General features: G+C 40.1%; 52 protein-coding genes, 1 tRNA gene, 2 pseudogenes and 1 riboswitch (1 of these 56 running past the window's edge). Of the genes and pseudogenes, 33 read left to right on the forward strand and 22 right to left on the reverse strand.

Features of this window, described 5'->3' with window-relative positions:
- Positions 1-49: 49 nt before the first annotated feature.
- On the reverse strand, positions 50-466 hold the full coding sequence (locus tag FD16_RS06285; protein ID WP_010621126.1) for a MerR family transcriptional regulator: 417 nt from the start codon (positions 464-466) through the stop codon (positions 50-52).
- Between the two features lie 77 nt (positions 467-543).
- On the opposite strand from FD16_RS06285, the gene FD16_RS06290 reads away from it, so the two are divergent.
- Entirely contained in the window at positions 544-2,037 is a 1,494-nt protein-coding gene (locus tag FD16_RS06290) for an MFS transporter (protein ID WP_010621127.1), read from the forward strand.
- 52 nt (positions 2,038-2,089) lie between these two features.
- On the opposite strand, the gene FD16_RS06295 is transcribed toward FD16_RS06290, so the two are convergent.
- Entirely contained in the window at positions 2,090-2,854 is a 765-nt protein-coding gene (locus FD16_RS06295; RefSeq protein ID WP_010621128.1) for a sulfite exporter TauE/SafE family protein, read from the reverse strand.
- Between the two features lie 192 nt (positions 2,855-3,046).
- Between FD16_RS06295 and FD16_RS06300 the strand changes: the two genes are divergently transcribed.
- Positions 3,047-3,658 carry a sugar O-acetyltransferase gene (locus FD16_RS06300; protein WP_010621129.1) on the forward strand — a complete coding sequence of 204 codons (612 nt, stop codon included), beginning with the start codon at positions 3,047-3,049 and terminating at the stop codon, positions 3,656-3,658.
- Between the two features lie 108 nt (positions 3,659-3,766).
- Here FD16_RS06300 and FD16_RS06305 read toward each other — a convergent pair.
- The 3 genes and pseudogenes from FD16_RS06305 to FD16_RS06315 all read right to left on the reverse strand — a co-directional run bounded on the left by FD16_RS06305 (position 3,767) and on the right by FD16_RS06315 (position 6,830).
- Positions 3,767-6,059 (reverse strand): annotated as a pseudogene (locus FD16_RS06305) (HAD-IC family P-type ATPase).
- Between the two features lie 22 nt (positions 6,060-6,081).
- On the reverse strand, positions 6,082-6,438 hold the full coding sequence (locus tag FD16_RS06310) for a fluoride efflux transporter FluC (RefSeq protein ID WP_010621130.1): 357 nt from the start codon (positions 6,436-6,438) through the stop codon (positions 6,082-6,084).
- A complete protein-coding gene (locus FD16_RS06315) occupies positions 6,438-6,830 on the reverse strand; it encodes a fluoride efflux transporter FluC (protein WP_010621131.1) in 393 nt (130 codons plus the stop codon). Before FD16_RS06315 ends, FD16_RS06310 begins: the two co-directional genes overlap by 1 nt.
- 257 nt (positions 6,831-7,087) lie before the next feature.
- Positions 7,088-7,152, forward strand: a riboswitch (Fluoride riboswitch).
- Between the two features lie 48 nt (positions 7,153-7,200).
- Here FD16_RS06315 and eno point away from each other — a divergent pair.
- The 13 genes from eno to FD16_RS06380 all read left to right on the forward strand — a co-directional run bounded on the left by eno (position 7,201) and on the right by FD16_RS06380 (position 19,667).
- On the forward strand, positions 7,201-8,487 hold the full coding sequence (eno, locus tag FD16_RS06320) for a phosphopyruvate hydratase (protein WP_010621132.1): 1,287 nt from the start codon (positions 7,201-7,203) through the stop codon (positions 8,485-8,487).
- 23 nt (positions 8,488-8,510) lie between these two features.
- Positions 8,511-8,738: a hypothetical protein gene (locus FD16_RS06325; protein WP_155804311.1), complete on the forward strand. Its 228-nt coding sequence runs from the start codon at positions 8,511-8,513 to the stop codon at positions 8,736-8,738.
- 275 nt (positions 8,739-9,013) lie between these two features.
- Entirely contained in the window at positions 9,014-9,592 is a 579-nt protein-coding gene (locus FD16_RS06330; RefSeq protein WP_162255727.1) for a TetR/AcrR family transcriptional regulator, read from the forward strand.
- A 191-nt stretch (positions 9,593-9,783) separates the two neighbouring features.
- Positions 9,784-10,809: an NAD-dependent epimerase/dehydratase family protein gene (locus FD16_RS06335; RefSeq protein WP_010621135.1), complete on the forward strand. Its 1,026-nt coding sequence runs from the start codon at positions 9,784-9,786 to the stop codon at positions 10,807-10,809.
- A 79-nt stretch (positions 10,810-10,888) separates the two neighbouring features.
- Positions 10,889-13,423, forward strand: coding sequence for a M1 family metallopeptidase (locus FD16_RS06340; RefSeq protein WP_010621136.1), 2,535 nt, complete (start codon positions 10,889-10,891; stop codon positions 13,421-13,423).
- Positions 13,424-13,487: 64 nt separating this feature from the next.
- Complete coding sequence (locus tag FD16_RS06345; RefSeq protein ID WP_155804312.1) at positions 13,488-13,847, forward strand: hypothetical protein; 360 nt, start codon at positions 13,488-13,490, stop codon at positions 13,845-13,847.
- Between the two features lie 132 nt (positions 13,848-13,979).
- Positions 13,980-14,630, forward strand: a complete 651-nt coding sequence (locus FD16_RS06350; protein WP_010621138.1) for an MIP/aquaporin family protein — start codon at positions 13,980-13,982, stop codon at positions 14,628-14,630.
- A gap of 181 nt (positions 14,631-14,811) precedes the next feature.
- A complete protein-coding gene (locus FD16_RS06355; RefSeq protein ID WP_010621139.1) occupies positions 14,812-15,366 on the forward strand; it encodes a TMEM175 family protein in 555 nt (184 codons plus the stop codon).
- Positions 15,367-15,432: 66 nt separating this feature from the next.
- Complete coding sequence (locus tag FD16_RS06360; protein ID WP_010621140.1) at positions 15,433-15,855, forward strand: MarR family winged helix-turn-helix transcriptional regulator; 423 nt, start codon at positions 15,433-15,435, stop codon at positions 15,853-15,855.
- Between the two features lie 20 nt (positions 15,856-15,875).
- Positions 15,876-16,370 carry a GNAT family N-acetyltransferase gene (locus FD16_RS06365; protein ID WP_010621141.1) on the forward strand — a complete coding sequence of 165 codons (495 nt, stop codon included), beginning with the start codon at positions 15,876-15,878 and terminating at the stop codon, positions 16,368-16,370.
- 98 nt (positions 16,371-16,468) lie between these two features.
- Positions 16,469-17,581: a CapA family protein gene (locus tag FD16_RS06370; protein WP_010621142.1), complete on the forward strand. Its 1,113-nt coding sequence runs from the start codon at positions 16,469-16,471 to the stop codon at positions 17,579-17,581.
- Between the two features lie 328 nt (positions 17,582-17,909).
- Positions 17,910-18,650 carry a hypothetical protein gene (locus tag FD16_RS06375; protein WP_010621143.1) on the forward strand — a complete coding sequence of 247 codons (741 nt, stop codon included), beginning with the start codon at positions 17,910-17,912 and terminating at the stop codon, positions 18,648-18,650.
- 42 nt (positions 18,651-18,692) lie between these two features.
- Positions 18,693-19,667, forward strand: coding sequence for a zinc-dependent alcohol dehydrogenase family protein (locus tag FD16_RS06380; protein WP_010621144.1), 975 nt, complete (start codon positions 18,693-18,695; stop codon positions 19,665-19,667).
- Between the two features lie 58 nt (positions 19,668-19,725).
- Here FD16_RS06380 and FD16_RS06385 read toward each other — a convergent pair whose 3' ends face one another.
- Positions 19,726-20,304, reverse strand: coding sequence for a sugar O-acetyltransferase (locus FD16_RS06385; RefSeq protein WP_010621145.1), 579 nt, complete (start codon positions 20,302-20,304; stop codon positions 19,726-19,728).
- A 157-nt stretch (positions 20,305-20,461) separates the two neighbouring features.
- On the opposite strand from FD16_RS06385, the gene FD16_RS06390 reads away from it, so the two are divergent.
- Entirely contained in the window at positions 20,462-21,463 is a 1,002-nt protein-coding gene (locus FD16_RS06390; RefSeq protein WP_010621146.1) for a LacI family DNA-binding transcriptional regulator, read from the forward strand.
- A gap of 136 nt (positions 21,464-21,599) precedes the next feature.
- Positions 21,600-22,022 (forward strand): annotated as a pseudogene (locus FD16_RS13135) (GNAT family N-acetyltransferase); the annotation flags it as partial.
- A gap of 1 nt (position 22,023) precedes the next feature.
- Here FD16_RS13135 and FD16_RS06395 read toward each other — a convergent pair.
- The 4 genes from FD16_RS06395 to FD16_RS06405 all read right to left on the reverse strand — a co-directional run bounded on the left by FD16_RS06395 (position 22,024) and on the right by FD16_RS06405 (position 27,387).
- A complete protein-coding gene (locus FD16_RS06395; protein ID WP_010621148.1) occupies positions 22,024-23,646 on the reverse strand; it encodes an ABC-F family ATP-binding cassette domain-containing protein in 1,623 nt (540 codons plus the stop codon).
- Positions 23,647-23,866: 220 nt separating this feature from the next.
- Complete coding sequence (locus FD16_RS06400) at positions 23,867-24,823, reverse strand: Dyp-type peroxidase (RefSeq protein WP_010621149.1); 957 nt, start codon at positions 24,821-24,823, stop codon at positions 23,867-23,869.
- 112 nt (positions 24,824-24,935) lie between these two features.
- Entirely contained in the window at positions 24,936-25,613 is a 678-nt protein-coding gene (locus FD16_RS13300) for a DsrE/DsrF/DrsH-like family protein (protein ID WP_338048826.1), read from the reverse strand.
- Entirely contained in the window at positions 25,591-27,387 is a 1,797-nt protein-coding gene (locus tag FD16_RS06405; RefSeq protein WP_338048827.1) for an FAD-dependent oxidoreductase, read from the reverse strand. Before FD16_RS06405 ends, FD16_RS13300 begins: the two co-directional genes overlap by 23 nt.
- Before the next feature lie 164 nt (positions 27,388-27,551).
- On the opposite strand from FD16_RS06405, the gene FD16_RS06410 reads away from it, so the two are divergent.
- Positions 27,552-27,791, forward strand: coding sequence for a metal-sensing transcriptional repressor (locus tag FD16_RS06410; RefSeq protein ID WP_010621150.1), 240 nt, complete (start codon positions 27,552-27,554; stop codon positions 27,789-27,791).
- Positions 27,792-28,148: 357 nt separating this feature from the next.
- Here the strand turns inward: FD16_RS06410 and gap are convergent, their stop codons facing one another.
- From gap to FD16_RS06430, 4 genes are all read right to left on the reverse strand, one after another.
- Complete coding sequence (gene gap, locus FD16_RS06415; RefSeq protein ID WP_010621151.1) at positions 28,149-29,159, reverse strand: type I glyceraldehyde-3-phosphate dehydrogenase; 1,011 nt, start codon at positions 29,157-29,159, stop codon at positions 28,149-28,151.
- A 127-nt stretch (positions 29,160-29,286) separates the two neighbouring features.
- The gene (locus FD16_RS06420) at positions 29,287-30,312 is read right to left on the reverse strand and encodes an NAD-dependent epimerase/dehydratase family protein (protein WP_010621152.1); all 1,026 of its coding nucleotides are present in this window, start codon (positions 30,310-30,312) and stop codon (positions 29,287-29,289) included.
- A gap of 125 nt (positions 30,313-30,437) precedes the next feature.
- Positions 30,438-31,763, reverse strand: coding sequence for an MATE family efflux transporter (locus tag FD16_RS06425; RefSeq protein ID WP_010621153.1), 1,326 nt, complete (start codon positions 31,761-31,763; stop codon positions 30,438-30,440).
- A 123-nt stretch (positions 31,764-31,886) separates the two neighbouring features.
- Positions 31,887-32,969 (reverse strand): Ldh family oxidoreductase, encoded by a 1,083-nt coding sequence (locus FD16_RS06430; RefSeq protein WP_010621154.1) that lies wholly within the window; start codon positions 32,967-32,969, stop codon positions 31,887-31,889.
- Positions 32,970-33,405: 436 nt separating this feature from the next.
- Between FD16_RS06430 and FD16_RS06435 the strand changes: the two genes are divergently transcribed.
- Both FD16_RS06435 and FD16_RS06440 read left to right on the forward strand, forming a co-directional pair.
- The gene (locus tag FD16_RS06435; protein ID WP_010621155.1) at positions 33,406-34,098 is read left to right on the forward strand and encodes a DUF554 domain-containing protein; all 693 of its coding nucleotides are present in this window, start codon (positions 33,406-33,408) and stop codon (positions 34,096-34,098) included.
- 245 nt (positions 34,099-34,343) lie between these two features.
- A complete protein-coding gene (locus FD16_RS06440) occupies positions 34,344-35,015 on the forward strand; it encodes an EAL domain-containing protein (RefSeq protein WP_010621156.1) in 672 nt (223 codons plus the stop codon).
- Positions 35,016-35,294: 279 nt separating this feature from the next.
- Here FD16_RS06440 and FD16_RS06445 read toward each other — a convergent pair whose 3' ends face one another.
- On the reverse strand, positions 35,295-37,139 hold the full coding sequence (locus FD16_RS06445) for a bifunctional diguanylate cyclase/phosphodiesterase (protein ID WP_010621157.1): 1,845 nt from the start codon (positions 37,137-37,139) through the stop codon (positions 35,295-35,297).
- Positions 37,140-37,581: 442 nt separating this feature from the next.
- Between FD16_RS06445 and FD16_RS06450 the strand changes: the two genes are divergently transcribed.
- The 4 genes from FD16_RS06450 to cydC are packed head-to-tail and all read left to right on the forward strand — an operon-like array spanning position 37,582 to position 43,475.
- Entirely contained in the window at positions 37,582-39,003 is a 1,422-nt protein-coding gene (locus FD16_RS06450) for a cytochrome ubiquinol oxidase subunit I (protein WP_010621158.1), read from the forward strand.
- Positions 39,000-40,013, forward strand: coding sequence for a cytochrome d ubiquinol oxidase subunit II (cydB, locus tag FD16_RS06455; protein ID WP_010621159.1), 1,014 nt, complete (start codon positions 39,000-39,002; stop codon positions 40,011-40,013). Before FD16_RS06450 ends, cydB begins: the two co-directional genes overlap by 4 nt.
- The gene (gene cydD, locus FD16_RS06460) at positions 40,010-41,737 is read left to right on the forward strand and encodes a thiol reductant ABC exporter subunit CydD (protein WP_010621160.1); all 1,728 of its coding nucleotides are present in this window, start codon (positions 40,010-40,012) and stop codon (positions 41,735-41,737) included. Before cydB ends, cydD begins: the two co-directional genes overlap by 4 nt.
- A complete protein-coding gene (cydC, locus tag FD16_RS06465) occupies positions 41,730-43,475 on the forward strand; it encodes a thiol reductant ABC exporter subunit CydC (RefSeq protein ID WP_010621161.1) in 1,746 nt (581 codons plus the stop codon). Before cydD ends, cydC begins: the two co-directional genes overlap by 8 nt.
- On the opposite strand, the gene FD16_RS06470 is transcribed toward cydC, so the two are convergent.
- Positions 43,472-44,452: a polyprenyl synthetase family protein gene (locus tag FD16_RS06470; RefSeq protein WP_010621162.1), complete on the reverse strand. Its 981-nt coding sequence runs from the start codon at positions 44,450-44,452 to the stop codon at positions 43,472-43,474. The genes cydC and FD16_RS06470 overlap by 4 nt on opposite strands.
- A 93-nt stretch (positions 44,453-44,545) precedes the next feature.
- On the opposite strand from FD16_RS06470, the gene FD16_RS06475 reads away from it, so the two are divergent.
- The 3 genes from FD16_RS06475 to FD16_RS06485 are packed head-to-tail and all read left to right on the forward strand — an operon-like array spanning position 44,546 to position 47,336.
- Positions 44,546-45,454, forward strand: coding sequence for a prenyltransferase (locus FD16_RS06475; RefSeq protein WP_010621163.1), 909 nt, complete (start codon positions 44,546-44,548; stop codon positions 45,452-45,454).
- A gap of 16 nt (positions 45,455-45,470) precedes the next feature.
- Entirely contained in the window at positions 45,471-46,676 is a 1,206-nt protein-coding gene (locus FD16_RS06480) for an NAD(P)/FAD-dependent oxidoreductase (protein WP_010621164.1), read from the forward strand.
- A 33-nt stretch (positions 46,677-46,709) separates the two neighbouring features.
- Positions 46,710-47,336 (forward strand): endonuclease III domain-containing protein, encoded by a 627-nt coding sequence (locus tag FD16_RS06485; RefSeq protein WP_010621165.1) that lies wholly within the window; start codon positions 46,710-46,712, stop codon positions 47,334-47,336.
- Between the two features lie 96 nt (positions 47,337-47,432).
- Here FD16_RS06485 and FD16_RS06490 read toward each other — a convergent pair whose 3' ends face one another.
- On the reverse strand, positions 47,433-47,924 hold the full coding sequence (locus tag FD16_RS06490; protein ID WP_010621166.1) for a MarR family winged helix-turn-helix transcriptional regulator: 492 nt from the start codon (positions 47,922-47,924) through the stop codon (positions 47,433-47,435).
- A gap of 145 nt (positions 47,925-48,069) precedes the next feature.
- Between FD16_RS06490 and FD16_RS06495 the strand changes: the two genes are divergently transcribed.
- Both FD16_RS06495 and FD16_RS06500 read left to right on the forward strand, forming a co-directional pair.
- Positions 48,070-49,242: an alpha/beta hydrolase family protein gene (locus FD16_RS06495; protein WP_010621167.1), complete on the forward strand. Its 1,173-nt coding sequence runs from the start codon at positions 48,070-48,072 to the stop codon at positions 49,240-49,242.
- 84 nt (positions 49,243-49,326) lie between these two features.
- Positions 49,327-49,917 carry a TMEM175 family protein gene (locus FD16_RS06500; protein WP_010621168.1) on the forward strand — a complete coding sequence of 197 codons (591 nt, stop codon included), beginning with the start codon at positions 49,327-49,329 and terminating at the stop codon, positions 49,915-49,917.
- Positions 49,918-50,080: 163 nt separating this feature from the next.
- On the opposite strand, the gene FD16_RS06505 is transcribed toward FD16_RS06500, so the two are convergent.
- Positions 50,081-50,548, reverse strand: a complete 468-nt coding sequence (locus tag FD16_RS06505; RefSeq protein WP_010621169.1) for a hypothetical protein — start codon at positions 50,546-50,548, stop codon at positions 50,081-50,083.
- Positions 50,541-50,747: a helix-turn-helix transcriptional regulator gene (locus FD16_RS06510; RefSeq protein WP_010621170.1), complete on the reverse strand. Its 207-nt coding sequence runs from the start codon at positions 50,745-50,747 to the stop codon at positions 50,541-50,543. Before FD16_RS06510 ends, FD16_RS06505 begins: the two co-directional genes overlap by 8 nt.
- A gap of 255 nt (positions 50,748-51,002) precedes the next feature.
- On the opposite strand from FD16_RS06510, the gene FD16_RS06515 reads away from it, so the two are divergent.
- The gene (locus FD16_RS06515) at positions 51,003-52,139 is read left to right on the forward strand and encodes a Gfo/Idh/MocA family protein (RefSeq protein ID WP_010621171.1); all 1,137 of its coding nucleotides are present in this window, start codon (positions 51,003-51,005) and stop codon (positions 52,137-52,139) included.
- Positions 52,140-52,234: 95 nt separating this feature from the next.
- Positions 52,235-52,307: transfer RNA gene (locus FD16_RS06520), tRNA-Arg, on the forward strand.
- A 57-nt stretch (positions 52,308-52,364) separates the two neighbouring features.
- On the opposite strand, the gene FD16_RS06525 is transcribed toward FD16_RS06520, so the two are convergent.
- Positions 52,365-52,910 (reverse strand): TetR/AcrR family transcriptional regulator, encoded by a 546-nt coding sequence (locus FD16_RS06525; RefSeq protein ID WP_081479584.1) that lies wholly within the window; start codon positions 52,908-52,910, stop codon positions 52,365-52,367.
- A gap of 135 nt (positions 52,911-53,045) precedes the next feature.
- Here FD16_RS06525 and FD16_RS06530 point away from each other — a divergent pair, with 135 nt between their 5' ends.
- Entirely contained in the window at positions 53,046-53,747 is a 702-nt protein-coding gene (locus FD16_RS06530) for an ABC transporter ATP-binding protein (RefSeq protein ID WP_010621173.1), read from the forward strand.
- A gap of 10 nt (positions 53,748-53,757) precedes the next feature.
- Entirely contained in the window at positions 53,758-56,331 is a 2,574-nt protein-coding gene (locus FD16_RS06535; protein ID WP_010621174.1) for an ABC transporter permease, read from the forward strand.
- Positions 56,332-56,611: 280 nt separating this feature from the next.
- On the opposite strand, the gene FD16_RS06540 is transcribed toward FD16_RS06535, so the two are convergent.
- Both FD16_RS06540 and FD16_RS06545 read right to left on the reverse strand, forming a co-directional pair.
- Complete coding sequence (locus FD16_RS06540; protein WP_010621175.1) at positions 56,612-57,406, reverse strand: Fic family protein; 795 nt, start codon at positions 57,404-57,406, stop codon at positions 56,612-56,614.
- Positions 57,407-57,568: 162 nt separating this feature from the next.
- A protein-coding gene (locus FD16_RS06545) for a carboxymuconolactone decarboxylase family protein (RefSeq protein ID WP_010621176.1) crosses the window boundary here: on the reverse strand, positions 57,569-57,671 show its 3' end. It continues 242 nt past the right edge of the window; 103 of the gene's 345 nt are visible here — the last part of the coding sequence; its start codon lies beyond the right edge, outside the window; the stop codon is at positions 57,569-57,571.

A 57,671-nucleotide genomic window follows, 5' to 3' on the forward strand; every position in this document is an offset into this window, starting at 1 on the left:
TATCAGTACCAAATATTGTAGAACCAAAAAAGGTAACCGAGAGAAAATCTCAGTTACCTTTTTTGGTATCTAAATCTGCCAATCCATCATCATCAATATCTTCACTAGGGGTTGGAATATGGTGTCCACCGCCGGCAAGCCTGCTATTCTCATGCTCGATCTTTTCCGATAGAAAATCGATAGTGTTTTGTAATTCACTTTTCTGTGCAATGACGTTATCACGAGTAGCCGTCAATAATTTGATCATATCTTCAGTTTTCATGCCGGTGAAAATGCTCTTAATTTGTTCGACAGACAGGCCAGCACGACGATAAAGCGTGATTCGATGAATAGCTGCCTGGTCAATCGAAGTATATTCACGCTCACCGTGAGAATTGCGACTGGGAGTGATTAATCCTTTTCTTTCGTAAAATCGCAAGGAATAGGTGGTAAGACCGCTACTGGTAGCCATTTCTTGAATACGCATATTTTTCTCCTTTTTTGCTTGACTTACACCAAGTGTAACCTTGTAACATGTTTAGAGCAACATAGAGGAGGAAGATCATGGCAGATAAATTACAACGGCAGCAAAATACTGCAATGAGAGCATTTGCTCTTTCGAACGTAATGGTGGGACTAGAGTCGACCATTGTCGCAACAGTGATTCCCGAAATCATTGATGACCTACACGGAATAAGACTGATGAGTTGGGTCTTGACGGCATATCTATTAATGATGGCGGTAACTGCCCCAATTTGGACAAAGTTATCAGAGCGGTATGGTACGAAGGCATTGATGGTCATTGGAACAACGATCTTTGTGTTAGCCTCAATTACCGAGGGCTTGTCCATTAATATGTATATGTTAATTGTGGCACGATTAGCAATGGGCATTGGCGCGGGTGCCATGGCCCAGTTGCCATATGTAATTTACGGCACTCAGTTATCAAATACAAAGAGAGTTAAAGCAATTGGCAATGCAATTGGTGCTTATTCAATCGCGTCTGCGATCGGTCCGCTGGTTGGTGGTTGGATTACAGATAATTTTGGCTGGCGTTGGGTATTCTTTATTAATGTGCCGATTGGGTTAATAATGATTTGGCTGATTGTGCATAACTATCATGAAGAATTCGTGCCGAATCATCAAGCCATTGATTATCGTGGTGCACTGAGCCTATCGGTAGCAATTATTTCGTTAATGTTAATGATTCAGGAACTGGGTGAACAGAATCCACGGGCAATCTTGGTGGCAATTACTGCCGTGATTGCAGTTGTGATTGGAGCCTACTTTATTTGGACAGAAAACCACGCAGTAGATCCAATTATTCCAATGAATTTGTTTAAAAATCGGTCCTACATGGCCAAAAATATTATGATGTTTTTCCAATACGGCATCATTAGTTTTATTAATAGCTATATTCCAATGTGGGGGCAAGGTGTTTACGGCTTGTCGGCACTATTAGGCGGTGTAATCCTTGTGCCATCATCAATTCTGTTGGTGGCCGGGACAAGGATGGTTAGTCCGTTGATGGAACATAATTCTGAAAAGAGATTGATCAGGGCAGGTAGCTTTGTGATGCTGTTTGCTGTTGTGGTATTAGTGGTGACTAAGCAAACCTCAAGCGTTTGGTTACTAGCAATTGCCGGTGGGATCTTCGGCTTGAGTACTGGAGTTGTCAATGGAACATCGCAAGTGGCGGTTCAAGATTCAGTCGCATTTAAGCAGATCGGACCGGCAACAGCGTTGAATTCTTTGATACGGACAATCGGTTCAACAATGGTTCTATCAATTTTGTCACTAAGCCTGAATACGACATTCAAACATGCGATTACTGACAATCACGGTAAAATAACGATTAGCCAGTTGAATTCCATCAGTAGTTCAACATCTGCGGCTGACTTACCAGCAAAACTGGTTCCGTTACTGAGAACAATCCTGTATCAAGGCTTTCATTATTTAGCCATATGGGCATGCCTATTTATGGCTTTGAGTATATTGTTTACTTATCTTGATCCTTGGAAGAAGAGAAAAGAATTAGAAAAAACAGGCGACAAATAGTATCTATGAGGGCAATGATTTCTGGTGTGGAAGTCGTTGCTCTTTGTGTCCGTTAGAAAAATGCATCATAAAAGAAATAACCTGCTAGCACAAATGTTGCGAAGGCAATCACGATTCTGAGCGGTTTTAGTGGAATATGACGCATAAGGTGTGGGCCAACATAGCCACCGATAAACATACCAATGCCCATTGGTAGAACCATCCACCAGTAAACTTTCGTGGTAAACGCATAAATTAGCAGTGACAAAGTATTAGCCGAGAATGAGATGAAATTTTTAATCGCATTATTTGTTAAAAATGGCAGATTAACGGTGGCTGTTAAAATTGACAGTACAATAATTCCAGCAGAAGCACCAAAATAACCGATATAGATGCCAACTAAAAAGATGCTGATATACCTAATTAGCGCACGTGCTATTATGGAACGATTTGGTTTATGTGGATCTCGTTTGTGAAACTGAGACCATAACATTAACGCTCCGGCGCCAAAGATTAAAAATGGGACAATGTGTTCGAATGTGCTTGATGGCGCGATAACAAGAAGAAAACAACCAAGTATGGTTCCAAGTAGTGCAGTAATTGTTACACGTGAAACAATTTTCCAATTGCCATTTAATTCTTTAATTGATGCCATACTGGACCCAATACCTGTGAAGATCATGGCTGCGGTGTTGGTGACATTTGCACTGACTGCTGGAAGTCCCAAACTGATTAGCACCGGATATGATATTAACGATGCAAGACCGGCCATTGAACTGATCAGACCAGCAACTATGCCAGCAATAAATAGATATATCAAGGTGAGAACGAATGACAATGTTAAGGACTTCTTTCAAACTGTGTTTTATATGTCATAAATTTTACCAGTTTTAACTTGAATAATGGCTGCTACTAGCTACAAATAGGAATAAATTCGAATTTCAAAAAAATTGTCCGTACAAATTATCGTTGAAGCGTTTTCTTTTATGCTAAAATTGAAAGCAACATATTACGTAAAGGGGTAATTTTAATGAAAAAAAGAACCGATGAGCCTGATATTGAAGCTTTGGCAAAAATGGACATTTTTGAAAAGGTTAGTAACGGAGAATGGTACCAATATTTGCATGAGCCTAAAGTGCAAGCAATCGTGAAAAAAAGTGCTCAAACGATTGAAGCAATTAATGATATGGCGAAGACCGATATTGATAGAGCTAATCAAATGATGGATGATTTTTTGCCCCATACTGAGGATAATGTAGAAATTTATTATCCGGTTAAGGCAATTGAACACCCTAACTGTCTATTTATTGGCCATGACACATTCATCAATGCCAATTTTCAAATTTTGGCATCTGGGAAGGTTACGATTGGAAGTCACTGCCTGATTGGCCCAAATTGTTCACTGTTTACGCCTAACCATCCTGTTAATAATAAGATGTTGAGACGTGAAGGATGGGAATATGATGCACCGATTACGATTGGGGATGATTGCTGGTTGGGTGGATCCGTTATTGTTTTGCCGGGTGTAACCATTGGTGACAATGTGATTGTTGGCGCAGGCAGTATTGTGACTAAAGATCTGCCAAGCAATACAGTTGTGGCTGGAAACCCGGCACGTGTAATTCGCAAGCTGGAAGATTAGTTTAAAATTTATTTCCATTGTCAAAATACTGGCATCATCAAATCAAATAAAAGCGTGTATTATCCATAATTTAAGGAAAATACACGCTTTTTTTAAGACTGAATAAACTTAAACAGCCTTTGGGGCTATTTTCATTTTTTGAACAATAAATAAAACTGCTGTCACCAGTAGAACGATGGCTACATCGATAACGCACAATATTGCAGGTGCTCTGGTAATTCCAATGCCGCCGAGCGATAGAATAATGGTTAGAAGGCAATTACCTGTAATGGCAACCTTCACCATCTTGCTTGGCCGGATTTTGGTTGACTGAACGTTGCGACTTAACAGAATGGTAGCCATGGCACTAAACATCAGATAAATAAACAGGTTGGTGCTAATTACATCGCTAGTAATGTTGGTGTTTTTCAAGGTAATTAGGTAAACAATACCAACAATTATCCAAGCAAAAATGTACCCGGCGGCAATTTTGCCAAGCTTTAAAATATTCCATTTTTCTGGATGATAGGTGATCTGCGCATTATCTGTTCCAATTACCATGGTGACCAGATCGTTTAAGATAGCAACCAATACCATCGCATTCAGGGATAGCGGAATAAATCCGAAGAGCAAGTAACCAATTGTAATTAAAATTGTTAGTTCTGCCGTTCGAGATAACTTGGTAATTGCCCACGTCATCATTCGTTGGTAGACTCGGTGACCGCTGTCAAGAATGTCAGTAATTTGTGTTAATCCAGGCTCCATGAGGATTATTTTTTGCTGATTGCTTAGCGGCATCAACTGCGTTAGCGACGGCAATTCCGACATCGGCCTGCTTAAGGGCTGGAGTGTCGTTAATGCCATCACCAGTCATACCAACGGTGAAACCATTATGTTGGAACTTGTTTACGATTGCCAGTTTATCTTCTGGTTTGACATCGGCAATACATGATAAGTTGTTAATGTCAGTTTCTGAGGTAATGTTTGAAAACGAAATAGTATCATTGTTCAATCCAACTTGTTGTGCAACTTCTTTGGCAGTGTTCGCATTATCGCCGGTCAGCATAATGATATTGACCCCACGACCAATTAGCTGTTGAATTGCCGTTTGACTATCAGGACGGATCTGATCTTGTAGAATAAATAAGCCAATAATTTTGTCGTTTAGCATGACTACGACTGAACGCCCTGACTGTAATAATGATTGGTTTACTACCTCAGCATTTTTTGCCAATGATGATAGGATTTTAAAAGACCCGAGTTTGACTGTATTGATCTCATTTTGTTGTTTGATCTGAGCCGATGAATATCCAGTACTAGGGTCAAAGGCGACAAATGAATTAACTGGTAGGTGCTCGGCTTGACCGCCTCCATTGACGTAATCAATGATGGCAGCGTCTACTTCACTGGGTGATTTGATGTTAGTAACACTTAACGTCATATTTAGAACGGTTTGATTTGTCAAACTCGATAAGTTGACGAATTTAATTACTTCTGGCCGATTCTTGGTGATCGTACCGGTTTTATCAATGAGCAGCACGTCCAAATTGGCTGCGTCTTGAATACCGCTTAAATCACTAACTAAAATATCTGCATGGCTGAGAACACTAGCTTCTACGGAATTAGCCACGGCAAAACTGGAGGGCATTGCAATTGGAATTGTGGCAATAAACAACATGGCCAAAAATGGTGCCATTGCAATAATATTTTCATGTCTAATTAGCGCAGTGATGATCAAAATAACGGCTAGGATGCTGTCTAAAATCGCCAGGTAACCAATAATCTTACTGAGCAGTAATTGAAGGTGCCCAGGAGACGAAGCATGGTTCACTAAATTAATTGTCTTACCTGACCTACTTTGCGAACCGGTCGCCGTTACCTTAGCGATTGCGTCTCCGGCAACTACCTCTGTACCAGCAAAGGCTGCTGTTGTTTGCGCGTGGGTGACATTATTAGACTCACCGGTAATGCTACTTTCATTAACGGAAACGGATCCAGCGATGATAGTGACATCTGCTGGAATAATGGTGCCACGAACCAAATTAATTGTATCGCCAACGACTAAATTAACCGCATCTATCCTTTCCCATTTTCCTGAGCGCTTAACATGCGAACTTAAAGTGAGCCGATTGGATAGTCCAGATAATACCCGATGTGCCCGTCGTGATTGAACCGCACCGTTGATTGCTGCAAACAGCAGCATCAGAATGATGAAAATCGACTGAATGTATTTACCTAGAATTATTTCTAGAATTAACGCTGCCTCAAGAATCCAAGCTGATGGTTCCCAAAGCCGCTTAACAATTTCACGTCCAAAATTAAAACCAGGCTGGGCAACTGCGTTTGGTCCATTAGCTTTTAGTCTTGTTGCTGCTTCTTCTTGTGACAGCCCGGTGATTTTTTGCTCGATTGTCTGATCCATGACTACTCACTCCATTTCAGTGTTAGAGATAAAAGTAACCGCAATAGATAGCAATGCTGCTAGCGAGATATGTACATACCGTGTACATGATACAGGTTGGGTATCGGTGACTGCGCCATAGTTGAATCATTTCGTTAGTCAGGGTTGAGAAAGTTGTAAATCCTCCAAGAAAGCCAACTGCTAAAATTTGTTCAAGGTTGGACTGGCCAAGGTGGTGGATAGCAATGGCGATTAGCAGGGTACCTGTGATATTAATAAAAAATGTCGATACTGGAAAAGTAATGTGCTGAATCAACTTACTGAGGTGTGACAGATCCATAATTGCCAAACGAGTAATGGCGCCAATTCCAGCAGCAATTGAAATGAAAAAAACTGTCATTAGAACGCCTCCCGCTGTTTGACCAACCGTCGACTAATTCTTAAGCCGATTAGAGACATGATAAGACCGCCGATAATGTTAAGTGTCAAATAACTGCCAAGCAATATGTATTGATGATTCATGAAAAGCTTTAACCCATCAAGGTTAAGACTTGAAAAAGTAGTTAAACTAGCAACAAATCCAGCACTGAGACCGGTGATAACAGCACTTGGCAATGGCACAGTAAAGGCGATTAGATAAACAACCAGCGGGAAAAGCAGACAACCGAGTAGGTTAACAAGAATGGTGCCAATTGGAAACTGACCATTTGAAAATGGTAGGTGTGTAATTCCTAGTCTAGTTAAGCCGCCCAAACAACCAAAAAGAAATACAGCAATATATTTTCTAACCATGTGAGGACCTCTTTCCTAAGTATTCATATTCGAATAAAAAAACGTCTACCAACACAAAAAAGTGTCGGTAGACGTCATCAATTATCTAGTGGATAATAATTTACCAGCGAACGTCATCACTGGACTCGAATATGTTTGTACGCTAAGAATAAATGATCATTTAATGCACGTCAAGTGTATAACTGTCAAGTAAGCGCTTAACAATAAAATTATTTTTTAATTGTAAAATGATTTTAGAAGTGTTAAATTATTGTTGTAATTAAATAGGCGATGACGTTCGCCGTAATTAAACTGATTGTAATCTGATGACGTCTACTATTCCACACGGGGTAGTAGACGTCTTTTTTGGTTACAGAGAGGGGAATTGAACATGACAGTTACGATTGAAAATATTAAAGCACGTGAGGTATTTGATTCACGAGGCAACCCAACGGTGGAAGCTGATGTCATCTTATCTGATGGCACTCTAGGACGTGCTGAAGTTCCTTCAGGAGCCTCAACTGGTGAACTCGAGGCTGTTGAGTTGCGTGATGGCGGCTCACGACTACAAGGCAAGGGTGTATCAAAAGCTGTTAATAATGTTAATACTGCAATCAATGATGCGCTCCACGGTGCTGATCCATTTAATCAGGCAAAAATTGATGATGCAATGATTAAATTAGATGGGACGAAAAATAAGGCCAAGTTAGGTGCAAATGCAATTTTAGCCGTATCAATGGCCACGTGCCGTGCTGCTGCAAATTATCAAAAGGTGCCATTGTACCGTTATTTAGGTGGGACTGATCTTGAATTACCACAAACTTTCCATAACGTTATTAATGGTGGCGAACATGCTGACAACGGTATTGATATGCAAGAATTTATGATCACCCCCGTTGAACGGACTAGTTTCCGTGATGGCTTTGAAAAAATTGCCAACACTTACCATACTTTGAAAAAAGTCATCGAAGACGCTGGTTATCAAAGCGGTCTGGGGGATGAGGGTGGCTTTGCTCCAGATTTAAATTCATCAGAAGAAGCCTTACAAATGCTTCATGATGCCATTAAGAAGGCTGGATATGAACCAGGCAAAGAAATTGCGATTGCTTTTGATGCCGCCGCTTCATACTTCTACAACCATGATACTGGTAATTACGATTTTGAAGGCACCACTAAGACACCAGATCAGATGGCAGATTACTACAAGGGCTTGCTCGAAAAGTTCCCAGAAATCATTTCCATTGAAGATCCATTTGGTGAAGATGATTGGGATAACTTTGCTAAGTTCACCGCAAACTATGGTGATAAAGTTCAGATCGTTGCCGATGATCCTGTCTGTACTAACCCCGAATTGATTACTAAGGCGATTAAGAAGGGAATGGCCAACTCGATTTTAATTAAATTAAATCAAATTGGGACCGTTACAGAAACACTAGAAGCAATTCGCCTAGCCCGTAAGAATGGCTATACAACAATGATGTCACATCGTTCTGGTGAAACTGGTGACACATTTATTGCTGACTTCACGGTCGCTACTAATTCAGCCGAATTAAAGAGTGGTGCTCCGGCTCGTTCAGAACGAGTTGAAAAGTACAATCAACTGTTACGAATTGAAGAAGAGTTGGGAACTGAAGGTACTCGCTTGGCTCACTTCCCAGACAACGTTGATTTTGACTAGTACCAACTGAAACTCGAGGTGCAATGATGGTTATTCGACATGTAAAAGGACAAGTAAAATCATTATTTGGCTTAAAAGATGGCACGTACACGATTTTGACGGTTCATCAAGTTCATGGGCATCGCTGGACTTTGCGTGTTGAAAATACCAAGGGTCGTTGGCGCGAGATTGATTTGGAGACAGAACAGCTTGCCGATCAATGTGCTGATGAAGTGTGCCGAGAAATTGATGCTGGTGATTATTGTTTTTGATTTATAATTTTGGAAAGCAGGGAGATAGTGCGGAGCTTGGCTCTGCGCTATTTTTTATTCTTTCTAGAATAAATTTTAGTCTTAATATTTAATAGTTTCATTTTTACCTCTGAAACGTGCCAAAACGATCTGACCCAGTTCATATAAGGGAGCGCAGACGCAAATCCTAAACCCTTGGATTTACGCCTGCGCTCCCTTATATGATTGAGTCAATGTGATCGTTTTGGCACTCTGATTTATTGACAATAAATAAACAATCATTTATTATTCCCCACATGAGAACAAAAGACGAATCTAAAATTGAGGCCCTTCATCAGGCAGTAATTGATGTAATTAATCATGATGGCTATCAGAATCTCAGCGTGGCTAAAATTGCCAAAAAAGCTGGTGTGTCCGTTGCCACTCTTTACATTTACTATAGCGATAAGAAGGATATGCTTGGCAAAGTATATTTGAAAATTAAAGATCTCATTGATGCAAAACTATTTAATGAATTTGATCCACAGGGGCCGTTTGAACAACAGTTCAAACGCCTGTTGCGTAATTATGCCGATGCTATCTGCACTTATCCAGAGAAAGCAGCGGTGATGCGAGTCTTCAACAGCAACCCCAATTTGGTTGCCGAGGATGTGTACTCACAAAGTATGGATTTAGGGAAGCCAGTGGCCGATCTTTATCGGCATGGCCTAGAGGAGAAACTCATTCGGCAGTACGAGCCAGAAATATTTATTTCATTCACGTTCAACGCAATTGATAGTCTGGCACAAATTAGATTTATGCAAGGTAAGACGCTGACTAAAGATGAAGTTGATCAACTGATTGAGATGGCATGGGCTGCTTGCAAGCAAAATTAAAAATTAATTTATCGCTTCATTTGCCTGCCATATCTACGATCCAGCGATCTAGGAAATTAACTTTTGAAAAAACTATTGAAAATAAAAGAATGATCATTTATTATACAAACTATTCATATGGCGTGACCATCACGTCTTTTATTTTAACATTTAAAAGAATAATCATTCATTTAAAAAGGAGATCAATAATTATGACAGATATGATGAAAAAGAACGATTTGGTATTAGTAACGGGGATTACCGGTTATATGGCAACGTGGATTGCTAAGGATTTACTTGATAAAGGTTATCGCGTCCGTGGTACGTACCGTTCAGAAGGTAAATTGCCATTTATTAAAACGCTGCTACCAGGAATCGAATTAGTGAAGGCCGATTTAAACGGAGATGATGGTTGGCAAGAAGCACTGGATGGTGTCCAATGGATGTTTCATGTTGCGTCACCACAAGCAGTAGCAACTGAAAGCAATCGAACAGAAACAGCGATGGCCGGAATCGACAACATCTTTAAATTTGCACTTAAGAGCTCAACGCTAAAGAAAATTGTATTGACCAGTTCAGAAGCCGCAATTGCATATGGTAACCAGAAGAAAACTATTTACGATGAAAATGACTGGACCAATGCTGATGCAAAGGGTTTAGAAGATTATATGAAGAGCAAAACACTGGAAGAACGGCGAGCATGGAAGCTAATTAATGATCCAGCTCAAAATGTAAGTCGAGTCGAGATGGCTGCCATTAATCCATCATTTGTTATTGGACCGTCACTAGTACCGTGGGCACGCTATTCCGCTAAGCAAGTTGAACAATTGCTGAATGTGCCAGTTAGTTTACCCATGAAGGGCTATGCAGTTGACGTTCGTGATGTTGCACAAATGCAGATTGCGCTGATGAATAATGAGCAGGCCAATGGCACGCGCAACTTAGCCATGGGGATTAGAATGACAATGGCAGATGTAAAGCGAATTGCAATTGAAGACTTTAAGGATCAAGGGATTCACGGCCTTCAACTACCAATTCCAACTTTCTTAATGAAACCATTTCAATCAAATACAACGATTGGTGATTTTTACCCGCGAATGAAGGGTCTAGTTGATTATCGTCCGCTGCACCCGGAATTTTACAGTTATAGTTACACGAATTTGCAAAAATCGATTGATGACATGATGAGTCAGTTGCTGAAGGATAAGTTGATTGGACCTGAGGCCAAACAAAAGTAAGTGAGACAGCCTCTGATTGAGACAGGTCTACCTCCAATGTCGTATAATGGTTTTATTCTAGTAAAACAGGGGGACAATCATGGCTGAATTAACACATTTTTTTGAAAGTTTTGTACCAGCACATTATGATATTTACCTGAATATTAATCGTGAAGACAAAACGATTAGCGGACAAACAACAATCACTGGTGAAGCAAAAACTGATTCGATTTCAATTCACCAAAAGGATTTGCAGGTTCAATTTGTTAAGGCAAATGGGCAAAATCTACCATTTGATGTTGATAATGACAACGATGCATTACGTTTGAATCTTGGTCACACGGGTGATGTTAGTTTTACGATCGACTATACTGCTCAACTAACTGATACAATGATGGGAATTTATCCATCGTATTATGAAGTTAATGGTGAAAAAAAACAGATTATTGGGACTCAGTTTGAAACGACTTTTGCTCGTCAAGCTTTTCCATGTGTTGATGAACCTGAAGCCAAGACAACGTTTGATTTAGCCATTCGTTTTGATGAACAACCCGGCGAAACGATTATTAGCAATATGCCTGAAATTCGTGAAGAACACGGCGTTCACTATTTTGATACCACCGTCCGCATGTCAACTTACCTAATCGCGTTTGCCTTTGGGGACTTACAAAGCAAAATGACGACCACCAAGAGTGGTGTTAAGATTGGTGTCTTTGGCACGAAAGCTCATCGGGCTAATGAATTAGATTTTGCGCTGGATATTGCCAAGCGTTCAATCGAATTTTATGAGGACTTTTACCAAACCCCTTATCCGTTACCACATTCATGGCAACTTGCCCTACCCGATTTTTCGGCTGGTGCGATGGAAAACTGGGGATTGGTAACATATCGTGAGGCATACCTGTTACTTGATCCGGATAACACTGCCCTCGATATGAAACAATTAGTTGCGACCGTGATTGCCCATGAGCTGGCTCACCAATGGTTCGGTGATTTGGTCACGATGAAGTGGTGGGATGACCTATGGTTAAACGAAAGCTTTGCTAATATGATGGAGTACGTGGCAACAGACGCGTTAGAACCAGACTGGCATATCTGGGAAAGCTTCCAGACATCGGAAGCCGCAATGGCTCTGCAACGTGATGCTACTGATGGTGTTCAGTCTGTCCACGTGGCGGTTGAAAATCCGGCCGAAATTGATGCACTGTTTGATGGTGCCATCGTGTATGCCAAGGGGGCGCGGATGCTGGTAATGGTCCGTGCTTTGCTTGGCGATGATGCATTACGTCAAGGCTTGAAAAACTACTTTGCGGCCCACAAGTACGGTAATGCAACTGGGGCTGATTTATGGTCTGCACTGGGGGATGCATCTGGTAATGATGTTGGTGCAATTATGCAATCATGGCTTGAACAGCCGGGGTATCCAGTGGTGACCGCTTCGATTGTGAATGGCGATTTGAAACTCACTCAACAACAGTTCTTTATTGGTGAAGGGAAGGAAGTTGGACGTACATGGCAAATCCCTCTCAGTAGTAATTATGATGCAGCTCCAACAATTATGAAGGACCGCGAGCTCAATTTAGGTAACTATCAAGATTTAAGAGCTAAAAATGGCAAACCATTCCGGTTGAATGTTGGTAACAACTCACACTTTATTGTGAAGTATGATCAAACTTTGCTCGATGATATTTTAACCGACGTTGAATCGCTTGATTCAATTTCACAATTACAACTATTACAAGACTTACGACTACTGTCTGAAGGACGTCAGATCTCTTATGCTGACGTTGTACCTTTGTTATCACGCTTTAGCAATAGTAAGAGTTCAATTGTCAATGCTGCCCTTTACAGCGTTGCTAATAACCTGAAGAAGTTTGTTGAACCAGCGTCTGCCGAAGAAGGTCAGTTGAAGGTTTTGTTTGATCGTTTGAGCGAGAAACAAGTTGCTCGACTGGGTTGGGCAGGTAAAAATGGCGAATCAAATGATGATCAATTGACTCGCCCACATGTGTTACGTGCCTCATTATTTGCTGAGAATCAAAACGCGATCTCAGCGGCACATAATTTGTTCACGAAAAATCAAGATCGATTAGCATCATTACCGGCTGATACCCGCGTTTTCATTTTGACTAACGAAGTGAAACATTACGGTAGTGAACAGTTATTTGATCAACTTTTGAACGATTATCGTCAAACTTCGGATTCCAGTTACAAATCTGATATTTGTGCCGCATTGACTAATACACCAGATACTAGACTGGTAGATAAATTAGTAAGTAAATTTGAGGATGCAGAGACAATTAAGCCTCAAGATTTACGTGCTTGGTATCGCGGCGTTTTATCTAATGAAAAAGGGCAACAAGCAGCATGGAACTGGATTCGTGATGAATGGCAGTGGCTTGATGATACAGTTGGCGGTGACATGGAATTTGCTACTTACATTACCGTCACATCAGGTATTTTCCGCACACCAGCTCGGTTAGCTGAGTTTAAGGAATTCTTTGAGCCTAAGCTAAACACACCGGGATTGACTCGTGAAATTAAGATGGATATCAAAGTCATTGAAAGTAGAGTTAACCTGGTAAATGATGAAAAAGATGCTGTTAATACGGCAGTTAAAGATGCCATTAAGTAAATAGAAGTTACTAAGACGGGCTTGAAATAGCCCGCCTTTATACATGATAAAACTGGAGTTGTTAATGATGAACGACCGTGAAACAACACTGATTAACATTTTTAGAAACAGTAATGACTATGTTGGTGATCAATTACGTGCCTTAATTTATGGTGCAAAGAACCCAACTCGAGTATATGGAATCGTTTATGACTACTTTGTCGGAGTTACAGATACATTAAGAAGTTTTGGCCTTACTGATGATTTATTACTGATTGAAGGTTATGCACATGAATTGGGCCGATATTTTCAAACAACTCTGCGTCATTACTATGAACAAGAAATTGTGATTGTTGGACAGCAAAAGTGTTGGCAAAAGCATATGAAATATTTAAAGAAGACTTCAGATAGGTATTTGAAGTTATTAGTTGAACAGCCAAGGTAGCATCATCATTTGTTTCACGTGAAACAAACTATGTCAGAAAACGTTATAAAAAGGCGTCGCAAGCTATTGTTGCCAAATAATTCACGGGGTAAAATATATTTTAGCGTAAAAAGAATGGAGGAACTTTTGCTTATGCGCAAATATATTTCGGAATTTTTGGGGACATTTTTACTGGTTTTCTTAGGTACTTCAGCTGTAGTTATTGCCAAGGGAGACGCACTAACGATTGGGTTAGCATTCGGTTTAGCCATCACGATTTCAGCTTACTCTTTCGGTGGTATTTCAGGTGGTCACTTCAACCCAGCTGTCACAACAGCCATGTTAATTAACCGACGAATTGGTGTTGTTGATGCAATTTTTTATATCATTTCACAAATTATTGGTGCAATTTGTGCCAGCTTTTTCATCCAAGTATTTGTGAAGGCCCTTGGCTACAAGACAACTGCATTAGGTCAAACTGATTTTCCATCAATTAACACTGGTACTGCAATCCTGGTTGAAGGTTTAATCACGTTTTTGTTTCTAATGGTTATTTTAAATGTGACTAGTGACGATCATGGAAACAGTGATTTTGCCGGCCTGGTAATTGGCATTACCTTAGCATTTCTAATTATTTTAGCCTTGAATTTAACCGGTGGATCATTAAATCCAGCCCGTTCGATTGGACCAGCCATTTTTGCCGGAGGTTCGGCGCTATCGCATTTATGGGTTTATATCGTGGCACCGGAAGTGGGCGCAATTTTAGCGGCTTTTTGTTCGAGATTGCTCGGCAGTGAATATTAGAACGCGATTTGTAATTTTAAATTCAAAAAGAGACAATCAACGGGGACTGTTAGGTTTCAACAATCCGGATTGATTGTCTCTTTATTTATGACAAATTATTCGATTTAGTCAATTGAGTGTTGAAACCAAATTTTATGTAGTTCGTACTATAATTAGGATAAATATTGAGGGGATGATGGCAATGAATAAAGGGCGATTAGAAGCGTTTACGGACGCAATTTTAGCAATTATTATGACAATTATGGTATTGGAGTTACATGTACCAGATGGATTCACCCTAAAAGCGGTTAGTCATGAATTAATTCCAATTCTGGCGTACGTAATTTCATTTGTGGGTCTGACTAATTTATGGGCGACTCACCACTTTTTATTTGAAGCCCTTCATAAAGTTTCTTACGGTGTTTTTATTGTGAATATGATCCTGCTGTTGTGGGTTTCAATGGTGCCTGTAATTACCGCGTGGGTGGCTACCTATCCGGATAAATTTTTGCCACAGGTCTGCTATATTGCCGTGATTTTTGGCTGGGCTGTTTTGTTATTACTTTTGGAAGCAATGGCTAAGAAAGCGGATCCCGCATATCCAAATAAGGCGCTGGCAACTAAAGAAATGGCCATTATGTTAGTTATTATGGTGATTGGTGCCGGACTATCGTTATTTCTGCCTTACGTTGCTTTAACAACCGGTGTGATTGTTATTGGAATTTACCTTATTTTCCCTTACAAAGAATTTTCATAGTTTAAATATAATGTTGACAAAAGCCACAAAAATACTAAAATGGACTATAAATTTAAGGAGGTTCTTATGAATCAGGAAGAATTGGCAAAGATTCGTCGGTTTAATCGAGATTACGTCTTAATTCTGGGTATTTTGAATAATAGTATGAAAGATCTCGATTATTCTTTAACCGAAGGACGTGTGATTTTTGAAGTTGGCAATGGGTCACACGTAATTGCCAATCAATTAGCCACAAAATTACATATTGATCGCAGTTATCTCAACCGACTGATTAATAAGTTGGCAAAGGATGGACTGTTGAGTAAAACTGCCTCAGAATCCGATAACCGTGTTAAAATCTTAAATTTAACCACGCAGGGACGAAAAGCGCTGAGAGAGATTAATCACCAAAACGATTTGTTTACTTCCGAGTTGTTTTCGCAATTTTCTGCTGATGAACGGCACAAAATTATTAACAGTATGGAACTTATTACAAATCGACTTTTGTAGAATCAGAGGAGAATATTAGCATGACACCAACATTTACTTTTGCAACGATTGATGATTTACCAGATATTGTCAGAATCTATAATCAAACCGTACCAACCCGACAATCAACGGCTGACCTAGAGCCAGTCAGTGTTGATGATCGACGAGAATGGTTTGCTGGTCATAACCACGAACACAGGCCGTTGTGGTTGATTAAGTTGGATGATGTGACGGCTGGTTGGATTAGTCTAACCGATTTTTACGGCCGTGAGGCATACAAACATACTGTTGAGGTTAGTATTTATATTGATGAAAACTATCGAGGCCATCATTTGGGCAACGCAGCGTTAACTTTTGTAGAACAACATGTTAACGAGCTGGATATCCAAACGATTTTAGCTTACATTTTTGGCCACAACACACCTAGCTTAGGACTATTTAAGAAGTTTGGTTATCAAGAATGGGCTCACTTACCTGAAGTTGCAGAAATGGATGGTGTTAAGCGCGATCTTGATATTTTAGGAAAAAAATTCTAATAAACTTGATTCACTGGTGAGCTTGCGGTCACTCAATCCGACCAGTACAATTAATCTATAAACATTTATTAATTGTTACATTGGGGAGGATTAATAGAATGATAGGTTTGAGGTCAAAAAGATTTAAAGCATTACTTGGTGTGACTGCTGTTGCGTTAATTGGTGTAACGCTGGCCGGATGTTCTAGTTCTGGCAGTAAAAAAAGCACCGATAAATCAAGTAATACCACCAGTTCAAAAACAACATCTAGTAGGGCACGAACGGTGCATCTGACGTTTATGGGGGATGATACACTGGGAACAGATCCTAATTTGAATTCGGCAACTAGTTTGCCAACTGTCTGGGCCCAGCACGGTGATAATCCACACTACTTCTTTCAAAATGTGCAGAAATACTTTAAGAGCGATGACCTGACAATTGCTAACCTAGAGACCACTTTCGCAACAACCGCTCAAATGGCTCCTAAGGCGGGCAATGTTGTGTTTCATTTTAAGGGTAATCCTAAACTAGCTAACGTTCTGAAAGTGAGCGGGATTGATGCTGTAACCGTCAGTAATAATCATATTTATGACTATGGTAAACAAGGGTTCAAGCAAACGATTAAGGCGGTAGAAGCGGCAGGTGTTGGCTACTTTGGTGAAGGCTATAAGTATGTTAAAACCGTTAAGGGAGTTAAATTCGGCTTTCTCGGTTATACTGGTTGGACGGCCACGGCGAGTGACAAAGCTAAGATTGCACGAGACATCAAATCATTACGCAAGCAAGGCTGTCAGGTGGTTATTCCATACTTCCACTGGGGTATCGAGCGTCAGGCTAAACCTAATGCTACCCAGGTGACGTTAGCTCATTATGCAATCAACCATGGTGCGGATATGGTAATTGGGTCTCATCCACATGTGATTGAAACGATGGAGCTATACAAGGGCAAGTTAATTGCTTACTCGATGGGAAACTTCTGCTTCGGCGGTAATCCAAACCCGGTAGATAAGAGATCATTCCTATTACAAACAAATTTAACGGTAAAGAACAAAAAGATTACGAATTCAACGTTCAGAGTAATTCCAACAAGAATCTCGACAACGGATGCCCAAAACGATTATGTACCAACTCCGTACACTGGCAGCGAAAAACAGGCAGTATTAAAGTACATGAACCAATTGTCTCCAACTTTTAAGGGGAGAATTGCGGATAGGTTCAACAAAATAGAGTGATAAAAAGAGCGCCAAGACACGTTTAAAATAAGCACAACACTCATTGACCGCGCATTATGCGGTCGGTGAGTGTTGTGCTTATTTTATGTGTGTCTGCTCTTTTTATCACGTTTCAGCAAAATAGCAGAGAAGGAATGCGCATTATGCGGTCGGTGAGTAGCGCCCTTATTTTATGTGTGTCTGCTCTTTTTATCACGTTTCGACAATGCAGCTGGAAACGGATGTGCATTAAACAACCAATGATTTAGAAACACCGCACACCTTTTATCAAATCAACAAAAAATGCTACAATAACGAAAATAATTACTTCCACAAGGAGATCAATGATATGACGATTGAACTCAAGGTATCTATGAGTGAAACTAAAACAAAAGTAGAACTTCCAGATGAACAGGGCACATTAATTTTCTCAAGTAAGCCAATTGAAATACCAGATCATGGCATCCAATTGTTTATAAATGAATCCTACTTGGTAAGTGTTGATGATGAGCCAAAAAAGTATGACGAAGTGCTAACTATTCAACTTCCATGGTCGATTGAACCCAAACTAGTAGGTAGAGTAATGCAGAATAGAATTGGTGAGACTGAAATTAAGGTGCCGCAGAGTCAAATTAAGGCGATGCAGTCGTATCTTGATATGTTAACCAAAACAACTGCCCGATTGGGCGTTGTTTTATCGAAAAAAGCAGTTGCTAAGAAGGATCCTGCCAAGCCGCGGCATAAGTTTTACAAAGATATGGTGAATATGCCATTTAAAGTAAACAGAAATGGCAGTGAAGCTACCGTTTTTTGGACTGCTAGTAAGGAAATGACGGTTAAGGCTGGTGCTAAGTTGACTGGTGAAAAAATTATGAATAAAGATGGTTCGATGAGGTATGGCACAAAGTATGGTGAGAAGTTGCGTGCGGATCATGCGGACGCCATTGATGGATTAGTAACAACTAAAGACGTTAAACTACGCAGTGTAAATGAGGTTGGCCTATTTTTGTATTATGGTGACACTAACGGTCGGCTAGAATTGATAAATGAATATGGACAGACATTGAATGAACTAACAATTGTTAAATAAATTTATTTCCCAGGAAATAATTGAAAGAAATTTGGTGTTCAAGTGAAACAATCTTTTTACTATAAAAATTATGGAGACCCTGTAGAAGAAATTCATTTTGGTAACTTTGCAATTTCGGACCTAGAAGACGATGAAATTTTAGTTAAAATGGAAATGTGCCCGGTTAATCCATCTGACTTAATTCCGATCACGGGAGCCTATGCTGCACGAATTCATTTGCCACAGTTTGCCGGTTATGAGGGTGTTGGCAAGGTAGTAAGTGTCGGGAAACTTGTTCCACAAGAATGGCTTGGTCGACGTGTTTTGCCATTGAGAGGCGAGGGAACCTGGCAAACTTATGTCAAAACCAAAGTTGATTTTGCCATTAGGGTTCCTGATAGTATCCCATCTGAGGATGCTTGCCGTTTGTATATCAATCCACTGACAGCTAGTTTGATTGTTAAAAATAGTTTGCATGTATCACCAGATTCAATTGTGATTTTAGATGGCGGTTATTCTAATTTGAACTGTGTGTTGATTCAATTATTAAAGCGTCTGAACTGTAAAGTGTTCGTTGTTGCTAGAACTCATCGATATACTCAACAACTACTTAAATTAGGGTGTTCGCAGGTATTTTTAGCTAATAAAAAAGACTTGGTACAGCAGATTCTGGAAAGTACTAATTACCAAGGTTGTGACTATGGCATTGATTGTGTTGGTGGCGAAATTGGTACACGGTTGATTCAAACTATCGAAAAGAATGGGCATTTCTTAAGCGTTGGCTTAATGTCCCAAACACCTGTTGATCAGCAAATGTTGAGCGATAGAACTGATTTAACTGTTATTTTATTTTTCCTGCGATTGTGGAATTCAAAATTAACGGTCGCACAGTGGTACGACAAAATGAATTCTATTGTGGCAGATATTGAAAACCACAAATTACAGTTGTCAAAACGATACAAAGTGATTACTGCAGCTGATTTTACGGTAAATCTTAGGGCCATCAAGGATGATCAAAAAGTATTAATTAAATTCTAAAGTAAATGAGATCGGAAACTAAAACTTTTCCGATCTCATTTTTGAATGATTAATAAGATTACTTTGGTTCATTTTGCTTAATTACGTGCGCGAGATTACCAGCGATCACAACGTTGTCGCCAAACGATTTTGTGACCACCGATCCGCCACCGACAACCACATTATTACCAAGGGTGACTCCGGGCATGACAGCAGAACCGCCGCCAATCCAGCAGTTATTGCCAATTGTAATTTTTTTACCATAGCCAATCCAGTTAAGCCGCTCGGTTTGATCAAGAGGATGTGCAGCTGTGTATAGTTGAACTCTAGGCGCTAACAAACAATTGTCACCAATTGTAATGTCGCAAGTGTCGAGTAAGATGCAATCAAAGTTCGCAAAGAAGTTGTCTCCTACATGAATGTTGTAGCCGTAGTCGCAAATAAAACTTGGCCGAATGCCGCAGTTTTTGCCATGGCTACCAAACAATTCATCTGTTAATTTATCTAGGGTCTCCTGATCCTCAAAATTAGCTCGGTTCATTTTATCGTAAATTCGACGAGCGATTAATCGATCGTGAACAAGCTTTGGATCGTTAACATCATAAGGTTCCTCGTTAATCATATGGTTGTATTCTGTTAAATCTTCAAATTCTGCCATTTCTAAAACTCCTTATATAGTCAGTTGGTTGCGCTTACGTATATGTTAATTAAAAAATTTGTTCGGATCAATTTAATTTCAGCTCTAATTTATCTTAGTTTATATAAACTAATTTATGATCGTGATACAATAAACGATAAAGATTGGAGCGAAAGCCATGATAAAATTAGCTGATATTGCTAAGTTAGCTCATGTTTCAAAATCGGCTGCGTCACTGGCATTAAACGATAAGCCAGGTGTTAGTGAAGCCACCCGGCAGCGTGTAAAGGCCATCGTTGCAGATTCTGGATATAAGCCGTTACGGCAAAAAAGTGTTACTAAACAATTTGATTTAATTGCAATTAAGTCCAGCAATATTATTACTGATGATTTTAGCCAACAGGCTTTTTTTCAAAAAATGTTGGGACTATTTGCTAACGAAATTAATCATTTTCAGGCTCGTCTTAATATCATGACTTTAACCGTTGAAGAATTTAAATCGGGCAAATTTCCATTGAGTGGTGAAGGTGCAATTTTGATTGGTACAGATCTGAGTGCACAAACAATTAATCTAGTTGAACATGTTCAGCCTAATTTAGTAATCATCGATACGAGTTTACCAACTGAAAATAAAAATTTTGTGACAATGGATAGTTTTCAAGGCAGCTATCAAGCAGCAAAATATTTAGCTAATCAGGGATTTCAACGGTTTGGTTATATCAGTTCCAAGATTAGAATTCATAATTTCGATGAACGGCGTAGAGGTTTTGAAGCTGGGTTGGCTGCAACAGGACATATGCTTGATTTGGATAATGTATGTTCATTTTCACCAATTGTGCCGCATCCTAAAAGTGAAGAGATCAATGGGTTGATTCATCGTCGTAATTTACCTGATGTTTTCTTTTGTGAGGATGACTATATGGCAATTGAACTGTTAAAAATTTGCCAAAAGCATCGTATTTCAGTTCCACGGGATGTGGCAATCATGGGATTCGATGATATTAATGAGGATCAATTAGTTTACCCTGAAATTTCATCTGTGCATGTGCCAATTCGAGAAATGGTGCTACAGACATTGACGACTTTGACTAAACTGGTCAGTGGTGAACTAACTGCCAATGTCAAAATTCATGTACAAACTAGGATTATTGAACGGCAGTCGACAAGTGTTAACAAGTAATGAGATAATTCAAAATATTAAATCTAAAATAGCTGGATATTATCCCCGGATAATATCAATAACAGTACTGAATTTACTTCACTAGGGCACCTTATGGGTGAGAAGTAGATTTGGTACTTTTTTCTTGGAGGAAATCATGCAATTTAATTTGGAAATTAAAAATACGAACGAATTATCAAATCTGGAATTACTTGAAGTTATGAAAGCAAGAGTTGCGGTCTTTGTTGTTGAACAGAACTGTCCTTATCAAGAAGTTGATGATAAAGATAATGATGCCCGTCACGTCATGCTTAAAACAGATGGTCACATAGCGGCATATACTAGAATTGTTGAACATGACGACCAGATTCATATCAGTTTTGGCCGGGTATTAGTTGTTAAACAGTATCGTGGACAACAACTTGGCCGGAAAATTGTGCAGACAACTATTGATGAAATTCATCGACTTTATCCTGATAAAGGTATAAAAATTCAGGGACAAAATTATTTGAGACAGTTTTATGAATCCTTTGGGTTTGAGGCAGTGTCTGATGTTTATTTGGAGGATGATATTCCACACTCTAATAAATGTTTTCAACTTGTTCCTGTGCTACTTCGTGTGCTAAAAATTCGTCGTACGTTGAGTCAGGTCGGTCTACCGCACCCTTTGGTCCGACTTCCACAATGTGGTTGGCGATTGTTTGAATGAATTGGTGGTCATGACTTGTGAAGATGATTGAACTCTTGAAGTCAATTAAGGCATCATTCAAACTGGTGATGCTTTCAAGATCCAGATGGTTAGTTGGATCATCCATTAATAGGACGTTGGCTTTGCTGAGCATCATTTTTGAAAGGTAACTACGGACTTTTTCGCCCCCGGATAACACATTAACCTTCTTCAAAACTTCATCACCCTTAAACAACATTTGTCCTAGAAAACCACGAAGGAAGGTGTTGTCACTTTCCTCTTTACTTGCAAATTGACGTAACCATTCGAGAATATCTAAATTAGCATCATCGAATTCTGGGTTCAAATCCTTTGGCATTGATGCGCGAGTGGTTGTGACACCCCAAGTAACAGAGCCTTCGTCTGGTTCCATTGTTCCAGATAAAATTTGCATCAGGATGCTGGTTGTTAAGTCGGAACGTGAAATGATTGCTGCCTTGTCACCAGGACGTAGTGTAAAGTTGATATTGTCGAGAACTTTTTCACCGTCAATGGTCTTACTGAGATTTTCCACCCGGACAAGATCATTACCCAATTCACGTTCTGGTGTGAACTTGATGAACGGGTACTTGCGTGAACTTGGTTTGATGTCATCTAGTGTAATTTTGTCTAATTGCTTTTTACGAGAAGTAGCCTGTTTTGATTTAGAAGCATTGGCAGAAAATCTGGCAACGAATTCTTTCAGTTGCTTGATTTGTTCTTCTTTCTTGGCATTAGATTGTGATTTAAGTTTAAGAGCTAGTTGTGAACTTTCCAGCCAAAAATCGTAGTTACCAACAAACAATTCAATTTTGCCAAAATCAACATCGCAAATATGGGTGCAGACTGCATTCAAGAAGTGACGATCATGGCTGACCACCAAAACAGTATTTTCATAGTCAGCTAAAAAGTCTTCTAACCAGCTAGTAGTTTGTGGATCTAATCCGTTAGTTGGCTCGTCTAATAGCAAAATATCAGGCTTGCCAAACATTGCTTGTGCTAGCAAGACCTTAATTTTGTCGCCTTCAACTAATTCACTCATGAGGCTTTGATGCATTGATTCTTCAATACCCAATGATTGTAATAGTTGACTGGCGTCACTTTCAGCGTTCCAGCCGTCCATTTCAGCAAATTCGCCCTCTAATTCAGCGGCACGAATTCCATCTTCGTCAGAAAAGTCGGCCTTAGCATAAAGTGCGTCTTTTTCAGACATTACTTCGTATAATTTATCGTAGCCTTGCAATACAGTGTTCATCACTGTTTGATCATCATAGGCAAAGTGATCTTGTTTCAGGCTACTCATACGTTCGTTTGGTCCCATTGAAACGGAGCCAGTGGTCGGATTTAAGTTGCCTTCAATGATCTTTAAGAATGTTGATTTACCGGCACCGTTCGCACCGATAATTCCGTAGCAATTGCCCGGTGTGAATTTTAAATTGACGTTATCGTATAATTTACGATCTGAAAACGTCATTGATACATTATTTACAGTTAACAATCTGTTACCTCGCTTTAACTTGTTGTGTCTAAGAATCGTCATCTAATAGTATCAGATAACTATCGTTGATACAATTAAGATGATGACAAACCATAAAAAAGTTATGAAAAACTCATAATTAAAAATGTTAAATGAGTTTCACGTGAAACATAGTACTGAACAAAAAATGAACCTTACAGAATTAAATTCTGTAAGATTCATTCATTTATATCTACAGTAGTTATTTAAAAGTGCCATCCGCAATGTCTTCCAGTAATCTTCTAGAAGGTATGAAGAACAGTTGACCTGACAAGATGTCTGAAAATGTCAGAAGAAAGTCTGAAGTATTAAGCATCTGTTGAAGCATCATTTTAGTGATGGTCCAATGACGTGAGTATCCCATGAAGTAAGTTCCCGTGTTGTTAGAGGCTGGATCTGAATAAGGCACATTCATCCGAATGATTTTCTTTTCTTCACCGTCAATTTCCAATTTGGCACTGGTATTATGGGCATTTTTCGTTTTATCCTCATCTTCCAGCTCCAAATCACTAAACTTTTCACGTCCAACGGCCTTTTCTTGCTGTTCGGTCTTCATGTGGTTCCAAAAGTCCATGTTGTGATGCCATTTTTGGGCAAATGCATATGATCCGTTCTCGAACTCTGGATCCTCATCACCAATTAGTGCGTATGCTTCAGCATCTTCAATGGCAGGGGCTTCAGTACCATCAATGAAGCCAATAATGGCACGGCCCTCGAAATATCTGAATCCCTTGGTTTCGTCGACAACGGTCGTGATGTCACGAAGAAACTTGCTGAATTGAGTTTGTGCTTCATAGACGACGGCTTCATCGCTTGCACGAATATGGAAGAAAATATCGCCTTCAGTAGCGGGCATCGTGTATTCAGGACCAGATAATGTCTCGTAGGTTTCTAGTTCCTTAGGTTTTGGAGCATCTGGGAACAAATAATCCCACGCAGTGTTACTAAATCCAATTGCAACTTTTAATCCTGATGCTGCTTGAGGGTTTGAATCTCTAATCTTCAGTGAACGGATGATGGCCTGTGATCGATCAGCGAATTCTTGAATCGCCTCACGATCGGTCTCTGGATTCTCACGTTTCAGTTTTAAAACAGTGAACTGAACGTGCTCGCCAGCGTCTTTCCAAACATCTTGTGCATCCTTTGCGTTAATAGCCATAAACGGCACCTTCTTATAGAATTTTTGTTAACAGACTCAGAATACTTGAGGCACTTTTAAAAGTCAATTAGTTTAGAACCATTCTAACCTAACTCACATAGTGGGATTGAAACTAGATGAATAAGTTTGTACTACGCTGGCGTGCGTCACCTAAATAGGTGGCGACACCACCAAATTCAACACCATCAATGAATTCAGTTTCTTCAAATCCCATGAGGCCCATGCTCATGGTGCATGCAACCATTTTGACACCGGCATCCTGAGCTTTTTGTAGCATAACTTCTAATTGATCAACGTTGTTGGAATGCATTAAGTTTTTGATCATCGAACGTCCAGCACCTAAAAAGTTCATTTTTGATAGTGGCAGTTTGCCGGCACTACTTGGTAAGACTGAATCAAATGCCTTTGCTAATCCTCTTTTATGAACTTTGACACCAGGCTTTTTAATAACGCTAAGTCCCCAAAATGTAAAGAACATAGTAACCGGTTGTCCCATTGCCGCGGCACCTTGTGCAATGATCAAACTTGCAATTGCTTTATCAAAGTTGCCATCGAATACAACGATTGTTGTTCCTTCACTTGTCGTCGTGATGGTACTACCACCGGTAGCTACTTGGGTTGTAACTGGCTGATTAGCACCTTTTTGAACTGTCGCAACGACCTTATCACCCTGAATTTGATTATCTGTTACAGAATTACCAGTTGCCTTTGCCCATGCTTCGATATCTTTGTAGAATCCGAAATCAGATGCAGTGACTTTTACTGAATCACCGGCGTTCATACTTTCCATCTTGTTTGACTTTTAAAATTGGACCAGGACACTGGAGACCACACGCATCTAGTTCAATTGAATTTTTGGTGACTGGTGTTTTTGTGTCTAAAGCGTTACTTGAACGCTCAGGCTCAGAATCTTGTGGCATTGAATCATAGGTTGCAGTTAAATATGTTTTAATACCACCATCAAGATTGCGAGCGTCTAATCCGTTTTGCGTCAGAATACGGCTGACATTATATCCACGCAGTCCAACGGCACAGTATACATAAATTGGACGGTCTTTTGGTAGTTCATTAATGCGGTCACGAATTTCACTACGGGGGATGTTTATCGCACCAGGTAATTTAGGCTCGGCAAGTAATTCATCTGGGTTGCGAACATCAAGAAAGACATTGCCATCTTTGATTAATTGATCGACTTCGTGCCACTGAAAAGTTTTTACTAAACCATTTTGAATATCATCCGCAATATATCCTGCGAAATTAACTGGATCTTTGGCAGAAGCATATGGAGGTGCGTAGGATACTTCAATATCTGCGAGTTCACTAACGGTTGCTCCAAAACGGATTGCAGTGGAGATAATATCGATTCTTTTGGTGACCTTAGTGGTGCCAATTGCTTGGGCTCCTAAAATATGATTATCTTCACCAAATAAAATTTTCAAATGAATTGGTGCGGCGCCAGGGTAGTATTCTGCAGAAGAATTAGGGTGGAGGTGGATTATATGATAATCTATTTCGGCCTGTTTTAATTGTCGTTCGTTGGCACCAGTTGAAGCAGCGGTGAGAGCAAAGACTTTGGCAACCGATGTACCAAGAATGGGTTGGTTAGTGTGATCTATTCCGGATAGGTAATCTGCTAGAAAACGACCTTGTCGATTTGCGGGTCCTGCTAATGGAATCGATTGACGGGCGCCAGTGATTTCATTTGTGACGTTAATGACATCACCAATTGCAAAAATATCCGATAGATTTGTTTCAAAGTGATTATCCGTATTGATGAATCCGCGTTGATCAGTTTGAATGCCAGCATCAATTGCCAGCTGTGAATTTGGTCGAATACCAATTGCTAAAATTGTTAAATCAGTTTGTAGTACCGCACCATTGTTGAGTAGTACTTGGTGGCCATTATTGTGGAAACCAACTAATTTAGTATTAAGCAACAGATTAATGCCATTAATTTGAAGGTGTTCATGCAAATATTGTGCCATTTCAAAATCAAAGTTTGGCATGACTTGATTGGTCGCTTCTACAAGGTTCACCGATAGTCCGCGTTCTTTTAGATTTTCTACCATTTCAAGGCCAATAAATCCGCCGCCGATCACAGTAGCAGTTTTTGCTTGATTTTCATCAATAAATTTAGTGATCTGGTCTACATCGGGGACGTTACGAACAGTAAAAATATTATCGGCCGTGTTCATTTCTGGAAAATTAGGTATCACAGGTTGCGCTCCTGTAGAAAGTACAAGCTTGGAATACTGATCCTGTTTTTCACCGTCTTCAGTTTGAATTGTTAGTTGTTTGTTGTCTGAATCAATTTTAGTAACCTTACTACTAACATGAACTTCAATATTGAAATCCTTCTCCATGTCGTCCACTGATTCCACTAGTAGTTGATCACGCTCTTTAATTTTTTTACCAACGTAATAAGGTAATCCACAGTTTGCAAAAGAAATGTACGGCCCAGCTTCATAAATTACGATTTCGGCATCTTCATTCAAACGACGTAAGCGAGTCGCGACGGATGCACCGCCGGCAACACCACCAATGATCACAATTCTATCTGTCATACCAATCCCACCCTTTGTGAATATTTTAGTTAAATTTGTTTTGATTATACCCTATAGGGGTATATAATTCAAACCGTAATAAAGTTGAATTGATAGAACATCCATTATAGGGTATACTTTGCAAAGGTAAGCAAGATTTATTTGGATTGTAGGAGGTAACAATTATGGCTTGTGATCCAAAACTGATTAACCGTTTAAAACGGGCGGAAGGTCAATTACGTGGCATTCAGGGAATGATGGATGAGGGTAGAGACTGTGGCGAAATTATCACACAACTATCAGCCGTTGAATCCAGTGTTAAGCGAGTAATGGGCTTGATCGTTGAAGAAAATATAAATAGAAACCTGCAATCAGATTCAAATGATGATATTCAAAAATCACTAGAATTAATTAAAAAATTATAGGTTACGGATACGGAGGGGGAGTTTAACATGAGTAAGACAAGACTAACGATTGGCATTATCGCAATTGTGGTAATTATTATATTGGCGATTATTGCAATGCCGAGGTAAAAACAGAGTGTAAAATGACACGATTAGATGTCTGCACATAAGGGGCACCAAGCATTGACTACGTTCTTTGTAGTTGATGTTTGGTGCCCCTTATGTGTGGGACATCTGTGTCATTTTACACGTTTCAGATATAAAGGTAGGTTAAATCACAGTTTACGTCTCAAAACAACCAAGTTTAACAATCACAAGGCCAAACAAAAAAAGGATCAACCGCCACACCAGCAACGGTTAATCCTTTAATTTTAACCCTTAAGCATTTGCCAAAGCATCAGCTGTCCGGATCATGTTTGAAACAAAACCATACTCATTATCAAACCAAGTAGCGGTCTTAACAACTTGGAAATCACCACTAGTTGTAACTTCAGTCAGTGATGGATCAAATACACCACCATGAGTGTCGTTGATAATATCTGATGAAACAATCTCATCATCTGTCCAGCCGAATGAATCGTTGTTAGCTGTGTGTGGCTTGATTGCATCGTTAACTTGATCAGCTGTGACGTTCTTAGTCTTTAATACTGATACTAATTCGCAAACTGATCCATCAACAACGGCAACACGTTGTGCGTGGCCTTGCAGATGACCATCAAGTTCTGGAATTACTAAGCCAATGGCACGAGCAGCACCAGTTGAATGAGGAATTGTGTTAGCAGAAGCAGTCCGGTTAGGACGGAACTTCTTGCTCTTTGGACCATCCAAAATCATTTGAGAACTAGTGAAGGCATGGATAACAGTCATTGTCCCAACGTTAATTCCTAATTCCTTGTTCAGCCAGTATGCCATTGGTGCGAGGGCATTGGTTGTGCAAGAACCAGCAGAAATAATTTGATCATCTGCAGTGATAGTGTCGTCGTTAACACCGTAAACAATGGTCTTGATTGGACCAGCCGGTGCCGAGATTAATACTTTCTTTACGCCTGCATCCAAATGGGCTTGAGATTTTTCTTTTGAAGTGTAGAAACCAGTACATTCCATGACTAAATCAACGCCATCGTTTTTTACCCAAGGAATATTCTTTGCATCACGTTCAGCGTACACACGATACTTGTGCCCGTCGATTACCAATGAATCATCAGTTGCGGAAACGTCGTATGAAACGGCACCATGTGTTGAATCATACTTAAACAAGTAGGCTAACATTGACGGGGTAGTCAAATCGTTAATTGCAGTAACTTGAATATTATCGTCGTTTAATTCTAGAATTCTTCGTAGTGCTAATCTACCAATACGTCCAAAACCATTAATACCAACTTTAATCATTCTATGCACCTCCATGTACGTGTACCTAACAGTGACATAATTTTACAATAATGTTGTACACCTCAGGAATACTTGTGTCAATTTAAGTGCTTGATTGTCTGCTAGTGTTTCACGTGAAACAGATTAATTATTTCATTTGTTTAGCAATCGTATCAACGGTTGCTAAGACTGTGTCCTCATTATTGCTGATTGGTTGCCACCCGAGAATTTTCTTAGCTTTATCGTTACTAACGTTGCGACTCATATCATGCAATAATTTACCTTCTTTGGCTTCTGAATTGAATGGTGCTCCAACTGATAGGATCCAGTCTGGCATCGATTTAGTGGTTATCTTTGACGCTAATTGTGGCCGCTTGGCGCGCACTAATGATGCAATTTCTTTCATTGAAATTTTACCGTCTTCTGATGCAATGAATCTTTGTCCGTCGGCTGCTGGCGTGATCATTGTCTTAATGTGGATAGCGGCGACGTCTCGAACATCAACCACGTTTAACTCAATGTTAGGAATTCTGGTCATCGAGCCGTCAACAATATTTTTGACAATCCCGAAACTGCCAGAAATGTGGTCGTTAAGTGGAGCACCCAGAATGGCAACAGGATTAACCGTTGCAAACTCCATGTGGCCGTCTGACTGATTGATAAAATCCCAGGCAGCCTTTTCTGCTAGTAATTTTGATTTTTCGTAAGGTGACAGGCCTGGTTGATCGGGATTTGTCCAGTCATCTTCAGTTGTGATTGAATTGCGATCTAAGTTGCTAAATCCAACTGCACCAAAATTAGCAGTCATCACCACTCGTTTTACTTGAGCGTTGTAGGCAGCTTTCAGAATTCTTAAAACACCATCTTTGGCATTATCGAATACCTGATCAAGGTTGCTAGCGTTAGAGTCAAATAGTGGAGATGCCACACTTAATACATAGTCAATGTTTGTCATCGCTTCTTGCCAGCCTTTATCTTGAGCAAGATCGGCTTCAACAAAATCAAGTTGGTCTAAATTATCGATCTCATTGTTAGTTAGCGTGTCAATCACATCCTGTTTTTTTGATAAATTTCGCAGGGTGGTTGTGACTTGATAATTTTGTTGAAGTAGTTGAGCGATGATATGCAATCCTAAAAATCCATTTCCACCTGTTACAAGTACGTTATTATTCATTTTGATTTCCTCCATATTTTTGATGTTGAGGTCATCTTAAACTATAGAGTTAACTCTAGTGCAACAATAAAATAAAAAGAATGTGAAATCTTGTATCTCACATTCTCAGATTGACCAATTTAAGGTCAGATGTTTGCTAGTTTAACCTGATGATGGTAAAGAGCCCACCCGATGACTGTGGTCAGCACATCAGCAACTGCCTGAGCCCAGATAATACCATTGTAACCAAAGACCATATTGGCAATAATGATCGCAATCGTAAAGATGACACCTTGGCGTGAAACAGACATGATCAGGGCGCTGCCAGCTTTGGCAGTTGATTGGAAGACCGTCGTGTAAACCAAAATTGCTCCGGCAAATGGGGTCGTTAATAGTAGGATTCTTAACAATTGTGTACCGTAATGAATGACGGCCGGGTTGTTCAAGAACAGGCTCACGATCCATGGTGCGATTAAGATCATGATTGCTGCAGCTACCAATGACCACACGACTTGAACGATGATATCGAAACGAATAATTCCTTGAAGGCGCTTATGATTTTTTGCACCATAACTGTAACCGATTAGAGGTTGAGCTCCAAAAGCAAATCCAACCATTACAAGATTAACGATTTGTGAAACTTTGGTGGCAATGCCAAGGGCGGCCACACGATCTGCTCCGTAGCGTGATAGGAAGTTATCAAACAGAGCGGTCTGATAGCTAACCATTAAGTTGGTCACTGATGCAGGGAGACCAATTACTAGCACCTTCCAGATGTCAGGCCAGCTTAAGGTGATGTTCTTCCAATGCACGTTCACGATTTTGCACCGCCGCCGAACGTATTGAACTAACACAATATCGGTGACGAGGTAACCAATTAGGTTAGCCAGTGCTGCACCAGTTGCTCCCATGTGTAGCGCTAAAATAAGAATTGGATCAAGGACGATATTCAGGAGCAGGCCAGCAATCATTCCAATCATATTTTCCTTAGCTTTACCCTCAGTTCGCATTAGATTACCAGGGATGATTGAGATGGTCACCAGAACCGCACCGACATTAAATACTCGATAGAATTGGGCCGCATAATTATAAGTGGCACTTGTAGCTCCCAAAGCCATCAAAATGGGATGTTCAAAGATCAATAGTAATGCTGCCACAACTATGCTGGTAAAGATGCCAGCATAGTGACAAAAACTGCTCACGTGTTCACCAAGGGTGTCGTTATGTGATCCCAACAGGCGTGACATGTATGCACTGCCGCCGAGTCCAAAAATATCACCGATTGCGATCATTAAATTGAACAGCGGCATGCATAGCGACACTCCTGCGACTAAGGCGGTATTCTGAGTCATTGATACAAACAAAGTATCCGTCACGTTGTATACCATGCTGGCCAACATACCAATGACGACCGGCATAGCTAACTTGAAGTAGGCCTGCGGAATTGGTGCCCGCTCAAATAATTCTTCCATAACAAAAAATCCTCCGCATATGTAATATCTTTTAGGATACACTTTTGTGGGGGATGTTTGCTAGGTGCTTAAACGAACTAATTTTGTGCATTTTTAACCGGAACACCTAAATCTTGTATTTTATTAAATGGCTTTTGGGGCTTTCAAACCAAGATCCTTGGCAATATCGTCTAGTTGACCTGCAGTTGTATCATCAATTGCCACACCAGCGACTTTGTTATCATCGAAACGCTTGTATTCACGATCACCAGGAACCATGATTTGAGTGCCAGGTGTGTGATCCAAGTTACGGATGCGATCAAACATGCTTTCAACGTTACCCTTGAGCACATCCAAGTCACCAAAGAATGATGGATCAATCGTTAAGAAGAACTGACTGAAGTCATGCTTGCCGGTGTTAGTATCAGCCGAAATGGAACCCTGGGCCAAAATACCGGTTAGAATTTCGACAACCAGTGAATTACCAAATCCTTTATAGTTGGAATTTTCTTCCGAATTACCACCAAGCGTTAGGACACCACCACCTGGTTGCTTTTCAGTGAAGGCAACAGCTGACAAAATATCTTCTGCTACATTGGCATCTTTAACAACTTCACGTTCACCGTTAATTGCCCATTCACCAGGAATTTGCTCGCCTTTTTTAGCCAGAACTTGAATTTTACCACCTGACACAACTGATGTTGCACCATCGAATACAAATGGGTGTGGTTCAGCCGGGAAGGTAAAGGCAAACGCATTGGAACCTAAAAAGGCATCTTTGGCATTGGTTGGAACAACCAGTGGACGGGTATTAGTATTAGAAATACCGATTAGTCCAGCTTCAGCAGCCATTCGTGAGTAATAGCCGGCAGTGCCAAAATGGTTAGAATTACGAATAACAGCAACCAAAATTACTGATTTCTTGGTTTTTTCAATTAATTTTTTCATTGCCAAATTAGATGCAATTTGGCCCATGTTTTGGTTAGCATCAATTAGCAAACTAGTTGGTGTTTCCTTTAAAATGATTGGTTGGTTTTTTGATTCAATGATGTGTTCCTTGATCATGTTCAAATACCACTTCAACCGTTGAATACCGTGTGATGAGATACCACGTAAGTCGGCGTCAACTAAGGTATCAGCCAGTAACTTACTATCTTCCTTCGTAAAATCATACGCAGCAAAAACATTTTCCAAAAATGATTGTTCGTCTTGATAGTTAATTCTCATAATTTTTCCTCCTCAATTAATGACAAAATAAAATCGTCCTAGCACAAAAATGCACTAGGACGATGACGATTAGACCGTGGTACCACCTATTTTTACAGCTATTAAGCTGCCTTAACTCATTGGACTAGCCAATCAGCTTGGGCACGATATCGGATGCCAATCGCAGACGTGGCGCTAACCCGTCCATATTCAGAGCTCATCTTCACTAACTTCGGTAGATGCTTTTTCAGCAATTCAAGCACTCTCTGACAGCCGTTGTTAGTTAATCTTCTCATCAACATTTAATATATACACATAGAAAATTTAGTGCAGTTTGACCAGTTTGTCAAGCCAGCTTCTGCAAAGTTAGACGTATAATGAAACTATTAATTATAAATTGACCTTTCACTTACAGGATGGTTTATATTAGTACTATCAACAAGTGAGGAGTATGGCGATGATTGGAACATTTTTTAATACGGGCATGATCATCTGTGGCAGTATCATTGGCAGCCTATTTAAGCGCGGACTGAATGAGAAGTATCACCAGATCTTGATGCAGGCACTAGGGTTAGCGGTTGTTTTATTAGGAATTAATACAACTGTCAGTCATATGGGCGACAGCAAGTATCCAGTGTTATTTATCGTTAGTTTGGCACTAGGTGGGGTGATTGGTCAGTTACTAAACCTGGAGGAACGGTTTGATCGGTTACTTGGTCATTTTTCAAGTCCAAATAGTAGCAATTTAGCCCAAGGATTATCCACTGCAATCTTGTTATTTTGCATTGGTACACTGTCGATTATTGGCCCCATCGAGGCGGCGTTGAAACACAACTACACCTATTTATTTACTAACGGAATGTTAGACGGCATTACCTCGATGGTGCTCGCATCCACGTTCGGAATTGGCATAATTGTGGCCAGTTTGGTTTTGTTTTGCTGGCAGGGAGGAATTTATGCTCTTTCAATCCTGATGCAAGGGGCCATTAGTGGTGATTTGATTACGGAATTATCGGTTGTGGGAGGTGTCCTAATTTTGGCATCAGGAATTAACATTTTGAAAATCGCTGAAATTCACACATTAAATCTACTGCCAGCACTAGTAATGCCAGCGATTATCATCCCGATTTTACACGCGCTAGGATACTAGTTAATGGTTAGGTTTTTGGTCAGCCATGTGTCCATAAAAAAATTTTATTTTTTTGCTGTAGACGGTTGCATCCTAACCGATAGTGGAATTATAATACGAATTGAATAGATTTATTATTTAATAAAAGCAATTTGCTCAAGCTTGATTAATCGTCAAGCATACGACCCGTCCATGAGAAAGTCATGTTGCGGGTCGTTTTTTTTTTTTATTTTTCGGGATCCAGTGTCATGGGGGCGAGATAACTGATGTATACATTTTATGAACAACCAAAATACGCTGTAAGTGGTCTTGATAATCCGCCAATTGGGTATGAACTGTTTATTCGTCAGTGGAATAACAACGGTTGGCAGTTACCGAAAGATTTTAATGCGATTACAAGTCAAACATTAAGAGATTTGTTGTACGAAACCATCGAAAGTATGCCTAATAATGTGATTATGCTGTCGTTTAATTTGGAACAAAGCCAATTTATCGACCCTAAATTTTTACAAATGGTGGCCGACGTTCAAAGTCGAACGGATATCAAGATTTTTACGGAATTGACAGAACGAATTGCTCCGGGAGTGACAAATCAGGAGCTTATTGACGCAGGTCGTCGCTTTCATGAGGCCGGATTATATGTATGCATTGATGACGTCGGCACGGGGCAGAATACACCGGGGCTGGTGTTGGGTATGAATGATTATATTAATGAGTATAAGTTTGCGTTCCAAAATTTTAGACCATTTAATGACATTAATGAAATCAAACAGAAACTAGATTTTTGGTACAACTTAGCACAAGAAAAAGGAAAATTATTAGCGATTGAAGGTCTGGAAGACCAAAAGGAACTCGAAACGGTTAAAGAAAAATACCCATGTTTTGTGGTGCAGGGGTACCTGATGGGAAAACCACAGAGAGTGGAACAAGGAGAATAGCCAGTGGTGTTATCAGAGTAGCCCACGATTAGACCAGCGCGTTGCTGGAATGGTTGTGGGCTACTCTGATATCATGTCGGGCTGCCTTGTGAAACTTGTTTAGGCTGTGCGAATTTGGAGACGGTTATTGATTTGCTACTTGTAATGCTACCTAGCTGAAACGTGGAAAAAGACGCAGGCGCCCACTATACAACAAGGTGAAATGCATCAACCGCACAATTCGCGGTTAATACATTTCACCTTGTTGTATAACGGCGCCTGTTCGCGTCTTTTTCCACTCTATGCGATGATTGGCAATTCCGCCTTCATAAAGTAATCACCTTGCATGTAGAAAATATTGCCTATCTTACGAGCCCAATTTACCTGTTGTTGATTGGTCACTCCACTTAGAATGAAATCTACGTTTTGTTCGAGTGCCATTTTGGCCCAGTTGCTGATGCTGCGGCGTAACTCCGTTTCAGAGTGATCTTCATTTTCTGCTAGGTCAAACTTAATACCATTGATGTAGTGCATCGCTGGTATCAGCCTGCCTCGATCCGTGTCTACTGTGATTTTGTCGATGACAATTTTAATATTAGCGGCACGGTAAATTTCACTCATATGTTTCATGCTGTCAATGCTTGGCATGCTGTCTAACGCTATCGCTAATGATTCGGGGCCATCAACGCTGTTGCAAAATGCGATCAGTTGAGCAGCCACACGAACATCGTTAAATTGAGGAACCGATAAGTAGAGCGTGGCACACAATTTATGACTGTTTACTAGGCAGTCCCGCAATAAGTCGATCCGTTGAGTAATCGACAGAGAAGGTGCTTGGGGCTTAATCCATTTTTCCCTTACATGGTCGTACTGCCTGATTGACAAAGCGTTATTGATTAAGGGCTGGTCAGGCTTTGAAATGTCATAAATTCCCTGAGAGAAGTATGCATAAGTCTTGTCTTGATCATCGTTATCACGAACATGTTGAACTTTGCCATCAATCGTAATAATGTCACGGCCGTTTCTTTTACTCGTGTACAAATTATCATCAGCACGCTTGTAAGTTTCATCGACAGTTTTATCGCCAATTCTCAGGCTTGTCATTCCAACAGAAATTGTAGCTTTAATACTTTGTCCATTATAATCAAAGACATTTTCTCGAATTGATTGCCAGCATTGAGTGATGATCGGCATGACTTTTTCTGGCGTTTGGTTTGGAAAAGCGATGTTGAATTCCTCTCCACCTGTTCGATAGATTTGGTGACTGTATCCATATTGTCGCAATGTGTCGCGTAGCATTGTCGCAATTCCGACTAAAACACGGTTACCGGCTAAGTGCCCATAGCGATCATTAACTAATTTGAAATGATCTACATCGAGGGCAACTAGTGTTAGAGGCTGATCATCATCGCGTGCATTGTTAAACATGGCAACACTGTCTTGCTGGTAGAGTGAGTAACTTTTAGCGTTGGTTAAGGTATCATAGCTGGCTAGCTTTTCCATTTCGTCGTTATGCAGTTCCTGTTTGTGCTGACGAATATAGTACTCGGAAGTGAACACAGACATGACCATGAACATCAAAATAGCTTCGAATGCGATGCCATAGTTCAAAGTTAAACCAGCGGAAATATGAGGTAATGTTAACCAAAAATCAAACGATAAGATGGCACTCGTAATACTATTAAGCAGTAAATTGTAACGGATTTTATTATGGTAACGCCGAATTAGCAACAGCATTACCACCAATATTATGACTGATCCCCAAAAAGTGAATTGGGTTAAATCTCCCATATGGTGCATGGTCCAAATAACAAAAACACCAAGTCCTCTGATTGCAAATTCAAAATTATTGATTTGGTCATCGAAAAGCATGAAGAATAAAACAAATAGTCCTACGTTGTGGTACATCATTGCGTTCGAATTAGCGATGTACCCAGTAATATGAAGAATTAGTCCAATGCCAATGCCCAGCACAATTAACGCAATACGGTAAAATATCTGCATATTATGGGCGGTGGTGCGATCCTTGAAGGCCTTGCGCCACAGTGACGAGTAGTATGAAACGAATCCTGCAATAAAAAATGTAGCAACAATTAATTGGGTGATCCATGGGCCAAGCGAAACTAACTGCATGTTCATTTTCATGAATATCCCCCCTTTGTACTCACTACACTTGTTTAGTACGTTAAATGTATATACACGTATAGAATCAATTATATATTAATCTTTGTATAAAACCAGGCCTTGAGAGACGAAAGTTAACAACTATGGCGGCCGTAGAAACGTTAGTCTATCAGTTATTCGTTAATCTTCGCATTCATATAAAGTTAGAATATCGGTAATGACGAATGAACTATTATTTTTAGTTTGAATTACACTTATCTACCGATATATAAAAGCGAATTTTAATCGAATCAGAGGCAAACTGCTAAATAAATCGTACTGTACAGCACATATCAGTTGAAATTAAAGCGCTTTCTAGGTATATTTAGGGTGTAGGATTCTGAGTTATTTTTGTATTAGCTATGATTAATATTTGTTTGATTTATATTTTGTTTATCGATTGCTAATGAATGGAGGGGTTAGGATGACGATCGTGTCGTTAGCGCGTTTTCAATTTGCAATGACCACTGTATTTCATTTTTTCTTTGTGCCATTTTCAATTGGAACAGCGTTGGCAGTTGCCATCATGGAAACATTGTACGTGACGACTAAAAACGAAATGTACAAGAAAATGACCAAATTTTGGGGAAACATTTTTTTACTTAGCTTTGCCGTTGGGGTTGTTACCGGTATTATTCAGGAATTTCAGTTTGGCATGAATTGGTCTGATTACTCGAGATTCGTCGGTGATATTTTCGGTGCACCATTAGCAGTGGAAGCGTTACTTGCATTCTTTGCTGAATCGACGTTCTTGGGGTTATGGATATTTACTTGGGATAAAATGAAGCCGAAAATTCATGCTCTGTTTATTTGGCTAGTTGTGCTGGCCTCGATGACTTCGGCATTTTGGATTTTGGCTGCGAACAGCTTTATGCAACATCCAGTTGGCTACACCATCAAGAATGGCCGTGCGCAAATGAACGACTTTGGTGCATTGTTAACGAATCCCCAGGTGTGGATGGAATTTAGCCACGTGATCGCCGCTGCCATCACAATGGGTGGCGTCATAGTAGCAGGTCTCTCGGCATTTCAGTTACTTCGCAAAAAAGTTGATATTAAATCCTTTTATCAAAAATCAATGCGCATTGGCCTGTTGATCACTCTTCTCGGGTCAGTGGCGGTGATGGCGGCTGGTGATGTTCAGATGAAGTACTTAATCAAAGAACAGCCAATGAAATTTGCTGCAACTGAAGGTAACTACAAGGATACCGGTGATCCAGCAGCATGGACGCTGGTTGCGTGGGATAACACTCGGGAACACAAGCAAGTATTTGGTATCGAAATCCCTTATATGCTCAGTATTTTGGCATATGATAAGCCAACTGGATCATTAAAAGGGATGGATACTATTAATAAAGAATTGGAAGCAGAGTACGGTTCAGATAAGAGCTACTACCCGCCAGTTAACACTTTATTCTGGAGTTTCAGAATCATGGCTGGGTTCGGCGTACTAATGTTTCTCATGGGGGCCTTGGGATTAATTCTCACTAGAAAGAAAAAACCAATCCTGTACAAACATCGGTGGATGCTGTGGATTATGGGGCTGTGCACCTTTACCCCATTTATGGCAAACACCGCTGGTTGGTTTATCACCGAGCTTGGTCGCTATCCGTGGACGGTCTACGGTCTCTATACAATTAAGCAAAGTGTCTCGCCGAATGTTTCAGTGACGTCGTTGCTAATTTCCAATACAGTCTACTTTCTGCTCTTCTCAGGGTTAGCTCTGACGATGATTTTCTTAGTGATTCGTGAGTTAAAGAAGGGCCCAGATTACGAAGAACGTCAGTTAGAAAAGGATGCTTCAATGTCGGTTGATCCGTTTGACAAGGGGGCGTTTAACGAATGAGTATTACACAGATTTTATGGTTCGTTTTAATCGGCATTTTGTTCGCGGGATTCTTCTTTCTGGAAGGATTTGATTTCGGCGTCGGCATGTCGGTTCAAACGCTAGCGCATAATGAACACGAAAAAGATCAAGTTGTGGAAACAATTGGGCCAGTTTGGGATGGTAACGAAGTGTGGTTAATCACTGCTGGTGGTGCAATCTTTGCATCGTTTCCGTACTGGTATGCGTCACTATTTAGCGGGTACTATCTGATACTGTTAATCATTTTGGTTGGCCTGATTATCCGCGGGGTGTCATTTGAGTTTCGACATCGCATGCCGACGGATAAAAAGTTTATTTGGAACTGGACACTTAGTTTAGGTAGCTTTATTGTGCCGTTCTTTTTCGGTGTACTGTTTATCAGTATGGTACAGGGGATGCCACTCGATGCCCAGGGTAATATGAATGCTCACTTTACGGATTACATTAATCTGTTTTCAGTTGTTGGAGGAGTTGCACTAACCTTATTGTGTTACCTACATGGCCTGAATTATATTGGCTTGAAGACGTTAGGACCGATTCGTGATCGAGCTCGTAACTACGCCGAAGCACTGTATTGGGTGTTGTATGCAGGTCTGGTTGTCTTTGCAATCTTGTTGTTCTTCAAGACAGACTTCTTCACAGTCCATCCGATTTCTACTTTGTCACTATTGGTTGTGATTGTGGTGCTAACGCTGATTGCTAACGTGGCCGTGGTTAAAAACCGAGAAGGATGGGCGTTTATTACCAGTGGATTGTCGCTTGTTGCTTTAGTTGGACTGCTGTTTGCAGGCCTTTTCCCTCGTGTGATGGTTAGTTCACTCGGACATCAATATGATTTACTTATCAAGAATGCATCGTCTAGTCCGTACACATTGCATATCATGACGATCATTGCGTTTACTGTGTTACCGTTTGTCTTGGCATACACAGTCTGGACTTACTATATCTTTAGAAAACGAATCTCGACTTCGCTCGGGGCAAGATCATGATTGATAAGCAATTAATGAAGCTCCCTGGGATTAAGAGAGTGATGGGAGTGCTTGTGGGACTATCGGTTCTGCAAGCATTCTTTATTATCGGTCAGGCATATGCACTTGGCCGGTCGATCACAAATCTCTGGGACGGACAGTCGGTGAAAGAACAAATTAATTTGATGATTTTATTTGCGGTCGTTTACCTTGGCCGCCATTTATCAATTTATTTTCGCAACCGGTTGCTTGATCGGTATGCCTATCAACAAGCCAATGACATTCGCAACCAGCTACTGGAAAAAGTCTTTAAACTTGGCCCACAAGTTGTTCAACACCAAGGAACTGGCAGCATGGTGACAATGGCGTTAGATGGTGTTGATCAGGTTGAAGATTACTTTCATTTGATTCTCTCCAAAATGATTAACATGATGGTGATCCCTTGGATTATTTTAGTGGCTGTGTACCTACTCGACGTTGAATCAGGGATCATTTTGACACTTGTTTTTCCGTTAATTATTATCTTTATGATCATTCTTGGCTATGCAGCACAAGGAAAGGCGGACAAACAATTTGCGGTCTTTCAAATGCTGTCGAATCACTTTATTGATTCACTGCGAGGCATCGACACGCTCAAGTATTTTGGTTTGAGTAAGAAGTATGCCAACAGCATTTTTAATACAAGTGAGCGATTCCGCAAGGCAACAATGAATACACTTAAAATTGCTATACTATCAACGTTCGCTCTCGATTTCTTTACAACACTTTCAATCGCCATTGTGGCTGTATTTTTGGGATTACGCTTAATCGATGCACACATTTTGTTGTTTCCGGCACTGACAGTGCTGATTTTGGTACCAGAATATTTCTTACCAATTCGAGATTTTTCAGGTGACTATCACGCCACGCTAAATGGTAAAAATTCAATGCATGCAATTTACGAAATTTTGGATCAACCTGAAGATCAAACCGAGCCAGTTAAACTACAGCATTGGGATGAAAATCAACCATTAAATGTTTCACACCTAAATTTTGATTATGTGACCGGCGCTGGTCTAAAAGATCTTAATTTGAATTTTAGTGGTTATGAAAAGGTTGGCATCATTGGTGTTAGTGGTTCGGGCAAATCAACACTAATTAACGTTTTAAGTGGCTTTTTAACGCCGCGTGATGGCAATATTAAGGTTGGTAATGCAGAATTGACTAGCTTTAACCAGCCTGATTGGCAGAAACAGTTAATTTATATTCCACAAAACCCCTATATATTTCAAATGACGGTCCGTGACAATATTGCCTTCTATCATCCAAACGCCACTGATGATGAGGTTAGGCAGGCGATCGAGGTTGTGGGTCTACAACAACTTGTCGATGATTTGCCTGAGGGTTTAGATACGGTGATTGGTGAAGGTGCACGCAGTTTGAGCGGTGGTCAATCGCAACGGGTGGCACTAGCGAGGGCTTTCTTAGACCAAAATCGCCGGGTACTTCTTTTCGACGAGCCGACTGCTCACCTTGATATTGAAACAGAAGTGGAACTGCGTGAACGGATGATTCCAATCATGAAGAACCATCTAGTATTCTTTGCGACACACAGATTGCACTGGATGAAAGAGATGGATTACATTCTGGTCATGGATCATGGCCAGGTCGTTGAGCAGGGAACATTGGATGAGTTACAGGCAAATAATGGCGCTTTTGCTAAATTAACAGCAGCAATGCGGGGAAAGGAGGCCCACGATGAATAAAATTGGTTTTTTCAACTCTTTAAAAAATGACCAATGGGTAAAACCATTTCTACAGAAGTATAAGAAGGCGTTGATCTTGGCTTTGACTCTCGGGGTGATCACCTTTATCTGCGGTGGTGCGTTAATGTTTAACTCTGGTTATTTGATTAGTCGTGCGGCTTCTCTGCCAGAGAATATTTTGTTGATTTATGTACCGATTGTTTTGACCAGAGCTTTCGGAATTGGTAGGCCAGTTTTTCGTTATGTTGAAAGACTTGTCAGCCATAACTGGGTCCTGAAAATGACTTCCGGGTTACGCCTGAAATTATATCAATCGCTAGAAACGAGAGCTTTATTTATTAAGCAAGACTACCGAACTGGCGATATTCTCGGCTTGCTTTCAGAAGATATTAATCACATTCAAAATTTGTACTTGAGAACTATTTTCCCAACTATCATTGCCTGGGTGCTGTATGCGATCGTGATAATTGGACTTGGTTATTTTTCAATTTTTTTTGCACTAGCGATGTTGCTGCTGATGGCAATTGTTGTCTTCGGTGTCCCACTGTGGTCAGTAATTGTCAGTGGTGCCCGTCAAGAACAACAAAAGCAGATCAAAAACGTGCTCTATGGTGAACTTACGGACAACGTGATGGGCGTGTCAGATTGGATCTTTAGTCAACAAGCTGACGAATATGTGCAACATCATGAAAAATCACAAGCCAAACTCCACAAAGTAAATGCTAAACTGCAAAGCGTGAATAATTTTCGTGATTTGATGGTTCAGCTAATGTTTGGTGTAATTACGCTTGCTTTATTGATCTGGGCAGGTAACTATTTCCCGGGAAATCATGGTGGCTCTGCCAACTGGATTGCGGCATTTGTGCTATCAGTTTTTCCATTAATTGATGCTTTTGCCCCGCTTCCTGCAGCGGCACAGGAGACAAATGTCTATCAAGATTCTGTCAACCGATTTAACGACTTACCAGCGGCAAATAAAAAAACTGACGATCATCAACAGATAACCGGACCAGTTTCATTATCGGTGTCACATGTATCGTTTACGTACCCGGAAAGTAACAAAGGAGTTCTTTCTAACGTTGATCTACAAATCAATCCAGGTGATAAACTTGCCATCTTAGGCCGCAGTGGGTCCGGTAAAAGTACTTTAGCTCACTTATTGCGAGGGGATTTAACCCCCACGGATGGGTCGGTGAAGATTAATAGCATTGATGTTGCAGAATTTGGAGATGATATCAGCAATTACATTGGCGTGATTCATCAAAATCCTTATCTGTTTAATACTAGTATTTTAAATAACGTTCGGCTGGGGAGAGAAAGTGCAACAGAAGACGAAGTTTGGCATGTGCTTGAACGAGTGGGGCTAAAGTCATTGATTCAATCAATGCCAGATGGATTAAACACTTTGGTAGATGAAGCGGGCCTGAGATTCTCAGGTGGTGAACGTCATAGACTGGCTTTAGCCAGAATTTTACTCAAGGAAGTACCAATTATTCTATTGGACGAACCAACTGTGGGACTTGACCCGATTACTGAACAACATCTGTTGGACACGTTTTTTACACAGTTAACCGGTAAGACAATTATCTGGATTACTCATCATCTACAAGGTATTGATCTGATGGATCAGGTTGTTTTTATTGAGGATGGTCAAATTGAAATGAGCGGATCACCGGCAGAGTTGGAACAGGGAAATGAGCACTATCGTCAATTAAGAGCCATTGATCAGGGTATTTAGTATTGCCGATCAAGCAATTTTTTTGATAGTGTCTGGATCGTCTTTTTGGCATTGCTGGCGGGAATGTGATTAATTAACGTGATCGTCTCATCGTAATACTGTTTAGCATATTGTTTGGACTGCTGAATGCCACCGTATTGGTTAACCATTTTGGCAACTATTCGAACTTCGTCTTCTGTAATCAATTGTTTTTTTTGTAAATACTGATCGAATTCATCCTCATGATTTTGACGAGCTAGAATTAGAGGTAGTGTGTAGATTCCTTGAGCTAAATCTTCAGTAATTGGCTTTTTTAACGTTTTAGCATCGGATGAGTAGTCGAGAATGTCATCGTAAATTTGAAATGCGATGCCGATATTACGCCCAATCGTGCCAGCTGCCTTTTCTAATTCCGACCCACCATTGCTCAGATGAACGCCTTCATAGCAAGCGAGTTCAAATAGTCGCGCTGTTTTACCAGTAATATTATGCAGGTAATTTTCAACTGTTTGGTTTAGGTTAAAACGATCTGCTTTTTGACCAAGCTCACCAAGGAGTAATTGCTTCATGGTTAGCGCATTTTCTGCCATTAGACTAGTGCCGTTAAGGGTTTCAATTAGTAGCTCAAAAAATTGAGTAAATAAGAAGTCACCAGCATAAACAGCAGTGTCCTTGCCACATTTGGATTGAACAGTGATCGTTCCACGACGCAGGGGTGAATCATCAATAATGTCATCATGAATTAAGGTGGCCATATGGAGCATTTCTAACGATGCAGCGACATTAATGTAATTGGTTTGTTTGTTAGCGTCTCTATCATTCAGATCAGCAAATAGCAAAAAGAGCGCAGGCCGAAGCATCTTGCCGCCTGAGTGTAGAAAGTTATCGAGTGCTTCTTGAACGTCAGGAATGTCGATCGTTAACCGATTTTCTAATAGTTCTAATACCTGATCAAGCTGCTTTTTGACGGGCGGATATGTATTCCAAAATTCTAACATTGCTGATCACTCCCTTATTACTAGTTTCTAATACCATTCTACCTTAAAATGTAGGTAAGACATATTCAAACATACTGAAATGAGGTGATTCAATTGAGCTTACCAGTTTTTTTCGAACTGGTAGAGATTAAGGCTAAAACTGCGAGTGTATTACCATTTTTGTTAGGTGTTTGTTTTAGTTGGTATAATTATCAGTCGATCCACATATGGTATGTATTACTTTTCTTTGTTGCCATGTTCATTTTTAATATGGCAGTTGATATTCTTGATAACTATAATGACTATCATCATGCGGTTAAGGGGTACGATTACAAGCAAAAAACAAATATTATTGGTCGTGAACATTTATCCGTTAGGCTAGTATTTACCATCATGATGAGCATGATCACGATTTCTGCTCTGATGGGAATTTATCTAGCCACCAAGGTTGGTTGGTCAATCCTATGGATGGGACTCTGGTGCTATGCGGTTGGTATTTTGTATTCATCAGGTCCGCGCCCATTATCAAGTTTGCCAGTTGGCGAATTTTTCTCCGGCTTTACAATGGGATTTATGATTTTGCTGATTTGTGTGTATATCAATACCTACCAGATATTTATGTGGAACTCATTAATGTTAAGCAGCATTTTACTAGTCTCGCTGCCATCCGTTCTATGGATTGCCAATCTAATGTTGGCTAACAATATCTGTGATTTGGACGAAGATGTTAAAAACCACCGTCACACAATTGTTTATTATTTAGGACAACAACGGAGCGTGGTGTTCTTTGTAGTCTTAAATGTGCTGGCATATCTTTCATTAATTCTCGCAGTCTTTGTTGGCATTGCACCGTGGTTCACACTATTCGCTTTAGTTTCGTTACCGTTTGTTATTAAACAAGTCCGATTATTTTGGCATCGACAAGTTAAAAAAGAGACGTTTATCTGTGCCGTTAGAATTTTGGCGGTTGGAACTTTTAGTCAAGTGATTACGTATCTCATTGGATTAGCTATTTCGCTTTAGATAGAGGAGGGCCATCATGAAAGAGGTTGTCATTTTAGGTGCTGGTTACGCAGGATTGCGTGCACTGAAGGAATTGCAACGCCATCGTACTGATTGTCATGTGACGTTAATTGATAAACACGATTATCACTACGAGGCGACAGATCTGCATGAAGTTGCCACTGGTATGCAACATCGTAGTCGAATCAGTTATGATATTAACGATGTGGTTGATCGCGAACGAACAACTTTTGTTCAGGAAACGGTTGATAAAGTTGATTGTGAAAACCAAAAGGTAATCTGCACTAATGGTAAGGAAGTAACTTACGACTATTTGATTGTGGCACTCGGATTTGAGTCGGAAACGTTTGGCACACCAGGCGTTGATGAGTATGCCCTTTCGATGACTAACGTCGATGATGCTGAAAAAATATATCATCATATCTGTGAACAAATGCAACTCTACAAGCAAACTCAAGACGAAGACTTCCTAAAAATTGTGGTCTGTGGTGCCGGCTTTACCGGGGTTGAGCTCATGGGGGCACTGGTTGAAGCCAAGCCTGAATATGCTAAAATTGCTGATGTTAATCCAGCACAAATTGAAATCTACTGTGTTGAGGCATCGACTCGTCTATTGCCAATGTTTAATGAAAAATTGGCAAGTTATGGCATCGATCATTTGAAAGAATGGGGTGTCAAACTTTATACTGGAATGCGGGTCAAAGAAATTAAACCTAATTTGGTTATGTATCGAGCTGGTGACGATGACCCAATGAAAGAAATCAGTGCCAGAACAATTATCTGGACGACCGGTGTTCGTGGCAGTAAAGTTATTGCGGCTTCTGGGTTTTCTGAAAAACGTGGCCGAGTGATGGTTAAGGATGACTTGAGTGCTCCTGACCATGACAATGTATATATTGTGGGGGATGTTGCAGCGGTAATGGATACGTCTACTCAGCGTCCTTATCCAACGACTGCCCAAATTTCATTAAAAATGGGTCATCATGCTGCTAAAAACATTATTCGTCAAATTGCTGGTCAATCGACTGAACCATTTTCGTTTAAGTCACTAGGATCAGTAGCTTCAATTGGCAACACACACGCCTTTGGGTTGGTGGGCACAACACCAATTAAGGGTTATCCGGCTTCGTTTGTTAAAAAAGCCATCATGGATAAATCTTTGCTTGAGACTGGTGGGGTTAAGGAAACCATGTCGAAGGGGAGATTTGATTTTTATCATTAAAATATAGTTTCACGTGGAACATTGGAGATAATTTTGAAACAGACAGATAAACGAAAATTGGCGGTTTTAACCGCATTAATGAATCATTATGGCACACAGCGCTGGTGGGAACACGACAATCCGATTGAAGACTGGGTTTCGATGATTTTAGTACAGCAGACAACTGGGATTAATGCTGAAAAAGCAGTCGCCAATTTACAGCCTTATTTAACGCCACAACAATTGATCGAAATGCCAATGGACCAGTTACAGGAATTAATCCGACCAGCCGGATTCTACCGACAAAAAAGTCAGTATATCAAAGAACTGATGAATTGGTTTATGGCACGCGGTGGGGATTTTAAGGTATTCGAAAATATCTCCACTAGTGACCTGAGAAGAGAATTATTGGATATTAAAGGTGTAGGTGAGGAAACCGCTGATGATATGCTACTATATATTTTTCACCGACCAGTGTTTATTGCTGACACTTACGCCAGACGTTTATTTAATCGCCTAGGTTTTGGCCCGTATAAAACCTATCATCAGATGCAACTAGATTTTGCCGATATCATACCTGGTCATGACGATCAGGTATGTCGAGAATGGCACGCTGTCATTGATGAACATGGTAAGGCCTTTAGACGAAATGAACAGATGGATGAATCTTGGATTAAATAAGGTAGCATAAATATAATGGTTTTCATTAAAACAGCTTCTATACTCATGGGACGAAGATTGTGAGTATAGAAGCTGTTTTGCGCTTGAGTGCACTAGTTAGGCACCAGTGATTTTGAGCATTTTTTGTTTCAAGTTGCTGAGTTTACGTTTATCGATTTGGTTATCATATTTTTGAGATAATTGATTAGTCATTTTATCCATTAGTTGGGCGAATTCAGCTTGTTCGTGGTTATCAAGGTAATCCCAGCCAGATAATTCTGACTGATTAATATTGTTAAGACTACGATGGCCTTCATCCGTGAGACTAACAATCGATACTCGTTTATCAGTGGAGGACTTTACTTTGTTTACCAATCCTTTTTTAACTAACTTATTTACAAATTCATTAACGGATGGTGCACTGATGTGTAAATTTTGGGCTAATTCTTTCTGCGACTGATGATCGTTTTTGCCCAGTGACATTAAAATATTACCCTGTCCTTGAAACAGCATGGACGGGGCATCTTTTTGCTGCATTTCCAAATAAAATAGCATTGTTAAATCAAAAAACTTTTCTGTTAGACGATGCTTAGTTAATTCTTCGGTCATTGTTATTCACCTGCTTTTGTAGTGACAATAGTATATCACATTTTTATTAGGGGGCCTAAATTTATTGTTGACATTTTAAATAGGTCCCCTTATTATATACAATAATTAGGCGACCTAATAATATTAAAACATGAGGTAATTAATAATGAAATTTATTTTTGATGATCCAACTTTTTCTTATGAAACATTGAGAACCATCGGCTATTCAGTCAACGGCGGAGCTGATATTGGTGCGGTTGTGAATACTGCATACAGAATTGAAGAAGGCAATTTTGAAAGCTGGTTTAGTGAATGGAATGCTTTAGCTCAACGTGTCGAATTGAAAGCAGATGAATTTAAAAAGCATGGGCAAAAAATTAGTGCCAGTGAAAATTACTTAAAGGCCTCTAACTATTACCGTTCAGCAGAGTTCTTTTTGCATGGCGATCCAACCGATTCAAGAATGCTGACAACTTGGAAAAAGAGCCGTGATACGTTCAGAACTGGGATCAAGATGGCCTCAGTCAATGTTGAATTTATTGATATTCCGTTTGGAGAAACGTCCATGCCTGGTTATTTTTATAAGGTTGACGATCAGGCTCGACCAACATTAATTGTGCACGGGGGATACGATTCGACTGGTGAGGAACTATTCTTTCAAGTTGCCAGTGATGCGTTGAAGCATGGATATAACGTCTTAACTTTTGAAGGGCCAGGACAGGGAGCAGTGATTCGCGAACAACATCTTCCATTTCGTGTAGATTGGGAAAATGTGGTTGGACCAGTGATTGATTACTTAGCAACAAGAAATGACGTTGATCAAAGTAAAATTGCATTGATGGGCATTAGTTTTGGTGGCTTGCTGGCACCGAGAGCCGCGGCTTTTGACAAACGAATTGCTGCTGTGATTGCTGATGATGGCGTTTATTCGTTTAGTTTTACTGATGCATTCGCAGCGCGGGGGCATGATCACCCCGATCAAGCATCCATCGAAAGTAAGATGAAGGAATTGATGAAAGTTAGCACCAATGTTCGGTGGGTGATCGAAAATGGCATGTTTACCTTTGGCGCCAGCTCGGTCAGTGACTTGTTTGATAAAACAGCAGCCTTTAAGTTAGATCAGGTGGCAGATAAGATTGAATGTCCAATTCTAATTGGTGAGGCTGCTAACGATGGTTTTTTCAAAGGGCAACCACAAATGCTGTATGACGCTGTGAACGTCCCTAAAACATTGATTAAATTTGGCCCAGATGATGGAGCTGAGGAGCACTGCCAGATGGGTGGAATTACTTACTACAATCAGCGCGTCTTTGAATGGCTGGACGGTGTGTTCAAATAACTACGTAGTTATTGACCAATTTATGATATCAAGACGATAATCAAGCATGAATATAAAACTTAGTCTAAAAAAGAGGTTAATCAAATGGATAAGAACCGAGTGGTGGCACTATCGGATGGTGTGATTGCAATTATCATGACGATCATGGTGTTGGAACTAAAAACACCGATCAGTGGCGGCTGGAATGCGCTACTAGATGATAAGTTTGTTTTAATCAGCTATGTAATTAGTTTCACTGCAACTTATTATTTTTGGACGGTCCATCATGATCTGTTTAAGTCATTTGATAAGATCCCAATTAACAGTGCGTGGATTAATGCAATTTACCTACTGACGTTGTCGTTCTTGCCGTTCACGACGTCGTGGGTCGGTCGCTTTTTATGGGCAGTACCGGCAGAATTAACGTACTCGGTTAACTTTTTGTTGATTACGGCAACTACGCTGTGGTTCGAACATACAATTAAACAAGATTTAATTCATGTTCATCAGGCAATTCCTGAAACTGTTCTGAAAAGTTCTCGTCTATTGAAATTAACCCTGTTATTGAATTTTATTTGTTGCTTGATTACTTATTTGTGGGCGCCCACAGGGATTATTGCTGTGGCAGTCATTTTGACTGTTTGGATTTGGCGTAGCGTTAGTAGTGCGGCGCATGAGTATTCGCAGAATAAGTGAACTTGGCAGTGATTTGGGAATGATTTTCTCACAATTTATTTAGACTAAACGTGCAAAAAACGGCTGCTCCCGGCCATATAAGACAACTCCAACCAAAATCCAAATTCGGGATTTTAGTTGGAGTTGTCTTATATTCTGGGAGCATAACGCCGTTTTTTGCACTCTACTTGTCTAAATGCAAATAAACCAATGCATAAGCCCATTCTCCTACTAGCAGGGTGATTAATGGGGATGATAATCCGTACAATAATAAATTATCCTTAGAAAGTAAGTTGACATTGCTTGGGAAGAAAAATGGGATTACAAGGAAGATTAACATAATCACTGTCTGAACTCGCTGGCTAATGTATGCTGCAGTTAGCATCATCCGCCATTCTCGTTCATCATTATGGTTCATGGCCATTGGATAACCATTTTCTTTAAAATCTAATATTTTGACTCGGTGGCGATGAATTCGTTGACGACGAATAACCCAGATTAATGCCGCAATGTATATAATCATTATCACAGTATTGAGTAAGGGTGTTAGTTTGATAATTTTTTGTGCAGAGACTGTCGTGATTGTGAAAAAGATTAAAATAATGGTCATGAGAATGGTATTGATAACGATATTTTTTCTTGTATTAATCATTTTGAGGTTCCTCCCAGATAAATAGTTTTTCAATTGGTGTTTTAAGAATATGTGCGATGCTAAAAGCCAGGTCAAGTGATGGATCATACTTATTGTTTTCAATCGCGTTAATTGTTTGCCGCGTTACTTGAGTTAAATCAGCCAGTTCGGCCTGTGATAGCTTCATTTGTTTACGTTGTTCGTGAATATTGTTTTTCACCGGCACGGCCTCCTAATATGTCAAATATATTTTACATTTATAGTAAAACATGTTTTACATAAATTGTCAAAGATGTTTTACTTTTCTTAATAATTTTTTTCTATTGGGCGACTTTTACTATCAATCAAATTTTAATTATTAATAGAACATTGACTTAGACAATGGTCTAAGCGATACAATTTTCTTATTAGGTAAACATTCAGTTTTCATTTGTAATAATGTTTTGTAGACTGACTTCAGCAGGGGGATAAAACGATGGATAAGGTTAGAATAGCAATTATCGGCGTTAATAATATTGGGACAGTACATGCGACCTATTTGGCACAACATCAAATTAAAAATGCCGAATTAGTCGCCTTTTGCGATCATAACGTTAAACACTTAGCGACGGCCAAAGAAAAATTCGGTAGTCAGTACAAATTCTATTCTGATACTGATGAAGTGATGAAAGATCCAGACATTGACGCAATTATTATTGCCACGCCGCATTACTCTCATCCGGAACTATCAATTGCTGGCTTAAACGCGGGTAAGCATGTGTTGACCGAGAAACCAGCAGGAGTTTATACCAAAAATGTACGTGAGGCCATTAACGTCTCGCATGAACATCCAGAATTGACGTATGGCATTATGTACAATCAGCGGATGAATCCGGTATATCAAAAGGCTCGTCAATTAGTGCAAAGTGGTGCAATTGGTGAACTGAGGCGAACTAACTGGATTATCACCAACTGGTATAGATCACAGAGTTATTATGATTCAAGTAGCTGGCGAGCAACCTGGGCTGGTGAAGGTGGCGGAGTGTTGTTGAATCAAGATCCACACCAGTTAGACTTGTGGCAGTGGATTTGTGGTATGCCTAAGCGAATCATGAGTTTTGTTTCCTTTGGTAAGCTGCGTCAGATTGAAGTAGAAACCGAAGTAACCGCATATGCCGAGTACGAAAATGGTGCTACGGGGGTGTTTGTGACGTCGGTAACTGAAACACCAGGGACTAATCGGTTTGAAATTGTTGGGTCGCGTGGCAAAATTGTTATCGAAAACAATCAGTTGAGTTTTTGGCAAAGTGTCGTGGATGAACAGCAATGGAATCAAGAGTACAAGGGGGGCTTTGGCGAACCAGAAGTTTGGAAAATTGATGTACCAGCAGTTTGGGACGATCAAACGGGGCATGCCAAAACTGTTCAAAACTTTGTTAACCACATTGTTGACGGTGAAAAGTTGGTTTCTCCAGCCGCAGATGGGATCCTGGGGTTGAGCATTTCTAACGCGATGTATTTATCAACTTGGCAGCAGCAGTGGGTTGACCTACCAATTGACGAAGATGAGTATTTGACGGAATTGAAAAAGAGGATTGCAACCTCAAAAAGTAAACATGATGGCCAACAGTGACCACGTTTGTTAAGAAAATGACAGCGCTTTTACAGAAATATTAAGATTTTCTAAGCAGCCTTGCGCATGCCTGTAAATGGTTGTAATATGTGCGAGTCGGTTTGGTGTAATCGGAAGCACAACTAAGCCACGGTCTTATGGGTGTCGGTTCGAGTCCGGCAATCGACAACAAATAACCGTTATACTAAAGCTCCTCTGTGAGAGGTTTTAGCATAACGGTTATTTTTATTGTTGAGTGATATTACTGATGATTTTGGTGATTGATTGAGTTGATTCTTTTGCGCCTGAACTTAACCAATTGATGATTACGTGAATGGCGCCACTGAAGAAGAATTCGTAGTAGTAGCCCAGAATGTGCTCATCATCTTCATGAAATCGCTGCTGAAAGTTCTGCAGTGTTTTTTCTCTAATCGGTGCCAGCATTACTTGGAAGACTTTGTATTCCCGAATATTACCAATCATGATTTTGGTGGCAGCATCCTGATCTTTGATGACTTGGAGGATTGGTGGCAACCAGGTTTCCAGTGGCTCATTGAATGAACCCAGTAATGGTTCAATTTTAGTGATTAAATCCGTTTCAATTTCTGCAAATAACTCACTTGGATTTGCGTAGTGGGCGTAGAATGTACCTCGGTTAATGTTGGCTAGGTTGCAGATTTCGGTCACGGTAATTTTATCTAAGTCATGGTCGTGTAGAAGTTCAATTAGCGATTCTTTAAGTTGCTGTTTGGTATACAGCGTGCGGCGATTATTTTTTATTCCGACCATCATGTTCTCCTCTAAACAAATTTAAGTCTAACTGTCTATTTAATAACATTTTGCTGGTGATTGGATGTTGTCATTACAACTATAATCTATCATAATGGTATGTATTGAACAACTTGTACGGTTAATGGAGGGAATTGCATGGCGTATATTGAAGTGATTAATGAGTCCAAACGTTATCAAATGGGAGAAACAACAATTGTTGCAAACGATAAACTATCATTTGAGGCTAACCAAGGTGACCTGACCGTGATTTTGGGACCCAGTGGTGCAGGGAAATCAACGGTTTTGAATATTTTAGGAGGGATGGATTCACCTAGCGATGGTGAGGTCATTATCGATGGAACGGATATTGCGAAGTATAGTGACAAGCAATTAACCCAATTTCGGCGGACAGATATCGGCTTTGTGTTTCAATTTTATAATTTAATTCCTAATTTAACGACTAGAGAAAACGTGGAACTGGCCTCATCGATTGTGCCAGATGCCCTCGATGCTGATCAGGTATTAAAAGATGTTGGCCTTGGTGATCGTCTCGACAACTTTCCATCACAATTATCTGGTGGTGAGCAACAAAGGGTAGCGATTGCGCGTGCATTAGCAAAAAATCCTAAATTACTATTGTGTGATGAGCCAACCGGTGCGCTGGATTATGAGACTGGTAAACAAGTGTTGACATTACTAGAGGATGCCAGTCGCAAGGATCACAAGACTGTACTGATTATTACTCATAACTCTGCGTTAGCCAAAATGGCAGACCGGGTAATTCGCATTAACGATGCTAAAGTACGTTCAATTGAAGATAATCCTAATCCGACACCTGTCGAAGAGATCGAATGGTAGGTGACAGAAAATGAAGCCATTAACCAAAAATCTTTGGCGCGGAATTCGCGGGTCCATGGGTCGCTTTATCGCGATTATTTTAATCATCATGTTGGGCGTGCTCACTTATGTAGGTGTGAAGGCAACTGGACCTGCTCTAAAGGATTCGGTCAATCAAACAGTCACTAATTTACATTTATCTGATGTGCAGATTATGTCGACAACCGGTTTTACTAAGCAAGATGTTAAAACGGCAGAAAAAGTTGCTGGAGCAAAAGCTGAGGCCGTTAAATTTAAGTACGTTACTGGTGGCAAGGATAGCTATGCCATCGCATTGTACGGCTATCAGCATAATCTGACAGAAAATAAACTATCATTGCGATCAGGTCACTTACCAAAGAATAATCATCAAATTGTGTTAGATTATCGTGCTCATTCTAAGTATAGCTACAAACTGGGGCAAAAAATTAAGTTTGATAAGTCGGCTGAGCTAAAACATCGTACCTATACAGTCGTTGGTTTTGTAGACTCACCCAGTTATGTTGATAACACGGAACGTGGATCAGCTAACGTTGGCGACGGGTCCGTTAAGTTCTTCGCGGAAGTACCGGCCAGTCAGATGAATTTATCTGCCGCAACCTTGTTGAACGTGCGATTCAGTAAATTACAGTCACGAGATACCTATAGCCACAGCTATAAGGAAGCGGTCAGTGCAAAAGTTAAGTCGTTAAAAAAAGTATTTAAGACACGTGGTGCTGAACGGAGCAAGACACTTTATAACAAAAACGCTGGTGAGCTGACGGCCTCACAAGATAAACTAACGGCTGCTAAGAACCAATTAATGGCGATGGGAATGACTAGCAAGCAGGCTACGGCACAGCTTAAGTCAGAACAAAGCCAGCTAGATACCGCGAAAGCCAAAATTAAGAAGGCCACCAAGACAACCTATACTTGGCAAACTAGATCCGATTTACCAGGATTTACCGCTCTCGGTCAGAGTGCTGATCGAATTGCGGCCATCGCTAACGTCTTTCCGGTGTTCTTCTTCCTAGTGGCGGCCTTAATCACATTTACAACGATTACTAGAATGGTGGAAGAGGCTCGAGCCCAGATCGGGACGTTCAAGGCGCTTGGGTATTCAAAGATGGCCATTGCACGCAATTATCTCAGTTATGCATTTATTGCGGGGATGATTGGGACGATCATTGGGGCATTTGTCGGCAATATTAGCCTACCAAGGTTAGTGTTGTCGTTATATCAAAACTGCATTCCGCTAATTGCTGTTGATAAATTTCAGTGGAGTCTGTTTGTTATTTCAATCATTATTGCGTTAATCACGACGGTTGGCGCGGCGGCCATTGTTGTTAGAAGTGAGTTGAAAGAAAAGCCTTCTGAGCTAATGCGACCACGATCGCCTAAGTCGGCTAAACGGATTTTAATGGAACGGATTAAACCGCTATGGCGACGAATGAACTTTAATCAAAAGGTGAGTTATCGAAACCTATTCCGTTATAAATCACGGATGTTTATGACGATTCTTGGAATTGCTGGTGGGACGGCACTGATCCTAACGGGCTTCGGTATTCAAAACTCGATTGGAGCTAGTGGGTCACGACAGTATAGTGAAATCGCTAAGTATCAGGCTGTTGTAAGATTAAATGGTAGTAATAGCAGTCAAGCGGTTAAAGTTTTGAAGCAAGATAAACAGTATAAGAGTCAAACGGCGATAGATGCTAACGTGGGTAATGTTTCAGCGCACGGGCACAAAGTCGACGACATTAATATTTATGCGCCGAGTTCCAAGAATCAATTAAAGAATTTTGTTAAGTTAATTTCGACTGATAATGGTAAAAATCTGAGCTTGAAAAAGTCTGGTGTGGTGCTTTCTGAAAAGATGGCCTCACAGTTAAAGGTTAAAGTTGGTGACACAATTAGAGTTAAAACAACTGATAACCATACTGGTACTGCCAAAGTCACTGGGATCACAGAAAACTTTGTCGGCCATTATATGTATTTAAGCCAATCTGCATATCAAAAAATGTTTGGTACCAGAGCAAAAACTAATACTTTATTAGTTAGATTGAGCCATCAAAATCAGCACCAAAGAGAAAAGCTGGCTAATCAGTTAATGAAGCATGGTGACACGATGGGCACTAGCTACACGGTTGATCAGCAACAGACAATTACGACAATGTCCAGCAGTTTGAGTACGGTGGTGTTGATCTTTATCCTGTTGTCAGGGGTGTTATCGTTCGTAGTTCTCTATAACCTGACGAACATCAATGTTTCGGAACGAATTAGAGAATTATCGACGATTAAGGTCCTTGGTTTTTATGATAAAGAAGTGACGATGTATATTGTTCGTGAAAATATTATGCTGACGGTAATTGGCATAATCGTTGGGTACGGAGTGGGCAATGCGTTAACGGCCTATATTCTGAGACAAGCAGCAACGGACCAAATTATTTTCCCACTAACCATTCACTGGGTAGGATACGTGGTGGCAACTGCACTGATGGTACTATTCACGGTCATTGTCATGTTAGTAACGCATAGAAGATTGAAACATGTAGATATGGTGGAGGCGTTGAAGTCGAACGAGTAAAATAGAGTGTGGAGAAAACCGGTTAGATTGTGAGCATTAACAGGATAATGGCAATCATTCCTGGTTTTGGAATGGTTGCCATTATGTTGTTAAGCGGAACAATCTGGTTTTCGGAACACGTTTAGTAAATAGAGTGTGAAATACCCCGTTTAGCTCATGTAATATAACAAGCCCGAGGACATTAGGATGGGTTTTCCTGATGCCCTCGGGCTTGTTATATTATGGTGAGCTGGGGTATTTCACACGTTTCGGCAGGAAAGAGATAAAACTAACGAAATAATCAGTCATCATTCCGATGAAAGATAGATTTTACATTAACTGTTTTTAAATTATCAACTGCATTATCCTTTTCTTCAGTTTCATCAGCAATACTTTTATGGAGCTCGCTGCGTCTAAGGCTTGGAGATGGTAGATCCTCAATCATAAGTTTTAATGCAGTATCCTCTTCGACATCTGAATTTGAATCATAATACCGCATTAGATCTGCCATGAATTTTTCTCTGTCAAAGTCATTGAAGGGTAGAACTAGAAAATCGCTGTTTTCAAAACGATTTCCAGCAGCGTTTGCCGCAATCAGAGCTGTACGCTTGTTACCATCTTGAAATGGTTGAAGTTTTGACAGACTGGCAAATATTTTCCAATCATCATATTCCTGTTTGCTGGAGTTATTGTAAGTGTCAACGATATTATCAATGTCGTTTCTACTTATAACATCTTTTGGATGATACATTCTTTCTGGGTCCTGCGTTCTTCTAGTTTGAACAGTGATTCTATCATCTTCATTGTAGTAAGCATTGCGAAGATGTCCAGGCCAATCAGGTTCTTCAATTGAATCACTTTTGAATTCTTTATTGATTGCAATAATGCCGTCAGTTGAAAAACCAATTTTTTTGATGGCTTTAATTCCTGCTATTGCATCGTTAAAAATAGCTTTGTCATCTCTATTATCATTTAGTGGTGAATCTGATTTTTCATCGAGGGCTTGCTTAGTTTGTAATAAGGAACTACCGTAGTCATTCATACTACCAATTGAAACAATCAAACGAGCCAATGCACGGTTATCTGGTTGATCCATGATTTATCACGTCCTTTTTTCTATACCTTTACAGATATAGATTATATCATGTTAACTAATATTGATCCTTAGATCTTGTTACTATAATAAAACAATCTCTGCCACATAATGGCAAAGATTGTTTTATTTTGTACAAATTGATAAATGCAATAATGATTACGTTTATTTCTTACTAAAAATTTCATTCATAACTTCAATTGCAGTTCCACCATAAACATATGCTGGACCACCGCTCATCAAAATGGCGGTGTTCACAGTTTCCACG

Origin of the sequence: Paucilactobacillus suebicus DSM 5007 = KCTC 3549, assembly GCF_001434475.1 — a bacterium.
GTDB classification, from domain to species: domain Bacteria; phylum Bacillota; class Bacilli; order Lactobacillales; family Lactobacillaceae; genus Paucilactobacillus; species Paucilactobacillus suebicus.

Coding starts and splice junctions, on each gene's coding strand:
- FD16_RS06285 (WP_010621126.1), bottom strand. CDS start 466: ATGCGTATTCAAGAAATGGCTACCAGTAGCGGTCTTACCACCTATTCC.
- FD16_RS06290 (WP_010621127.1), top strand. CDS start 544: ATGGCAGATAAATTACAACGGCAGCAAAATACTGCAATGAGAGCATTT.
- FD16_RS06300 (WP_010621129.1), top strand. CDS start 3,047: ATGAAAAAAAGAACCGATGAGCCTGATATTGAAGCTTTGGCAAAAATG.
- FD16_RS06310 (WP_010621130.1), bottom strand. CDS start 6,438: ATGACAGTTTTTTTCATTTCAATTGCTGCTGGAATTGGCGCCATTACT.
- FD16_RS06315 (WP_010621131.1), bottom strand. CDS start 6,830: ATGGTTAGAAAATATATTGCTGTATTTCTTTTTGGTTGTTTGGGCGGC.
- eno (WP_010621132.1), top strand. CDS start 7,201: ATGACAGTTACGATTGAAAATATTAAAGCACGTGAGGTATTTGATTCA.
- FD16_RS06325 (WP_155804311.1), top strand. CDS start 8,511: ATGATGGTTATTCGACATGTAAAAGGACAAGTAAAATCATTATTTGGC.
- FD16_RS06330 (WP_162255727.1), top strand. CDS start 9,014: ATGAGAACAAAAGACGAATCTAAAATTGAGGCCCTTCATCAGGCAGTA.
- FD16_RS06335 (WP_010621135.1), top strand. CDS start 9,784: ATGACAGATATGATGAAAAAGAACGATTTGGTATTAGTAACGGGGATT.
- FD16_RS06340 (WP_010621136.1), top strand. CDS start 10,889: ATGGCTGAATTAACACATTTTTTTGAAAGTTTTGTACCAGCACATTAT.
- FD16_RS06345 (WP_155804312.1), top strand. CDS start 13,488: ATGATGAACGACCGTGAAACAACACTGATTAACATTTTTAGAAACAGT.
- FD16_RS06350 (WP_010621138.1), top strand. CDS start 13,980: ATGCGCAAATATATTTCGGAATTTTTGGGGACATTTTTACTGGTTTTC.
- FD16_RS06355 (WP_010621139.1), top strand. CDS start 14,812: ATGAATAAAGGGCGATTAGAAGCGTTTACGGACGCAATTTTAGCAATT.
- FD16_RS06360 (WP_010621140.1), top strand. CDS start 15,433: ATGAATCAGGAAGAATTGGCAAAGATTCGTCGGTTTAATCGAGATTAC.
- FD16_RS06365 (WP_010621141.1), top strand. CDS start 15,876: ATGACACCAACATTTACTTTTGCAACGATTGATGATTTACCAGATATT.
- FD16_RS06370 (WP_010621142.1), top strand. CDS start 16,469: ATGATAGGTTTGAGGTCAAAAAGATTTAAAGCATTACTTGGTGTGACT.
- FD16_RS06375 (WP_010621143.1), top strand. CDS start 17,910: ATGACGATTGAACTCAAGGTATCTATGAGTGAAACTAAAACAAAAGTA.
- FD16_RS06385 (WP_010621145.1), bottom strand. CDS start 20,304: ATGGCAGAATTTGAAGATTTAACAGAATACAACCATATGATTAACGAG.
- FD16_RS06390 (WP_010621146.1), top strand. CDS start 20,462: ATGATAAAATTAGCTGATATTGCTAAGTTAGCTCATGTTTCAAAATCG.
- FD16_RS06400 (WP_010621149.1), bottom strand. CDS start 24,823: ATGGCTATTAACGCAAAGGATGCACAAGATGTTTGGAAAGACGCTGGC.
- FD16_RS13300 (WP_338048826.1), bottom strand. CDS start 25,613: ATGGAAAGTATGAACGCCGGTGATTCAGTAAAAGTCACTGCATCTGAT.
- FD16_RS06405 (WP_338048827.1), bottom strand. CDS start 27,387: ATGACAGATAGAATTGTGATCATTGGTGGTGTTGCCGGCGGTGCATCC.
- FD16_RS06410 (WP_010621150.1), top strand. CDS start 27,552: ATGGCTTGTGATCCAAAACTGATTAACCGTTTAAAACGGGCGGAAGGT.
- gap (WP_010621151.1), bottom strand. CDS start 29,159: ATGATTAAAGTTGGTATTAATGGTTTTGGACGTATTGGTAGATTAGCA.
- FD16_RS06420 (WP_010621152.1), bottom strand. CDS start 30,312: ATGAATAATAACGTACTTGTAACAGGTGGAAATGGATTTTTAGGATTG.
- FD16_RS06425 (WP_010621153.1), bottom strand. CDS start 31,763: ATGGAAGAATTATTTGAGCGGGCACCAATTCCGCAGGCCTACTTCAAG.
- FD16_RS06430 (WP_010621154.1), bottom strand. CDS start 32,969: ATGAGAATTAACTATCAAGACGAACAATCATTTTTGGAAAATGTTTTT.
- FD16_RS06435 (WP_010621155.1), top strand. CDS start 33,406: ATGATTGGAACATTTTTTAATACGGGCATGATCATCTGTGGCAGTATC.
- FD16_RS06440 (WP_010621156.1), top strand. CDS start 34,344: ATGTATACATTTTATGAACAACCAAAATACGCTGTAAGTGGTCTTGAT.
- FD16_RS06445 (WP_010621157.1), bottom strand. CDS start 37,139: ATGAAAATGAACATGCAGTTAGTTTCGCTTGGCCCATGGATCACCCAA.
- FD16_RS06450 (WP_010621158.1), top strand. CDS start 37,582: ATGACGATCGTGTCGTTAGCGCGTTTTCAATTTGCAATGACCACTGTA.
- cydB (WP_010621159.1), top strand. CDS start 39,000: ATGAGTATTACACAGATTTTATGGTTCGTTTTAATCGGCATTTTGTTC.
- cydD (WP_010621160.1), top strand. CDS start 40,010: ATGATTGATAAGCAATTAATGAAGCTCCCTGGGATTAAGAGAGTGATG.
- cydC (WP_010621161.1), top strand. CDS start 41,730: ATGAATAAAATTGGTTTTTTCAACTCTTTAAAAAATGACCAATGGGTA.
- FD16_RS06470 (WP_010621162.1), bottom strand. CDS start 44,452: ATGTTAGAATTTTGGAATACATATCCGCCCGTCAAAAAGCAGCTTGAT.
- FD16_RS06480 (WP_010621164.1), top strand. CDS start 45,471: ATGAAAGAGGTTGTCATTTTAGGTGCTGGTTACGCAGGATTGCGTGCA.
- FD16_RS06490 (WP_010621166.1), bottom strand. CDS start 47,924: ATGACCGAAGAATTAACTAAGCATCGTCTAACAGAAAAGTTTTTTGAT.
- FD16_RS06495 (WP_010621167.1), top strand. CDS start 48,070: ATGAAATTTATTTTTGATGATCCAACTTTTTCTTATGAAACATTGAGA.
- FD16_RS06500 (WP_010621168.1), top strand. CDS start 49,327: ATGGATAAGAACCGAGTGGTGGCACTATCGGATGGTGTGATTGCAATT.
- FD16_RS06505 (WP_010621169.1), bottom strand. CDS start 50,548: ATGATTAATACAAGAAAAAATATCGTTATCAATACCATTCTCATGACC.
- FD16_RS06515 (WP_010621171.1), top strand. CDS start 51,003: ATGGATAAGGTTAGAATAGCAATTATCGGCGTTAATAATATTGGGACA.
- FD16_RS06525 (WP_081479584.1), bottom strand. CDS start 52,910: ATGATGGTCGGAATAAAAAATAATCGCCGCACGCTGTATACCAAACAG.
- FD16_RS06530 (WP_010621173.1), top strand. CDS start 53,046: ATGGCGTATATTGAAGTGATTAATGAGTCCAAACGTTATCAAATGGGA.
- FD16_RS06535 (WP_010621174.1), top strand. CDS start 53,758: ATGAAGCCATTAACCAAAAATCTTTGGCGCGGAATTCGCGGGTCCATG.
- FD16_RS06540 (WP_010621175.1), bottom strand. CDS start 57,406: ATGGATCAACCAGATAACCGTGCATTGGCTCGTTTGATTGTTTCAATT.